The following is a 57,671-nucleotide window of genomic DNA, read 5'->3' on the forward strand; positions in this document are numbered from 1 at the left end:
TGCAGCAGATCCGGCTGGCTGCCCCGGTCGATCGCCTCTGCCGCGTTCTGCAGCCGATACAGCTTGATGACCCACTTCGGCGGTACGCCGACATATTGGTCGAACAGCCGTTGCAGCTTGCGAATGTTCATGTCGTACCGTTCGCAAATCTGCTCTACCTTCGTGATGCCGCGGTCACCGCTTATCTGCCCGATCAGCTGGCTGAGGAAGCTGGCCTGCGGATCCGGCTCGGGCAGGCGCGGCGCCAGCAGCGCTTCCATCCGATCCACCATGAGCGATTCCGAAGGCAGTGACAGCAGATCTTCCTCCAGTTCTCGCGAATCGGCGCCGAGCAGCTTGTCTACCGGCAGGGGCTCCCCGATGAGGCCGGAGACCGGCTTATTGATGAAGGGAAAGAAGCAGCCCGGCTTGAACTTAATGCCGAACACACAGCCTTTGCCTTGGACCAAATGGCCGAATTTGGCTGTCGTGGGCGCGAAGACGCCGGAGCGTCCGCGTTCGATCACGAGATTGACGTTAGGGTTGGGGATCACGCTTTGCAGATAGGGAGGTTTGCCGGTCAGATCCCAGCTGACGATCCAATAGTGCTTGATGAAGGCGGCTGCGGCAGGCGATGGGGCATATCGGGAGAGGGTGAACTGCTTCTCGCCCTCCTGGAGCTGAAGGACGCCCATGCTTGGGCGTTCGGCTTGGTGATGCACGAATCGATCACTCCTTCTGGCTTTTGTCGCCTTTTTACAATACTTGCTAAAATGGGGCGTGCTATTCTCATACTAGCATAGAATTGAGGCCAGTCAGCGTGTCTTGCCATCACTTTGGATAAAGAAGGAGCTGCTACTAATGGAGTTACGCTATGAGTTCTATATCGGCGCTTCGCCGGAGAAGGTATGGGAGGTGCTCGTCTCGCCGGAGGGGACGAAGAAAACGTTCTTCGGCTGCGTGATCGAATCTACGTTCGAGGAAGGCGCGCCGTACGCTTACGTCGGGCCTGGCAATGACGGAGATCAGACGGTTCATGTATACGGCACGCTCTTGGCTGTGAAGCCGGCTCAGGAGCTGAGTTATTGCGAACATCCGGGTCCTTCCTACTACGACAATCATGAGGAGCTCCAGTCCCGCGTCACCTTCACGCTTGAGGCGGTCGGGAATACGACGAAACTGACGCTCGTGAACGATGAATGGACGCCTGCCGAACATCCTTCGCTGAACAATGCCAAATCGCATTGGTGGATGATCCTAAGCAATATCAAGACCGTCGCGGAGTCGGGGCAGCCGCTGGACTTCGGCTGGTAACCGCCGAAGGCGGACAAGCCGAGGTGATGGTTCTTCCCGTGCGGCTTCATGCCGCGCAAGCCGCAATTCGCGAATCTTCACCGTCTTTCTACAAAGCCCTCATGCCTAGAAGGTATGGGGTTTTTTGCGTGGATATAAATACCAGTGACCGCCAAGCAAAGGATTGATGGCCTATAAAGTCGAATATATGAAGATCGCATTATAGGTTAGGTTTAGGAAGGCTGGCAGGGGGAGATTGGCATGACACTGACGCTGAGCGAGCTTATCACGCAGTGGAAGCAGCGTTGTTACGAGGAAGGCATGGATCCGGCCGAGGTGCCGGGATTCAGCGGGTATTTGACGGAAGAGGAGCTGCAGGCGCGGCTGATCCAATATAGTGAGTTTATCGAAGTGACGACGTTCTTCGTCGAGAAGTTTCTCGCGGCGTTAACGGGCAGTCCCATGCTCATCTGTATTTTCGACGCGGAGGGATATGTTCTCGATATGGGGGGCAATTCCGCCATTCTGAATACCGTCCGCACGCTCGGCATCGTCCCGGGCGTACAGTTCGGCAAGACGCAAATGGGCCCCAACGCACCCGCGTTATGCCTTATGCTTAGGCAGCCCTTATGCTTGCAGGGGCAGGAACATCACCATGAGGTGATTCAAGGGATGGCATGCTGGGCGATTCCCATCATGGCGGAAGGAGGGAAGCGGCCGGTCGGCGCCATCTCGATCATGACGAGCCTGGATCTCGCCCATTCGTACTTAGGCGTGTTGCTGGCGACGGTAACGGATTCCATTGAGCGGGAGATTCAATTGCGGAAGCAGAATACGCAGCTTCAAATTCTGAATCAGGTGCTCGTCAATACGAACTATTACGGATTGATCATCACGGATGCGGAGGGCCACGTCATCGAGATGAACGCGCCCATCGCGAATTTGTTCGAGCATGGCTTGATTGAAGCTGGGGTCGGCTCCAGCGTATTCGAAATCGGTCTTGTGGCGAACTATTTTGAACGTGTGATGCGGAGCGGGAATGAAGTGGTCGGCGCTGAGCTCAAGCTGCGGACCGCAGGCGCGGCGAAGCATTATTTGCTCGATGTGGTCCCGATCCATGATGAGCAGGGAATGCTCATTCGCGTAGTCGGCAGCCTGCGCGATATTACGGAGCTGAAGACGACCGAAGAGGTGCTCCGCAATACGGAGAAGCTGGTCTTCGCCGGCCGCCTGGCCGTCAGCATCGCCCATGAGGTGCGCAATCCGCTGACTGTGGTGAAGGGACTGCTCCAATACGCGGGCGGGAAGCTGGCGCATCACGATCTGGTCATGTCGGAGCTCGAACGTATGAATCTCATCGTCGGCGAGTTCATGATTCTCGGCAAGCCGCAGGCCGCGCAATTCAAGGAGGAGAGCTGCGTGGTCATCCTTGATGAGGTACTGCGGATCTTCGGTATCCAGGCGGCAATGAACGGCCTTGCCATCACGACCGAGATGCGCGGGGACAAGCCGATCCTTTGCGACCGGAATCAGATCAAGCAGGTGTTCCTGAACATCCTGCGCAATGCCCAGGAAGCGATGCCTTATGGCGGGAAGATTCAAATTGAGCTCGATGTGCGGGAGGACCGCCAACATATCCGGTTCACGGACGAGGGGAGCGGGATGAGCGAAGAGGTGCAGAAGCGGCTCGGAGAGCCGTTCTTGACGACCAAGCCGGACGGCAACGGCCTTGGCTTGATGATCGTCCGCAAAATCATCGCTGCTCATCAGGGCACGATGTCCGTGGAGAGCCGCATTGGCGAAGGGACGAGCGTGGAGCTTTGTCTGCCTTAAGCGAATCGGGTTTTCGATAGAAGCGTTTGCTGGCTCCATGCCGGCAAGCGCTTTTTGCCTATCGGCACCATTCTCCAATCTGAGAAGGGAGAAATCCCTCTTTACAGGCTGCCGAATCGCTGTTAGTATTTTCCACTAATAACCATGTGCGAGTGCGAATGAATGATGACAGGGGTGGTGCAATGCGGCTGAGTACGTGGCTCGATACATGGAAATACCCTTCAATCTTGCTGATCAGCGTCGGCGTTACGAATATCGGGGCGTGGATATACCTGATCGCGCTGAATCTGATGCTGCTGGACATGACAAGTTCGCCGCTTGCGATCTCGGCCCTCTATGTCATTAAGCCTCTGGCCACGCTGTGCACGAATCTGTGGTCCGGCAGCCTGATCGACCGAATGAACAAGCGCAGGCTGATGGTGGCCCTGGATCTGATTCGGGCGGCGCTGATCGTGTTCATGCCGCTATGTACGTCGATGTGGCAGGTCTTCGTCCTCGTCTTCCTCGTGAGCGCCGCGGGCTCGATCTTCGGTCCGGCCTCGATGGCTTATGTGACTAAGCTTATTCCCGGCGACCAACGCCCGCGCTACAACTCGATTCAGAGCTTCATCCATTCCGGCGCGTTCCTGACCGGTCCGGCGGCTGCGGGACTGCTGTTCCTCGTCGGTCCGCCGAGCGCGGCGATCTACGTAACGGCTGTGGCAATGTTGCTCTCGGGCCTCGTCCTGATGCTGCTGCCCAATGTGGAAGGTACGCCTCAGGGTGGCGAGCAGGCGGCCAAGTTGTCCTGGTCGGTGGTGAAGACGGACTTAAGGCTCGTGATCGCTTTCGGCCGCAAGCAGGTCTACGTCATGACGATCTGGTTCCTGTACAGCCTCATTCTGGTTGTCATTGCCTCGGCGATGGATTCGCTGGAGGTGGCCTTCTCCAAGCAGGTGCTCGGTTTGACCGACAGCGAGTACGGCTTGCTCGTCAGCACCGCAGGCGCGGGCATTATGATCGGTGCCTTCATCAATACGCTCGTCGTGAAGAGGGCTGCGCCAACGTTCATGGTCGGGATCGGAACGCTAGGCGTCTGCTTAGGCTATCTCATCTACGCGTTCTCGCATTCGTTCATGGCCGCAGCCGTCGGGTTTGTCGTGCTGGCCTTCTGGCTGGCCTTCGTCAACTCGGGCTTCGCGACCTTCTATCAGGCGAATGTGCCGGTGGAAGTCATGGGGCGGGTCGGCAGTCTGCTGGGCCTCATCGAGGCTGCGCTTGCCATGTTGGCCACCCTGCTGTTCGGCGCGGCTGCGCAGTGGCTGTCCATTCCGCTCGTCGTCATGACAGGCGCCGTGGGCATGGCGGTCTTCGGCATTATGCTCGCGGTCTGCTGCTTGTACGGGGGACGCGGGCAGACGAGCGGATCCCCGGCTCACTTGAAGGACGTATGAAGAAAAGGCGGCTTCTCCATTGCAGACCATGCAATGGGGAAGCCGCCTATTGGCGCGTGGGCTCCAGTGCGTGCCGGTGCTCGTTAGCTCGGCATCATGCCTGTTGTAATCGCGATTCGGTTCCAACCGTTGATCGTGATGATCGTCATTAGAATCTCGCTCAGCTGGCGGTTGTCGAAGTGGCGGGCCGCTTCTTCATAGACGGCATCCGGCACATGCTTCTCAGATACGAGCGTCACGGCCTCGGTCAGCGCCAGCACCGCCTGCTCGGCTTCGGAGAAGAAAGGCGTATCCCGCCATGCGGAGACGGTGTAGATCCGCTGTTCGCTCTCGCCGATCGCGCGGGCGTCCTTCGCGTGCATATCCAGGCAGAAGGCGCAGCCGTTCAGCTGGGAGGCGCGGATTTTGATCAGCTCGATCAGCTTCTTATCGAGCTCCGTGTTGGCGACTTGCTCGGCGAAATTCTTCATGGCCGTATAGCTGGCTGCGTGCAGGGATGGACGTTTTGTCATGGGTAGTTCCTCCTTAAAGTTAGCGCGCCGATCAGGCGCTTGCGTCTTACTCACTAACAAGACGGAGGGAACCGTGCATTCTGTGACATCATGGCGAGAGAAATTTGGAGAAGAAGCGGACAGCACGAAAAAAACGGATGATGCACGTAGCACCATCCGTCAGGTCGCAAGTCAAAGGTTATTGTCCGTAGTACGGCGAAATCATCAGATACACGATAACGCCCGTAAGCGATACGTACAGCCATAGAGGCATCGTCCAGCGGACGATCTTCTTATGCCGCTCCACCTGCATGTTGAGGCCCCGCGCCGTCGAGATGAGCGCGAGCGGGACGATCACGATCGCCAGCAGGATGTGGGTGATCAGGATGAAGAAGTAGATCCCGCGCAGAATGCCGGTCCCGCCGTAGGAAGTCGATTCCGACAGGCCGTGATAAGTGACATACGAAATCAGGAATAGCGTCGTAGAGGTGAACGCCGCAAAGATAAACCGTTTATGCAGCGTAATATTCTTCTTCATAATAAAATACAGCGCGGCAAGCAAGAACACGAAGGTGAAGCTGTTGAAGATCGCATTGAGCATCGGCAGCAAATAAATATTGAAGCCGACCTCCCCGTCATATCCGGGCAGGAAGAACAGGACGGCGACCAACACGTTAATCGCGATCGACAGCGTGACGATCAACGTGGTGTAATTGCGCGGCTTGTCCGCAGGGGCAGCGGCGTTCCGGTTCGAAGTCATCGTTATGGCTCCTTTGGCAGTTTGGTTACCTCTTAACAGTAGCCGATCTGCGCTAGGCATCGCAACCGGGTCGGGGCGGGAGTTCTAACAGATTTGTGGCGCGCGTATGACCCTTTTTTGAACAGGGGATCGTGCAACATTCGCGAAGCCTCTTTCGTCTAAAAATTGGAAACCAAACGGTGGGCGGCATACGGGAGGTGCTTCATGGCGAGTAAGAGAAGCAAGCTGATCTACATCTTGGCTGTGATTATCGCGATCGCCATTGCGGTGCGGTGAGACGTTCGAGTTGTTTTATTTTCCATCTCCGGCTGAGACTGATATTCCATTCCGTTTCATGGTCATTACGACGGAAGGCAACATGATTGCCCGCATGAGGCTTGGGGTCAACGAACACGAGATCATACAGGATTTCAAAGTCCGCGAAAAGGCCGTCACGTGGATCGACCTGCCCGAATCTACGGACCACAGCTACGAATTCCATTACACTTATTACGATCAGGACGGTCAGGCGATCGACCGGTAAGCCGTAATCATGACAGATGCAGCCGCTAGGCATACAGAGTCGCGTTTCAACTTATCCACACGGGGTTATAGGGTTATCCCGCAGCATCCGGTTCACTTGCCGGATCAACTTCATTCTCCTAACCAGGGAGGCAGATTCTAATAGGATCGCCGTTTGGTAGATCCAGAAGTTTCTATTAGATTCCAGTTTCTGTGTTATGGTGAACCTGGTAACTAGCGCACAATGTACCCCTTTGTGAACTTCCTCACAGCTTATCCACAGTTATCCACAGAGTTATCAACATCATCCACACGTAAAATTTGCCTGATGTGAACAATGTTTGCTGATCGTATTAACATATCCACAATTTTAAATATCCACAGATGGATAAATGTTGAGAATATTCAGCCCGGAGCAGTTTTTAACAAAGGCTCAAAAACAGTCCTACTTTCTCGTACTCTTCCATATACTCTATCAAGTTCACCGCAAGGCACGCTTGAAACTTGCTGCGCCATCAATGAAGGCGATAGCCGGAGAGGATGAAGAAAAGGATGAACGTAGCTTGGAAACGCATAGCCGCCGTGGCGGTTGTCATGCTGCTGCTCATGGGGATGATGAAGCTGGAGTTGACCGATGGCGGAGGCGCGATGGCCCATGCGCACGCACAGGGGACAGCTGCACCTGATATAGAGGCGGATAACGCCGTAACGAAGCGGCCTAATGCCGCCATTACCGCCGCGCAAGCGGGCATTGCATCGTCGCTTGTTCAGGCATACGGGAACGTGCGAACGATTCCCGCTGCAATGCCAACGGCTGCCGAAACTCCAGCAGACCCGAATGCCTCTGCCGCTCCGAAGATCGCCTCCACTCCGAATACCTCGGCCGTCCCGGAAGCGAAAGTCCAAGAAGCCGCTTCGAGTAAGCTTGCATCCAACGTGCCGGACAAAGTCGTCTATCTGACCTTCGATGACGGGCCGAGCAAGTGGACGCCCGAAGTCCTCGATCTGCTCGCGAAGTACAAGGTGAAGGCCACGTTCTTCGTGCTTGGCCAATCGGCCGAGCGCGCTCCGGAAGTGGTGAAGCGCATCGTCCGAGAGGGGCATGGCCTCGGCAATCATACCTATAATCATAAATACGAGGAATTGTACCATAGCTTTATGGGCTTCTGGACTCAGGTGAAGAAGACCGACGACATTCTCACCCGCCTGACCGGCAAGCAAGTGACGCTGCTGCGGGCGCCGGGGGGCACGTACACGAACTTCGATGCTTTCTATTTTCAATATCTAGGGGAAGCGGGCTTCCGCATTATGGACTGGAACGTGGATTCGGGGGATTCGAAACGGTCGAATGTGCCGGCGGAGGAGATCATCCGGATGGTCAAGCAGACGAAGCTTGCGAAAGAAGTGACGCTTTTGCTGCACGATGGAGCAGGTCACGAGCAGTCCGTGAAGGCGCTGCCGGCGATTATTGAATATTACAAGGCCAAAGGCTACCGGTTCGCCGTCATGAACGAGGAGACGAAGCCCGTTACCTTCCGCTTCGGGGCGGACAAATGGCACAAGGCATGGACGCCGTCGCTGCATCAGCAGGCCGAGGCCGCCGTGACGGCCTTCCAGCGCGAACACGGATGGATGCCGCTGCGGGAGTGGCTGGTCGGCAAAGGGACGGTCGCGTGGGACGCCAAGGCGCATGAAGCGGTAGTGGAACTTGCGGATACGACTACTTTCCGGCTGATTCCCGCAGGCGGGCAGGCGGTGAAGGTCGCCGGAACCCCAGGCGAGAGCAACGGGAAGCTGTCTTTCAAGATCACGCATAATCAGTTCTATGTGTTGAAGACGGCGTGACCAACTGCTATGATACGGATAAACTAGGAATATCTGATTTGCAAAAGCATTTAAGGAGCATTAAGTGCATTGACGAACACTTCAATACGTTACACAAGACGTCCGAATTGGACGCTGTATGTTCTTATCGTGATCATCCCGCTCATCGTATTCAGCCTCATTCTGTTCCAGGTGCTTAAGAGCCGATCGAATACGGACTTGAAGGAAGAGGCTCATGCGCTAACCGGCGTACATGGGTTATATGTCGAGAACTTCTTCAGCGAGACGATCGGCCGGCTGGAGAGCATGGCCATCTACTTGAGCAGCGAATCGCCCGAGTCCCCCGTGACCAAGCGGATGTTGGTCGCCAGCCAGCAGATGGATTCGCGGTTTTCCAACTTCTATGTCGTGGACCGGGACGGCAATGTAATCGCCACGACTGGCAGCCTGGAGCAATCGGTGAACCAATCGGACCGCGCTTATTTCTCGCTGGCGCTGCTGACGGGCTTAACGCAAGTTTCGGAGCCGCATTTTGGCCGCGTGACCGGACGCTATATCGTTTCGATCGCCTCTCCGGTCATCAGCGAAGAGGGCAAGGTGCTCTACGTTGTGGTTGGAACGGTGCAAGTCGAGAAGCTTGAGGATGGCCTGCGTCAGATCCTCCATGAGGAGACGCTGCGTATTACCGACCGTTCCGGCCGTATTCTGATGCAGACGAAGAAAATAACCTCAGGAGTTCCTACCGTCTCTTCCTCCCTCCAGTTGGAGGCGGTTCCATGGCGCGTGGAAGTCGTGCTGGAACAGGATTATCAGGCCTCTGTCATGTGGCCGACCGGCTTCTTCGGCGCTGGCGCCTTTGCGCTGCTGAACGTGGTCTACTTCCTGGTCAATACGGTTCTCATGAAGCGGCGCTTGGCCAAGGAGCTGGAACAGATCGAGGGAGATAAGCTCCGGATGATCGGGACGATCGCGGCAGGGACGGCGCATGAGATCCGCAATCCGCTGACGGGGATTAAAGGCTTCATCGACCTGCTGAGCGAGAAGTATCAAGGGGAGCGCGACCAATATTACTTCTCCCTGATTCAGACGGAGATCAACCGGATTAACAGCATCGTAAGCGAGCTGCTCATCATCGGGAAGCCGACCGTGCCCTCCAAGGAGGTCTTCGCCATCCAACCCGTGCTCAGCGAGATTCTGCCGATCATCGAATCGGAGGCCCGGCTCCATAATGCGGACGTTCGCGTCCTGATGGCGCAGGAACCGCTCTATGTGATGTTTTCCAAGGACCAGTTCAAACAAATCGTGCTGAATCTGGCGAAGAATGGGCTCGAGGCGCTGGAACGACGAGGCCAGCTGACGATCGTGTCTTCCTATGCCGGCGATCGTATCCAGCTTCGGATCGAAGATAACGGCAGGGGCATGTCGCCCGATACGCTGAAGAAAATTTTCGTCCCCTTCTTCACGATGAAGGATACGGGGACAGGCCTTGGGCTTGTGGTCAGCAAGCGGATTCTGGACAACTATGGCGGCCGGCTGCTGATCGAGAGCAAGGAGCGGATCGGCACGAAGGTCACGATCGAGCTGCCCATGGCTCGTCCGTAAGGAATGGCAAGCGCCCGAATGCTGTATGGTACATGTATTGCAGGAGGCTAACGAGGGTATGATGGAGTGCATCGCTAGCTAAGGCAGACAAGGAGGCGTTGCAGATGAGGGATATCGTGCAGGAGGGCAATGGGTTCTACATCCGCGAGGATGGCGCGCCGATTGCGGAGATCACCTATGCGCAGCCGGGTGAGAACACGCTGGTCATCGACCATACGTATGTCGCCGAGTCGCTTCGCGGCCAAGGCATTGCGGAGCAGCTGGTGCAGCGGGTCGTCTCCTATGCTCGCGAGAACGGCAAGAAGATTATACCGGCGTGCTCGTACGCGCATGCCTCGTTCCGCAGGCATAAGGAGTACCACGATGTCTGGCAGCAGGAATAGCATGCCGGGCAGCATGAACGGTGAAGGGCATTGCGCTTATAGGCGCAGTGCTCTTTTTTCTTGGAGAAGGAGGAGACTCAGAAAATGAACCGCGAACCGCTATCCCAGGCGCTGCTTGCAATAAAAAGCCGGCTATTCGCATAAGAGCGAACAGCCGGCGTGTAGCGTGCCTATTTATCGGTCGATGACTTAATCTCTGCCGTAATTGCAATCTGGAAAATCTCGACTGGCAAGTCGCGTACGTTCTCGTCCAGTTGGGTTGCATAATAGACCGAACCGTCCTCGATAGCGACAATGCGCATCTCGATTCCGAGAGCATCCACGTACTGTTTGCCTACTTTAATATCCCAAGTCATTGTCATATCTCCTTTTTCCCGTTCAACAGATCCGTTTATCGCAGCAACCGTATTCCCTTACTTTATTATTAATAGAAACGCAAAGTCAAGCTTCGGCCTAGGCAAGCTGCTTATGCAAACCCTTGCGGCGGGCGCCCTCTTCCCTTCCATGCGGCGAGGTACTACTAAAGTTAGAACTGCCGCGAAGCGCCGCCCTTGTTTAAGATGGCGGTATAACGGCCTGCGGGTGGGATCGCCACAGGCGGCTTAAGCTTGAGGAGGAGGGGCAAAAGGATGGCAAAGAGGGAGTATTCCATTCTTGCGGCAGCGATCGCTTCGTTCCTGTCGTCGTTACTGAATGCGTTAATCGTGGGTGTTGCGCTTCTGGAGGGGGGCGCTTTCATCGTGTTTATCATTAGCTGGGGAGTGACGCTCGGGTACGGGCTTGGCGTCTCGTACTTGATCCATCGGTGGATTGAACCGGACACGGCCGCGGCCGTGGTGGTGCGGTACATCCTGCACGTGCTGGCCGCACTTCTGCTGGTCACGCTGTTCGTGCTCGTGCTGCAGTTCGAATTTCATATTGCGCTATTCGTCCTCTACTTGCCCGCGGCGGTGAATGCGACGCTTTACTACTGGATCTATACCTTCATTAGCAGCTATCGAAGGGAATATGGGGGGAGGAAGTCATAGAAAATCGGTGAATACAGCAGACGGGCCGCCTATTTTGGGGTAGAATAACGGTTCGTATCGTTAAGCTGCCGTCCTCTATAGAAGAGGACGATAACCGATTGGGGAGGCACAATTATGGAAATAACCGCACAGCAGGTCGCACAGTGGATGGTCGATGAAATTCAATTCAAAGGGACGCTGGCCCAGAGCGATGCCATCGCTTATGTAAAGGCCAACTTCGGGGAGCAATTCGTGTTCGTGAACGAAGCCGGTAACGCGTCTCTCGCCAAGGATGTGAAGAGCGCATTCCGCAAGCTTCATCGCGGCAAGGTCGCCTGGGATCGTGACGGGTTCTTCTGGGCGTGGACGTAGAACGAGCCGGGCTGCCACCAGACTCACTTCGCCATAAAACCAAAACAGCCCCTCATGTCGGATGAGAGGCTGTTTGGCATATCTTATTGCTGAAGCTCGTAGATCGTGTACAGCTCGTCGAGCATCAGGTTGGCTGCTTTGATGCCGCCGGCCGTGTTCCAGATCGCGTCGCTCACTTTGTAGGCTTTGCCGTTCTTCACGGCGCTCAGTCCCTGCCAGAGCGGGTCGCCGGTCCATTCCGTCTCGGTTGCGTTCGCTTTGCCGTCGCCTGTCTCGTACGTGAAGTAGAAGAGGCGGTCGGCGTCGGCTTCCGGCAGACGTTCCTTCGTAATTTCATCGACGAATGCATCCTTCGCATTCTTCGTCATCTCCGTGCGGGCAAGGCCGAGTTTACCGAAGAGCAGGCCCGAGAAGGTATTCGTGTGGTACACGCGCGTCTTGCCATCCATGAACCGGACAACGGATACCGTTTCGTTCACTTTATCGCCGGCTTTCGACTTGAAGTCCGCGATACGCTCATCGAAGGCCGCCAGCAGCGCTTCGCCTTCGGCGGTTTTGCCGAGCGCCTCGGCATACAGCTTGAAGTTGTTCTGCCACTCGCCGCGCAGATCTTCGGACATGACGGTCGGCGCGATCGCTTTCAGCTGTTCGTATACTTTCTCTTGACGCATCTTGTTCCCGATGATGAGATCCGGTTGCAGACCCGCAATCACCTCAAGGTTCGGCTGGCTCTCTTCGCCAACCTCGGTTACGCCTTCCATCTCCGCCGCGATATGCTCGTACCACGGATCGCCCGTCCACGATTTCACCGCGCCTACCGGCTTAACGCCAAGCGCCAGCAGGGCTTCAGTTCCTTCATTCGTCAGAACGACGACTTTCATCGGCGTACCGGTAATGGTCGTCTCGCCCATCGCATGCTTCACGACCCGCGATTGCGGCTCTTCCGCCGTTGCCGCGTCGGTCGATTCGCCTGCCGCGGTTGTATTATTGGCTGCTGCATTGCCCGCTGGCTCCGCATTGCCGCCTTCGTTGTTCTTCGCTCCGCAACCGGCCAAGACGACGACCAAGATCAGCGCCATGAGGCCAAGAAGCAGGGTGTGGTTCCTCTTATGTGTGGTTACCATGAAACTTTCATCCCCCTAAATGATGTCTGGTGTGAGAAGCGTTATCAATGCCCTCAACTACTATAAGTGTCACTGAACATCGTGTCAATTAAAAAGTGAGAACGATTCTCAAAATCGTTGACACTTCATAGTGCATCCTCTACAATTCAACATGAACCTAGCAGACACTGGTATTAAGGGGATTTTATCCTTACATTCTATGGAAGAACGTGAACCTGATGAAAGTTATCGGCTTGGTCTTTTCCGCCTTGGTGTTAGCGATCGCCGTCCTATGCAGCATCGCCTTCGGCGTGACCGATATTCCGCTGCGTGCCGTTTGGAATTCTTTCGTCCATTATGACGGGAATACGCAGCATCTCATTATACGCACGACGCGCGTGCCGAGGGCGCTCATCGCCGCATCGGTCGGTGCCTGCCTGGCCGTTGCCGGCGCCGTGATGCAGGTGATGACGCGCAACCCGATTGCGTCCCCGAGCACGCTCGGCGTAAACTCGGGCGCCGCGTTTTTTATCATTTTGGCTTCGGGTTGGCTTGGCGTCTCGGGCCTGCAGGCCTTTACCTGGGTCGCCTTGATCGGAGCCGCGATTAGCGGCGGCATCGTATTTTTCCTTGGCAGCATTGGCCGGGACGGGATGACGCCGGTGAAAATTACGCTTGCCGGGGCGGCGATGGCTGCCTTTTTCGCTTCCTTGACCCAGGGATTGATGCTGTCCGACGGCAAAATGTTCGATCAAGTGCTCGTCTGGCTCGTCGGTTCGGTGGCCGGGCGCGATCTGCCGCAATTGCAGGCGGTATGGCCTTATATGGGGGTCGGCATGGCGGTGGCGCTGCTGCTCGCGCGGCATCTGAACGTGCTGGCCATGGGCGACGACGTCGCGCAGGGACTCGGCCAGCGCACGGGCCACATCAAGCTGTTCTCCGCGGTCGCGGTCATCCTGCTGGCAGGTGGATCGGTCGCCGTGGCGGGGCCGATCGCTTTCGTCGGCATTATCATTCCGCATATCGTGCGGTACTGGATCGGCACGGACTATCGTTGGATTCTCCCGTATTGCGCGATCCTCGGCGCCGTTCTGCTCGTCAGCGCGGATCTGGGCTCGCGATATATCGCCATGCCGAAGGAAGTGCCGGTCGGCGTCATGACCGCGATCTTAGGCGTCCCCTTCTTCGTCTACATCGCAAGGAAAGGCAGGCGAACCTGACCCATGCGCAAACTTATATCGATTCGGGCAGGCAAGCTGTCCTTGCTCGTTGAGACCAGAACTCTGTGGGTAACGGGGATTTTGTTCGTTCTCTGCTTGGCCGCTATCCTAATCAGTACAGGAGTCGGCAGTCAATATATCGCGCCGCTGGATGTGCTAAAAGTACTGCTCGGCAACGGAGTTCCGATGGAGGAAGTCATCGTGGAGAAGTTGCGGCTTCCGCGGGTCGTCATCGCCGTGTTGGTCGGCGCGTCGCTCGCCGTCGCAGGCGCGGTCTTGCAGGGCGTTATCCGCAATCCGCTTGCTTCGCCGGACGTGACGGGCGTGACCGAAGGAGCTTCGTTCGGCGCCGTGCTGTTCATCTTCTTCTTCACCGACACCCTCTCGATTCACTGGATGCCGGTGGCGGCCATCTTCGGCGCCTTTGCCGTTAGCGGGCTGTTGTACGTACTGGCATGGAAGGACGGGGTCTCGCCGCTCCGCCTGGTGCTGATCGGCATCGGCGTCTCGGCTGCGATCAAGTCGGTATCTTACATGCTGATCATTGCAGGACCCTTGCAGCTGGCCGACCGCTCGCTCACCTTCATGACGGGGAGCATCTACGGCGCTTCGTGGGACAAAGACGTGATGACTCTGCTGCCCTGGGTGCTTGTCTTGCTTCCGCTTACTTGGGTGCAGGCGCGCAACGTCAATATTCAAGCGCTTGGCGACGAGGTCGCCAGCAGCGCGGGTGCCCAGATACAGCGCCAACGTTTGGTCTTGTTGGTGCTTAGCGTGGCGTTGGCCGGTTCGGCCGTCGCGATCGGCGGCGCGATCGGTTTCATCGGACTAATGGCGCCCCACATGGCGCGCAAGCTGGTCGGCGCTTCCTTCGGAAGCGTGCTGCCCGTCAGCGCGCTGATCGGCGCGCTCCTGCTGCTTGCGGCCGATCTGGTCGCGCGCACGGCCTTCCTGCCGAACGATGTGCCGGCAGGGGTGTTCACGGCGGCGATCGGGGCACCGTTCTTTATGTTCTTGCTGTACCGGAATCGGAACCGATATTAAGACAGGAGGTACATCCATGCGTACATTAGAAGCCCAAGGTCTCGGCCTGTCTTATGGCGGCGCTTATATCTTCGAAGATTTGAACTTGTCGCTGCCCAAGGGGAAGATCACCGTCTTTATCGGCAGCAACGGCTGCGGCAAATCGACGCTGCTGCGCTCGATGGCCCGGCTGCTCAAGCCGCAGCGCGGCTCCGTCTTACTGGAGGGCCACGATATTGCGGGCATGTCGACGAAGGATGTCGCGCGCAAGCTGGCGATTCTGCCACAGGGACCGACGGCGCCGGAGGGTTTAACGGTATTGCAGTTGGTCAAGCAAGGGCGCTACCCTTATCAAAGCTGGATGAAGCAGTGGTCGCCGGAGGACGAAGCGGCCGTCGCGTCGGCGCTCGAAGCGACGGGGATGAGCGGGCTTGCCGACCGAGCGGTCGATTCGCTCTCCGGCGGTCAGCGCCAGCGGGCCTGGATCGCCATGACGCTCGCGCAGGGCACGCCGATCATTCTGCTTGACGAGCCGACGACTTATCTCGACCTCACGCATCAGATCGAGGTGCTGGACCTGCTCCATGAGATGAACGTACAGCATCAGCATACGATCGTGATGGTGCTGCACGATATTAATCTCGCCTGCCGCTATGCGGACCATATCGTCGCGATACGCCAAGGGAAGGTGGAGGCTCAGGGCAAACCGGAGGATGTCATCGATGCGCGGCTGATCGAGACGGTCTTCTCCCTCAAGTGCGAGATCATGCCGGATCCGCTCTACGGCACGCCGATGATTATCCCTTATGCCAAAAACCGTGTACAGGCTGCCCGGACCGCCAAGCGGGAAGCGACTCCCGACATGGAACCGTCCACGGTCTAAGCCTAACCCAAAAAGCCCGCGTCTTCCGAGCGAAGACGCGGGCTTTTTGGTTATTTGTTCGGTTCAGGAGGAATATTGCCGCCTCCCGAATGCTGCCTCACGGGTTAAGCATGAACGACCGGCCGTCCACCTGCCACGTCTTCCGCGGAGAGGCCCAAGCTATATAACAGGATCGCCTGTTGGACAGGCAGCAAGCTTGCCTTGAACGAATAGCCGACGAACGCGTCGGACGCGATCGCGCAATCGCTGACCTCTTCGCCGCGATAGAAGGGCGGACACGGAATGAGCAGCACATCCTGCGCGGCTAGCCGCAGCCGCTCCGACGTAATTTGATAACGCGAGATATAGTCGTCGTAGCGCAAATAACCGGGAAGCGAATCGGTCAGGATGACGTCGCTTCCTGCAAGGGCCGGATCCAGTTCGGTATGGAACGTATAGAATGGCCGGTCTTCGCCTAGCCGTTCGCCCTGCACGCATACATGGTGGAAGTCGAGGCCCAGCACTTCGGCTGCTTCCATCCAGGAACGGCTGATGTTGCCCACTGGTCCGACGAAGGTATAACGCAGCGACCGGTAATGCGGCCGCAAGGCGCGAAGGGCATACAGGTCGGCGAGAATCTCGCAAGGATGGCCTTCGCTGCTCATCGCATTCACCACAGGGATGGATGAAACGGCGGCAAGCTCTGCAATACGTTCATGATGGGGATGCCGGACGATAAGACCGTCTGCCCAATTGGCGAGATAGCCGGCGACGTCGCGTAGCGCCTCCCGTTTGTCGAGGGAAGCAGGGGGGAAGAGGATGGAATGTCCGCCGAGAGCGGCGATTCCTCGCTCGAACGTCACCCGGGTCCGGAGGCTCGTCTCCGGGAAGAACAGGATGAACGTTCTTCCCGCGAGCAACCGCTGTCCCGGATGGGCTGAAAGCTGGTCGGCGAGCTCGAGAATGGCTTCCAGCTGCTCCGACGTTAGGTCGGCAAGCTGAATCATATGCATGAGGGATCCTCCTTAACTCCGGCCTATCTAGACCGATGCGTATTTTTATACAACAGATTAAATAAATATACAATCCAATGGATAAAAATACAACGAAAACCGCCCTCGCGAAGAAGGCGGTTCTCGTCGTTCATATAATGACATGCGACAGCACGAGGCCGCCGTACACGAATGCGATACAGATAACGATCGCCGGATGGACTTTCTTACGCTCCATCAGCCAGTATGCGACGGCAGCGATCGCGAGCGATTGCCATATGCCTGCCGATTCGAAGGCGGTCGAACCCATCTGCCAGGTGAGCAGCACCATCATGATCGCGATGATCGGCTGCACGAGCAGCGTCATTCCTTTAACGACCGGCGACGTGCGGTGCTTCTGCAGCAAGTTCAGCAGGAAGATGAGCGCGACGGCCGAAGGGACGACCGTTGCGGCAAGCGCGATGATCATCCCGATTACCCCGAGTTGGTCATAGCCGACGAAGGCGGCAATCTTCGTGGCGATCGGTCCCGGGAGCGCATTGCCCAGAGCGAGAATATTCGAGAATTGTTCATCTGTCGTCCACTGGTAACGGTCGACGATCTCGTGATACATAAGCGGAATCGAAGCGGGTCCGCCCCCATAGCCGAGCACGTTAGCGACGAAGAAGCCGAGCAGCAGTTCAAGCCAATCCATCATGATTACTCGCCTCCTCCCGTCTCATTCACGCGTTCGCCTTTGCCCTTGGTTTTGCGCTGCTTCCACCAGGCGAGCAGTTTGAAATGCACCGCGCCGTAGCCGAGGAACAACGCGATGGCGACCGCATCTTGAATGTCGATCACCTGCAGCAGCAAGAAAGCGATCAGGAAGAAGCCGAAGCCCGCATATTTGCCCAAGCCTTTGACGGCCCGCTGCGCGAATTCGTACGCCATAACGCCGAGCATCACGGCGATGACCGGAATAACCGCGGCGATCATGCCTTGAATAATCGGGTTATCCCGCAAGTAATTGACCGCTGAGAGCAAGGCGACCATCGCGATGGCCGATGGCATGATATGCGCGAGGACGGCGACGACCGCGCCCAGCGTCCCTTGCTTGCGGTAGCCTAGATAGGCCGCCATCTTCGTAGCGATCGGTCCGGGAAGCGCGTTGGCGAGCGCCAGAATTTCGGCGAATTCGTCATCCCCCAGCCAGCGGTATCGCGTGACCGCTTCGTATCGGATGAGCGGTATAACGGACGGTCCGCCTCCGTAGCCAAGCACGCCTGTCTTGAACATCGCCCAGGATAGCGCGGCGTAGTGTCGTTCGTGTTCCTTCTCCATATGTACGAGCTTCATTCCCCTCTGCCAGATTCGACCGTGTCCGAGCAGCCGCTTCGCCTGCCCGAGGTACATGCGGCGGTACGTAGAGCAGCCCTATGATAGGTCTTACTATAAAACGGCCGACGCCTACTTTTCAATCCAAGGGAGGAAAAATGCACGATGCCACCCAAATATCCGTCGGAGGGCTGTGCATGATGCACGGTGGGGACTGTGGGGTTTGCCTATCGGATCTGGCAGGCATGACATCCATTCCCGGTTATAATCGGCTGCAGGATGCATGTATAATGATGATTCAGCATGATCATCGGGGATGCTAGTCATCAGTGTTGCAAGACGAACTTCAAATCTAGAGGGGGGAATCGGCGATGGAGAAACTGCCGTTCACAGACGGGCAGAGATACTTAAGCCGTCTGGATCATTTAATGGAGACGCTCGATATCGCCATTGTCTCTAACGATATTCTTCATAATACGATCTCTGTTTCGCCAAGCATTCTGGCGATTACGGGATATCCGCCGGAGCATTTTTGGCATGCGCCCAATTGGACGAAGCTGATTATTCCGGAGGACCTGCCGGTACTTCATCAAGCGAGGGAGGATGCGCGTGCGCACTTGCCAAGTATATGCGAATATCGAATTCGCACGAAGGCCGGCGAATTGAAGTGGCTTCAGATCCGGACGGTTCCCATTGAGGAAGAAGGGAAGGCGAATTATTACGAATCCATCGTTGTGGATATTACCATCCGTAAGCGGAAGGAGCAGGAAATAGCGCTGCAAGAGCGAAGATACCGCTCGTTATTCGAGAACAACCGGGATCTTGTCATGGAATTCGACTTGGAGGGAAATCTAAAAGCAATCAATAAGGATACCGTAGCGCTGTTCGGCGCGACTGAAGAAGAGCTGTTGGGGGCGCCGATCTGCCAGTTCCTGCTGGACAGCGAACTTCCTAAGATCGAGGAGATGTTCGCGGCTGCCCGATCAGGGCACTCCCCGAGCGTGGAAGTGCTGTCGACGCCGATTCACGGCGTCTCGCTGTTATGGTCGGTCACTTGCGCCCCGATTATTCTGAATGGGGAGCTTCAAGGCATTTATGCCATTTGCCGCGATATTACCGAGCAGCGTCATCTGGAGTGCCAGCTGAAGGAATCGATTCGGTTGTTTCATCTGCTCACGGAGCATATGTCGGATGTGATCTCGATCGTAAGCGCTCAGGGCGGCGCAATCTTCATTTCGCCTTCGCTAGGCCACGTGCTCGGTTATGCTGCGGATGAATTCATGGCCAGTCAGCCCTACCAATATGTCTACGCCGAGGATGCGCCGGTAGCCCGAGAGGCGATCGCGAAGGTAGTCGCAACAGGGCTTGCGCATGAGATCCGCTTGCGGTATGTGCACAAACAGGGACATTTGGTCGATATGGAACTTAAAGGCGCCCCTATATTCGATAAGGACGGCAAGGTCGTGAGCATCGTGGTCGTCGCGCGCGACATCTCCGCCAAGGTGTACAAGGAGAAGTTGCTTGAAGAGAGCGAGAGACGCTATCGCTCGCTAGTGGAATACTCGCCGCAAGCGATTGGGGCCGTCCGCAACGGCAAGCTCGTCTTTTTGAACAAGGCGGCGGCAGAACTGCTTGGAGCTGCAACCCCTCAGGAAGCGTTGGCCTGCCCGATCGAATATTTCTTGCCGGATGGCATGACCGCGGACGCTCTGGAGACGCTTGAACTGGATAAACCCTTCGAGATGAAAATCAGGCGCCTAGACGGCCGACTCATCCTGATCGAAGCGCGTAAGGGCTACGAGCCGGAGACCGAGACGGAGGAGTATATCTTTCATGATATCAGCGAACGCAAACAGGCCGAACTCGCGCTTAAGGAAAGCGAGGAACGGTACAGGCAGCTGTTCGAGCTTTCGCCGGATGCCGTTATGGTCGTGAAAGACAAAAAGCTAGCTTTCATCAATCCTGCGGCCATTCGTCTGTTAGGTGCCTCCTCGAAAGAGGAACTGATCGGATACGACGTTTTCGGATTGATCGATAACACCTATAAAGCGAGTACGCATGAACGCATGCGCCAATTGGAGCAAGGCAACCGGGCTGAATTAACGGAATTGCGCCTTCTTCGTCTGGACGGCAGCGGCTTGGATATCGAGGTGACGAGTTCGCCGATTTCCTTCAATGGGGATTTCGCCTATCTGTCCGTCGTGAGGGACATTACGGCGCGCAAGAGGATGGAAGAGGAGAAGCATCTGGCCGAGCTTCGGCTGAAGGAGAGCGAGGAACGTTTCCAACGGCTTCAAATACGCTTGGACCGGTTCTCCAAGGATCTGTTCTCCATTATGTCCGTCCACGAGCTGGAGCAGCGGCTGCTCCAAGAAATACAGGAGGTTCTGGCGGTGGAACAGGTGCAGCTGCTAACCCTTGACGGAGCAGGACGCTGCATCGTGGAGAAGGAAAGCTATCCCCACCAGCTGTGCCGGTACCTTGAAGAAAATAACCCCAATCGCGAGATCGGTGAACTGAACGATTGCGAGGAGGGACATTACGTATACATCGGCAACTTTCACAATCAGGAGCACGTACTGTATCTGAGCCGGCTTCCGATGCGGTCGCAGCACGAATCGAAGCTAGTATGGTTGAAGACGATGATCCGTTACGTGAACAACATCTACGATAATTTCAAAATGATCGAGGATCTTACGGCAGAGCTGAAGCAGACCAAGGAGAATCAGCAGGTACCGGCGTGGTTCTCCCGGTTCCTATTCACCTTATCGGAGAAGGAACGCAAGTCGCTTGCGCAAGATCTGCATGACTCGGCGCTTCAGGAACAAATTATCTGGTACCGGAAGCTGGATATGCTCCTCTCCGAAGGAGGATTGAACGAGAACAGCCGTGATGAGCTGGAGCGGATCAGGGAAGGGCTGCTCGATGTCGTCTATCAGATTCGTCTGACGTGCAACGAATTGCGGCCGCCGCTTTTGAAGGAACTTGGCCTGGTGCCTTCGCTCCAGCAGCTGTTCGAGATTACCCAGCTCCGTTCGGATTACACGGTGGAATTCGAAGCGGTCCGGATCCGCGATCAATTGAACGATGAGCTTGCGCTAAGCATTTACCGTATCGTACAGGAACTGCTCGCCAATGCCTCGAAGCATTCGAACGCGTCGGTGGTTCGTTTTCAGCTCGTGGATGACGGCGATTCGCTGCGGCTCTTGTACGCCGATAACGGAATCGGCATGAAGCATGTGACTACGGCTGCAAACGGCAGCATGGGTCTGAGCGGCATCCAAGAGCGCGCGCGCAGCCTGAACGGTACGGTGCGGATTGAGCCGGATCTGCGGCCTGGTCTTTCAATTTCTATTCATTTTCCAACTTTATGGACATAAAGGGGTATGTGGGCTTGATACGAGTATTAATCGTCGATGATCATCCGTCCGTCATGGAAGGGACGCGCGCCATGCTGGAGAAAGCCGGCGATATCGATGTCACGATCAGCACATCCGCTTCGGAGGCGTTGTCGATCATTCCGGATGGCCGATTCGATGTGATGCTGTTTGATTTATATATGCCGCAGATGAACGGCCTGGAATTGGCCAAGGAAGTGCTGCAGACGACTCCGAACGCAGTCATTCTCATTTATACCGGGTATGATATAACGCCGCATTTCAATCTGTTCATGGACAGCGGGGTATCCGGCTTCGTCTCCAAGACGGCGACGCAAGATCAGCTGGTGACCGCCATACGCTGCGCGCTGCGCGGCGAGGTGGTGCTTCCGCTTGGCTTGCTCAAGGAGCTGCGGCGCGGCACGGCGGCAGCCGGTTCCGCCGATAAGCCGGAGGCAACCGCCTCGATTACGGCGAAGGACATCGAGATTCTGAAGCACCTCGCCAAAGGCAAAAGCAATCGCGAAATTGCCGATACGATGCTGATGAGCCAGCGATCGCTCGAGTACGGGTTAACGCAAATCTTCCAGAGGCTTCAGGTGAAGTCTCGCGTGGAGGCCGTCGTGAAGGCGAAGGAGCTGAAAATCCTGCTGTCCGACGACTTCCTGTAAATAACCAAGCAAGAGATGAACAACCTCCCGCCTATGAAGGCCCGGGAGGTTGTTTTGCGTTTACGAACCTGGGTAGCGGCCCGCTTGCGGGGACCGCGCAATTTAATTGCGCGATACCGCGCATGGTTTTCGGTTTCCGGCGGAGCTTGGCCTTGTATAGTGAATACATGAAGAGAGCAACGACCTCATGGAGGAGGGAAGTTAACGTGGAGACGGAGCAAGAATTGCAATACGTTGTCATCGCGCTGGGTCAAGAGCGCTATGGCATTCATATATCCGAAGTCTATGAAATCATTAAGATGCAAGCCATTACGGCGGTTCCCAAGAGTCAGCCTTTTCTCGAGGGCGTCACGAATTTGCGGGGCAAGATTCTGCCGGTCATTAACTTGCGCAGACGGTTTAAGATGGAGCCGGCCGACAACAGCAAGCATACCCGGATCGTCGTGGCCAAGTACAAGGACGAGCTGGTCGGAATCGTGGTGGATGCGGTGGAACAGGTGACCACCTTTACCGAGATTCAGCCGACCTCCGATACGTCCTCGGCGGTCGACCGCCATTTTATGCAGGGGATCGGGCTGGTTCAGGAAGAGATTACGTGCGTGTTAAATATCGAACAAGTATTGGCGGGGTAAGGGGGGAAGACATTGTTTGACCGTAAAGAAATGATGGAGGCATTCCTCTCCGAGGTGAACGAGGAGCTGGAGAAGCTGGAGATCGAGATCTTGGCGCTAGAGACGGCAGGATATACCGACAAGAATATTCAGAGTATCTTCCGGGTAGCCCATACGCTCAAAGGCTCGTCGGCGGCCATGGGATTCAATGAGATGAAGCAGCTGACGCACGAAATGGAGAATGTGCTGGATCAGATCCGTCATGGCAAGCTACCGGTCACGACCGAAGCGGTGAATGTACTGTTCCAATGCTTGGACACGCTCCGGCTGCTGAAGGAAGATATTGAAGCGGATCGGACCTCTCATACTGCAACGGACGCGATCGTCGCCGAGCTGCGTTCCCTCGGGGACGGGGGCCAAGAGAAGCCGGTCGCGGTTCATAACCCGGGAGTTGCCGAAGCAGGCGAGCATCCCTTCGAATGGAACGAAGAGCATGCCGCGGCGTTATTGCAGGCGGAGCTTGACGGCATGGGCGCTTTCCTGTGCCGGGTAATGCTATCCGAACTGTGCGAGATGAAGCAGGTGCGCGGCCATGTCATCGCCGAGCGGCTGAACGCAGGCGGGTTCGTAGTGGCGGTCCACCCGGAGTTGACGGAGAGCATGGAAGCAAGGGAAATCTGCTTCCTGGTCGCCTCGGCTTTTGACGGGGAAGAACTGCAGCGTCAGATCAGTAATCTGATGGACGTGGAGCAGACGCATATCTCGGGCTTTCGGTGCGATATGCTGCGAGCGCAAGAAACGGAATCGGCGCTTGCGCCGATTGTCGAGCAGAGCGCGTCCGCATCGCCCGCGGGCAAAGAGCAGGACGCGAAGCGGCTGAGCCAGACGATTCGCGTGGGCGTGGACCGGATCGAGAACATGATGAATCTCGTCGGCGAACTGGTCATCGACCAGACCCGCATTATCCAGCTGGGGAACCGGCTGCGCGATGCGTATCCGAGCGATGAGAATATCGACGTGCTCGAGCAGGTGGCGAACCACTTCACCCGCGTTATCGGGGAGTTGCAGGAAAGCGTCATGAAGACGAGAATGCTGCCGATCGGCCAGTTGTTCAATCGCTTCCCCCGCATGGTGCGCGATCTGTCGCAAACGCTGCGGAAAGAGATTCATCTTGTAATGGAAGGCGAGGAGACGGAGCTCGACCGGACGGTGATCGAGGAGATCGGCGATCCGCTTATCCATCTGCTGCGCAATGCGATTGACCATGGAATCGAGAGCAAGGAGCAGCGCCTAGCGATGGGCAAGCCGCTTGTCGGCACGGTCCGCATCAGCGCCGCGCATCAGGAGAATCAGGTCGTGCTGACCGTCGAGGACGATGGGGCGGGAATTGATCCGGTACGGATGAAGCAATCGGCGGTACGCAAGGGACTGCTAAGCCAACAGGCGGCTGACGCGCTTACCGATCAGGAGTGCATCGAGCTGGTGTTCCTTCCGGGCTTCTCTACCGCGAGCACGATCAGCGATGTATCCGGCCGCGGCGTCGGGATGGATATCGTGCGCAACCACATTGAGAAGCTGAACGGCCTAATCGATGTACAGACTACGCAGGGGCAAGGCACGACCTTCATCATCAAGCTGCCGCTGACGCTGGCGATTCTAAGAGGGCTGCTGGTGAAATTGAATACGTCGACCTTCGCCCTCCCGATGGGCAGCGTAGTCGAGATTGTCCGTTATGACAAGCGGGATATCTATTCGCTGAAAGGGCAGCCGGTCGTGAAGAATCGCGAGAAGGTCATTCCGCTCCTCTGGCTGCACGATCAATTCCATATTCCAAGAAAACCGCGTACCCGCGATAACGTATTCGTCGTCATCGTCGGGATCGCCGAGAAGCGAATCGGTCTGATTGTCGACGAGTTGATCGGCAATCAGGAGATTGTCGTCAAGTCGACCGGATCCTATATCGGCAAGATAGACGGCGTTTCGGGCGCGACCATTCTAGGGGATGGCAGCGTGGCGCTGATCCTGGATGTAACGGGCATATTCCAACTGGCCGGACAGACCAAACCGGTTTATATCGAAGAAGGCGCATCCTAGCGGAATGCCTGACATAGATCGAACGTTAACGTTTAACCACACAACAGGTAAGCAACAGTTCATACCATCACAGGGGGATACGACATCATGAGTTTCAAAGAAAAGATGGGTCTTAAGTTTATGAAGGAATCCGTGACGTTCCGGAGACTGACGATTGCCGCTGAACATGCCAAACTGATCCACAGCAAGCTGAAGGACGTCGGGCAGTTGAAGCAGATGATCGGCGACGGCGTTCGCGAGCAGGCTGCCACAGCTGAAGCGACAAGCGAACAGTTGGAAGGACTGACGGGGTCTTTCGATAGCGTCCATAAGACATTGGGGAGCTTGAACCAATCAACGGAAGAGACGTCCCATGCGCTGACCGAAATGGTCGCTTCCATTGAGCAGGTGGCCGGCAACAGCGACAGCACGAGCAGATCCGTGGAAGAGATTTCGGCTTCCATCGAAGAGATGGGCAAATCGATCACAGGCGTGTCCGGAACGGCTGACAGCCTAACGGCATCGGCGGAAGAAACTTCGGCAGCCATTCAAGAGATGGCGGCATCCGTCCAGCAAGTCGCGGGCAACTCCGAGAGCACGGCAGCCTCGGTCGAGCAGATCTCCGCTTCCATCGAACAGATGGCCAAATCGATCAGCGGCGTAGCGGCGAATGCCGATAAAATGACCGCATCCGCCGAGCAGACGACCGGAACGGTGAAGGAATTGGTGGAATCCATCCGCCAGGTCGCGGCCAACTCCGAGAGCACGTCGGCATCCGTGGAGGAAATTTCCGCCTCGATCGAGGAGATGGGGCATTCGGTCAGAGGCGTGGCGGGCAATGCCGTCAGCCTCACGGCTTCGACGGAGGAGACGGCAGCCGCGATTCAGGAGATGGTCGCTTCCATTCAACAGGTAGCGGGCAACAGTGCCAGCACGGCCAGTTCGGTGGAGCAAATCTCCGCTTCCATCGAGCAGATGGGCAAGTCGGTCAAAGGCGTAGCCGAGAACGCGGTCAGCCTGACCGGTTCCGCCGAAGAAACGACCGCGGTTGTCGAAGAGCTCGTCGCATCGATTACGCAGGTGGCGGGCAACAGCAAGAGCACGACAGGCTCTGTGGAAGAGATCTCGGCAGCGATCGAGGAGTTGGCTGCTTCCGTCAAAGGCGTGGCGCAGAACGCGGTGAGCTTGAATGGCTCGACCGATGAAACCTCCCATGCCATTCAAGAGATGGTTGCCTCGATCCAGCAAGTCGCGGGCAATGCCGAGAGTACCGCCAGTTCGGTGGAGCAGATCTCCGCCTCTATTGAGCAGATGGGCAAATCGATCGAAGGCGTGGCGCAGAACGCGGTCAGCTTGACGAATTCGGCTTACGAATCGACATCTTCCATGCAGGACCTGGTCGCTTCGATCCAGCAAGTCGCGGGTAATTCGGAGAGCACGGCGAGCTCCGTCGAGCAAATCTCGGCGTCGATCGAACAGATGGGCCGCTCTATTCAAGGGGTAGCCGGCAACGCGGAGCGTCTTCAACGTTCGGCGACCGACACTTCGGCCGCGATCCAAGAGATGGCCGCTTCGATCGAGCAGGTTGCGGGCAATGCGCAGAACGTCAATGTGCTGACCGACCAAGTGCAGGTGGATGCCAGAGAAGGACAACGCGCGGTGACGCAGTCGATCCTGGGCATGAAGGAGATCTCCGAGGTCGTGCAGCAGGCGGCGAGCGTCATGGGGAACCTGGGCAAAAGTTCAGATGAAATCGGCAGCATCATCGAAGTGATCGATGACATCGCCGAACAGACGAATTTGCTCGCGCTCAATGCAGCGATCGAAGCAGCCCGCGCAGGCGAGCATGGCAAAGGTTTTGCCGTCGTCGCCGACGAGGTTCGCAAGCTGGCTGAGCGCAGCGCCAAGGCGACGAAGGAAATCGCTGCGCTCATTAAGGGAATCCAGGGCGAGACGACCAATGCGATCAAAGCGATCGAGACCGGAACCATGAAGGTGGAGCAAGGCAACAAGCTGGCGGAGAACACGGGCAGCGCGATCGAGAAGATCGTCGTCGGGGTTGAAAGCATTACAAGAGAGATCCGCCAGATCACGACGGCAACGACGGAGCAGGCTAAGGGAAGCGAACAGATCGTTCGCGCCATCGGCGAAGTGAGCGGCCAAGCGGACATGGTGACGCTGGCGATGAGAGAGCAAGCCTCCGGCGTCCAAGAAATTATTCAAGGTGTCGGCAATGCGAGAGATCAAGTGAAGCAGGTCACGACAGCCACGCTTCAACAGGCGAAGCAGAGCCAGCAGGTCGTAACGACGGTCGAGAACGTAACGTCTCAAGCCGAGAGGGTGACGCAGGCGATGAAAGAGCAGACGATCGGCGTGCAGGAAATCATTAAAGGCATCGGCAATGCCCGCGAGCAGGTGCGCCAGGTCACTGTCGCGACGGTGGAGCAGGCCAAGCAAAGCCGTGATATCGTGCAAGCGATGGACAATGTGAAGAAGCAATCCGATCTGGTCACGCAGGCGACGAAGGAGCAGACGGAGAACGTCGATTCCGTGCTTCGCGGCATTGTGAATGCGCGGGAACAGGTACGTCAGATCACGGTCGCGATGACCGAGCAGGCGGGTCATGGCCGCACGGTAACCGGTGCCGTCGAGAGTGTGACGAAGCAAGCGGCAATGGTCACGACTGCGGTTCGCGAGCAAGCAAGCGGTATGGAGGAAATTATCCTTGGCATTGCCAATGCGCGTGAGCAGGTGCGTCAGATTACCGTTGCGACCGCTGAGCAAGCCAAGCAAGGGAATGAAATCGTGCGTGCCGTCGACAACGTGACGAAGCAAGCCGTGATGGTGACGCAAGCGACGAAGGAGCAGGCGCTTGGCATCGAAGAGATCGTCAAGGGCGTTGCCAACGCGCGTGAACAAGTTCGTCAGGTGACGTCGTCCATGGTGAGTCAAGCCAAGCAAGGCGTATCCATGACGAGCCAGATGGAACAAGTGACCGAGCAAGCCGCATTAGTCACGCAAGCGGTGAAGGAGCAGGCAATCGGCGTCCAAGAAGTCGTAGCCGGCGTCGTGAATGCGCGAGAGCAGGTACGCCAGATCACGGTCGCGACCAAAGAGTTGGCCAAGCAGAGTTCGGATATTGTCCTTGCAACGAGTCAGGTCACGAAGCAGGCGGCAGCCGTTACGCAGGCGACGAAGGAGCAGGCCGTCGGTGTCCGGGAGATCGTAGCCGGAGTCGTTAACGCTCGCGAGCAAGTGAAGCAAGTCACGTCGGCAACCCGAGAGCAGGTCAAACATGGCCGCGATATCGTCCGGTCGGTTGATCAGATCCGGGCCATGTCCAAGGAGGCTTCGAACGCTGTCCAAGCACAGAGTGCCGCGGTTCAGAAGCTGCACAAGCTCGGTTCGACGAAAGGCGGATCCTCGGATAGCGTGCGCGATATCCAGCGCATGTTGGATCAGATGGCGGAACTGCATGAGACCTCGGGCCAAGTCGTCAAGGCGCTTGACGAGTTCGCGCCGGAACGCATCATCATTTAAGGTGGAGAGGATGCCGCAGACCTTCAGGTTTGCGGCCTCTGCCCCCTGTGGAGGAGAACAATGGCGATTGAACTGAATGAGCATCAAGATACTCGGTTGAAGCAGCTGGCGCAAATGGTGTATGCGCACTGCGGCATGAATTATTTGGACAATCTCCCCATGCTCGCTTCCAAGGTCGAAGGCAGGCTGCAGGAGTTGGGGATATCCCTATGGGAATATACCGAACTGTTGAAGGATCGGCATGCGGCGGAATGGGAGAAGTTCGTCATCGCGGTGACGATCAACGAGACGTATTTTTTCCGAGAGGAGCAGCAACTGCAGGAGCTTGTGGAGCTGGCGCGCGAAGCGCTCGCCGTGAAACCGCATCTCCATATATGGAGCGCGGCTTGCTCGACGGGGGAGGAACCGTACAGCATGGTCATGGCTTTCGACGCTGCGGGCATACCGCTTCATCGCATTACCGTCCATGCTTCCGATATTAACAGCAAGGTGCTCGAGAACGCGAAGCGCGGCCGCTATCACCGCAACTCGCTTTGTTTCCGGCGCACGCCGGAGGTGCTCAAGAACCGTTATTTTACGCTTGAGGACGATTGGTATCAGATTCAGGCAAGAATCCGGGAGCGGGTTCACTTCTATCAGCTTAATCTCCTGGATGCCGGTTCGATTCAGAGGCTGCCTTTCATGGACATGCTATTCTGCAGGAATGTATTAATCTACTTCGATGCGGCGACGATTGCGCGCGTGCTGCACAGCTTCTATGGTCAACTGCATGACGGCGGTTACTTGTTCCTCGGCCATGCGGAGACGATCCGCGGCCAAGAGCTGGATTTTACGGCGATCAACCGTTCGAATACATTCTATTACCGCAAGGCAAGGGGCGTCCTATGAAACAATACGGAGTGCTTATCGTCGACGACTCGGCCTTCATGCGCCGGGCAATCGGTTTGTTGTTCGAGCAGGATCCTCAATTCTATGTCGTCGGCATCGCGCGTAATGGCGAAGAGGCCGTAGAGAAGGCCGCCCGGTTCAAGCCCGACGTCATTACGATGGATATCGAAATGCCCGAGGTGGACGGCATCGCGGCGCTGGAGCAAATCATGCTGCGTACCCCGTGTCCCGTCGTGATGCTGTCGACGCAGACGGGCGAAGGTACGGTCGCTTCGCTCCGGGCGCTGGAGCTGGGTGCCGTCGACTTCTTCTTGAAGTCGACGCTGCTGCAGGACCCGGTGTCGCCGGACCATATCCGGGAGTTCTTGCAGCGGGTGAAGGCGGCGGCATCCGCACGGCTGCCCAATGCCGAGATGAAGCCGGTAAGCCTGCCGCCGAAGCCAGTGCCGTCTGTCAAATCCGGCAGCATCGACCTGGTCGTCATCGGCACGTCGACGGGAGGACCCTCCGCGCTGCAGACGATTCTCCCCCGGTTTCCGGCGGACTTTTCGGCTGCCGTAATCGTCGTGCAGCATATGCCGCCCGGCTTTACGAAGCCGCTAGCCGACCGGTTCGACGGCTTTTGCCAGCTGAGCGTTAAGGAAGCGGAGGAAGGGGATGTGGTGAAGCCGGGCATCATCTATATCGCGCCTGCTGGTTTCCAGACGGTCATTGCGAAAGCGGGAATCGGCCGCTATGTTCTCCATCTGGAGTCCGAGAGCGATAAGCTGTACAAACCTTCCGTCGACGTGACGCTAGCCTCTGCCGCTGTGCACTACGGAGACCGGCTGCTTACGGCCGTACTGACCGGGATGGGCAACGATGGATTAGAAGGGTGCCAAGACGTGAAGGCCAATAAGGGACATGTGCTGGTCGAGGCGGAATGTTCCTGCATCGTATATGGGATGCCGAAGGTGGTCTTCGAGGCAGGTCTTGCAGATCAGCAGGCGGCTCTCCCGCAGATGTATGATTTGATACGATTATATGTATAACCGTTCAACGGGGCTTGCTTGGGATGGTGCGCTTAGTCGCAGCTCTTCCTGGGCAGGCTATATGAAGGTTATGGATAAGGACAAAGGAAGGGATTGCGATGGCACACTCGGATCAGCATGCTTTTATCGGTTACCGGGTACGCAGAGACATATTTACGAGCAAGGGAACGCTTCTGCTGCCTTCAGGAACCGTACTGAAAGCGAAGCATGCCGATCTGCTTCGAGCCAACGGCATTACGCTCGGAACCGACGACGTGACCGATCTGAAGCTTGCGGATGAGACGCAGATTCTCGAGGCCGTCATGGAGATCAAGGAGATCTTCGGCAAGGTACAGGCCGAAGGCAGCTTGCCGATCGATTGGGTCAAGGACCGCGTCCTGCCGAAGGTGATGGATCTGACGAGCCGGCATGCGAATTTGCTGGACATGCTCCGCTTCCTGCACGATAAAGACGAGTACACGTACCGCCATACTTTTGCCGTTGGCGTAATCGCTTCCATGATCGGCCGTTGGCTGGGCATCCGGGGGCAGGAATTAATTCGCCTGTCGATGTCGGCGTCGGTTCATGATATCGGCAAGTCGCTCGTCGCCTCGGAGATCCTCTTGAAGCCGGGGCGGTTGACGGCCGAAGAGTTCGATGCGATGAAAGAGCATGCCAAGATCGGCTACCGGCTGCTGAAGGACGAAGCGGTCGATGAAGTGATTGCGCTTGTGGCGCTGCAGCATCATGAGCGTGAGGATGGCACCGGGTATCCCGATGGGGTCAGAGCGGAGCAGATTCATCTGTTCAGCAAGATCGTCGCGGTCGCCGATGTTTTCCATGCGATGACTTCCAATCGGGTGTACAAAGCGGCGCTCCCTTACTATGAAGTGATGACGCTGATGTGGGAGGGGAAGCTCGGAAGTTTCCAACGGAATATCTTGAATTTGTTCATCAAACACATCATGGAGCTTCATATTGGCAAATCGGTGGTATTAAATGACGGTTCCCCGGGTAAAATTGTATATGTCAGTTCAAGTGCTCCTTTACAACCTCTTGTCAGTCGATACGGCGTACTGATCGACCTGCGGCTGGAACAAGAATTAAACATCAGGGAAATGGTTTGAGAACTACTGACTGGCTTGCGTTCACAATCGTAAGATTGGGAATGCGGCATTCAGCAAAACGGTTCGGTTTGCGTTCGCAATCGAAGGATTGGGGATGCGCATTCAGCAAATGGATTGGCTTGCGCTCGCGATCGTAAGATCGGGGAATTCTGCATACATCCTGGTCTGGAAATTCATTGCGAAAAACCGCCAACTATGCTACGATAGCAGTAATCGAAATTTTGACCTGATTCGCATATTGTAGAAGGTTATTATTTTGTACGAATAACCTTGTCCAATATGTGAATTTTATTTTTTAACAGAAAATAGAATGGTCATGTATAACATTTAACAAGTGGAGGTAATCAACAATGCAACAAGGTACAGTGAAATGGTTCAACGCAGAGAAAGGCTTCGGTTTCATCGAAGTTGAAGGCGGCAACGATGTATTCGTTCACTTCAGCGCAATCACAGGCGAAGGTTTCAAAACCCTCGACGAAGGCCAACGCGTTGAGTTCAACGTTGTTCAAGGCAACCGTGGTCCACAAGCCGAGAACGTTGTAAAACTGTAGTAATTCCTTACTGCGAACCGAACACTGCCCTTGACGCGAGTTGAGGGCAGTTTCTTTTTGACCTCTCACGCCACTTGTATCCATGCGTAAGATAACTGCTCCTACACAAGAGTATCGTTTCTTTCGCCGCTTCTTCTCGCCTTGCCCATGAATTCGACTAAGGAGGGTTCGTTCGATGTATTATTCACGGAAGAAACTTGTCGAAGAAGTACCGATGCAGGATACCGCCATCTGGGCTTGCACCAGCGAAAGCTGTAATGGCTGGATGAGGGATGATTTTGCGTTTGCGGCAGAGCCGACTTGTCCGCAGTGTCAGTCCCCGATGAGAAGTGATATGAAGAATTTGCCCGTATTGGTCAATACGAGCCCCGGGAAGAAACCGGCAGCGGTGCAGGACTCTACGCATCAGCTGAGCTAAGGCGCGATTGACATATTGCGAACCATACGAAGTCCGGTCTGAACGCTCAGGCTGGGCTTTTTTTGTTTGCTCCGAGCGCTTGTCGCCTATTGCAGCCGGCGGCCGGTTTTTTTGTTTCACGGACAGGCATGGTATAATGGCATTTACTTACTTATTGGATTCGTTTGTCTGTCTTAACGCGCTTACGGAAATAGAAGTTTACGTATAAGGTTCGCGCTTATACGTAAGCTTCTATTTCTCCGGAACGAGACGTGAGCCGTCCCTATGGATAGCTCGGCCGTTTCGCGCTAGAGAGCGTCCTTTTTACCAATGCCGCTTGGCATCAGAAATGCTAAACATCAAACGTGTTCTTGCCGCTGATGTAAGGCGATGACCGTTTCCCCCATTATTGCGCAGTATTCGAGGTGAGTGCGGATGCAAGCCATTAACAATCGATATGCTAACCTGCAGAGCGTCCCCGCAGACGTGGCCGAAACACTCTTCCTAGCAACGGACCTGGAACAGGAGGAACGCCGCGTGCTCCTCCGGGTGATCGCTCCCCATTTGCTGCCGATGCGGATCGGGCAGCTTTACCAAGATCTGCTCGGGCTTTCCTCGCTCCGGTATCCTGGAATTCCGCAGCTGTACGATTTCGGCGCGGTGAATGTAATCGACGGGGCTTCTCCGCCTGAGGAACTTTACTTCTGCGCTTATGAATATGTGACGGGGACACCGTTGCTGCAAGCGATGGAAGGCAACGACCCGGCGCAAGTCGTGCCGCTGTTTATCCAAGTCTGCCATATGCTGACCTACTTGCATGGCCGCGGCTATATCCATGGCCATATCGATGCGGACGACTTGGTCGTGCAGCCGTCGGATGAGGGGGAGGTCGTGAAATTCCAAGGCGTTGTCCTGACGGAGGTGCTGGAGAAGGCGCTGTATCCCAAGAGGGGAATACACAGTCTCAATCGCGCGCCGGAATGGTACATCTCTTACACCGATAACGTGAAGACGGATTATTTCGCGCTAGGCGTGCTGCTCTTGCACATGTTGGTTCCGGACAGCCGGGGAAGCGCCGACGTGGCGCAGCGGCTGGAGAAGGAGAAGGCAGGATGGCTGCGGAGCGGCGCTGAGCGCGCATTGCAGATGGTTGCTCTGCTCGACATTGCCCGTAAACTGACCGAGGAAGATCCGGAGGACCGCTATGCGCAGCTGTATGAAGTGGTGCAAGCCATTAATGCCGCCATGGGGACACACTACCCGCTCGTTCGGACAGAGTACGCGGAACGCTTCGTTAACCGGTTTCCCCTGATTGGTGAACAGGACCAGCAGGTGCAGCTGATGGCGAGCCTCGAACGGGCATGGTGCGGACAGCTGCAGCCAAGGGCAGCGCTGATCACGGGGGAAGCGGGGATCGGGAAGAGTCGGATGCTCGAGGAGCTTAGCGCGCACCTGCTTCTGGAACGGACGCTGATCTTCAAGAGCGGGAACGCGGAGACCGACGGGCTGTCCTACGCCGCGATCGTGCCGATCTTGCGGCAATTGACCCAGCAGGCGTCTGCGACAATGCTAGAGCAATATGGCGCCGAGCTCGTGAAGCTGATCCCGGACGAACCGAAGCTGCAAGGCTTCCAGCCGAGTGCGTCGCTGGCAGGCGACAAGGAGCGGATTCGCCTTCGGATCAGATTAACCCACTTTCTGAAAGATATGCTGGGCGGCAAGCGGGCGCTTTTCCTTATTGATGACGCGCATCTGCTGGACCCCCCGACGCTTGAATGGCTCGATTATGTGATGAGCCAGATGGCCTCCCTTCCGTTATTCCTCGTGTTTGCTTACCGCGATCATGACGTACAAGCGGACGCAAGCGAATCGCTGTACTACTTCAGGCGCTGGCAGACCGCCGGTATGGCCGAACTAGTCCGCTTGAGACGGTTCAGTGAGGAAGAAACCGGGCTAATGATCAAATCGCTGCTCGGAATGGACCGTGCGGCGCCCAAGTTCACGCAGCGGATCTATCAGGAGAGCCAAGGGAATCCGGCCTTCATTAAACATATACTGCTTGCGCTCCACATGGAGAAGAAGCTGTACGTGAACGATTTCGGCCGATGGAGCACCGACTTCGACAGCCGGGGCGATTATTCGGTGCTGCCGCTGCCGCTCAGCGTGGATGACGCCATCATGAAGCAGGTTGCATTGCTTGGCCACGCGGGGGCGGAGCTGCTGGATGTCATAGCCGTCTTCCAAGGGGACGTGCCGCTGCCCTTGCTCGAACGATTGAACGATAGCTCTCACACCTCTTGCGGGTTGCAAGAGCTGTTATCGCTGCAACTGATTGAGCGACATGACGCGGAATATGGCGATTGCTTCGGATTTCATTCGAACCTCGTGAAGAAAGCCGTCTACAATCGTCTGCCTGCTTCGCGCAGAACGGTCCTTCACCGGCGATGCGCGGAGGAGCTCGGACATCCTGTCTATGAGGGCGACAACAAGATCCGCCTGGAGCGTCTGCATCATCTGCTGCAGCTGCGGGATTATGCCGCCGCGCTTGCGCTTATTTTCGAAGTGGTCGATTACTTCCTGAACTATTACATGCGGGAACAGGCGCTCCTTTATCTGCAGACGGGACTCTGGGTGGCGGAGGAACTGGGCGATACAGCCGCCAGGATGCGCGCCTTGCATCTGATGGGAGTGGTGTATCTCGGCCAAGGCGACAATGACCGCGCGCTGGAGCGCTTCGAGCAATCGCTGCGGTTCGCGCTGGAACTTGCGGACATCGGCATGGAGGTCGATATCAAATGTCTGATGGCCGATCTGTATTTGCGTAGGAACGAACGGCTGCCGATCGAGACGCTGCTGACGAGCGCGATCGAGCTGTCGCTGGCCGCCGATTATAAGAAAGGGCTCTTGGAGGCGGTGTCGCTCTACATCCGTGTAGCCGATGCCAAGACGTATCAAGAGCGGCTCGCCAGTCTCGAGGAGCGGATAACCCCCGAGGATGAAGCGCGCTATCCGGAGCAGATGGCCAAGCTGTTCAAAGCCAGGGGCATTTTCTTCATGCATCAGACCAAGTACCGGGAGGCCGAGGAGTCCTTCCTGACGAGCGTAGAGCTGTTCCGATCCTTGGACAAGCTCGAGGATTATGCGAATACGTTGACGAATTTGGGCGTTATCGCGGTGTTGCACCACGACGATCTGGCGCTCGCCCGGCAGTACTTCGAGTCGGCCCTCGAGGGGGCGCTGCGTTCCGGCTCGCCGCATGCGGTTACCCATTACAGCAATCTGCTGGAGATTAGCGTAAGCGAGGATAAGTACGGCGAGGCGCTCGAATATTTGAAGCTGGCGGAGACGTTGGCGGTCGAATATGATTTCACGCTGCGGATGATAGGGCTGTCCATCAGCGGCCTTCACCTCTATACGCAGCTTAGCGACTATCAGAAGGCGTACAAATACTTGCAGCGATCGGCGGAACTGACGAGCAGCCAGGGGCCGGATTCGTCTTGGGTGATGCCGGAATTCCATGAGCGCTCTGCTTATTTCTACTATGAGATGGGGGACTTCGATAAGGCGTTGTCCTCCGCGGCCGAAGGGTTGCGGGAGTGCCGGGAGTATCATGAAACGGAGAAAATGTACTGCACGCTGCTGATGTTTCTGGCGGCTTCGCAGCGCGACCGGCAGATCGAATGGGGGCAGCTGGAGCAGTTGCTGCAGACTTTGCGCGGGAGCAAGTATGTGCGAATGTTCCGTTACTTCCTCCATCATTGCGCAGAGTTGCTGCTGGATCTCGGCAAGCCGGCGGAAGCAGGGACGCTGTTGGCGGAAAGCGCCGGCCTCTCGGTTCGGGCAAGCTCCACGCGATTAGAAGCGGAATTGCTTTGGCTCGAGGGCAGGTACGAGAGCGGGCCGCTCGGCATGGCCAAGCTAGAACAGGCGATAGCGGGCTGCAAAGAGGCGTACGCGGAATCCATCGCGTGGAAAGCGCGGATGGCCCTTGGCGTTATCTATGAATCGCTGGGCGAACTGGAGCAGGCGCGCGCAAGTTACGTGCTGGGATTAGATGAATTGTATCAGCTGACGGAGAAGGTGCCGGAGCCGTTGCGGCCTTCCTTCCTCCAAGCGCATGGACGGTATTGGCCGCGCGAGCGGCTGCTTCGGATTGCGGGCCGGATGAAGGAAGGCGATGATGGGGCAGAACGATCACCGCAACAGTTGCCGGTTTCAAGCGGGACGATGGGCGAACGGGATTATTTCGCCGGACTGAAGGAAGCGGTGTGGGCCGAGTCCAGAGAGGATGCCGCCGAGCGGACCCGCCGCGATATGGCCGCGATCGGTTGGCTGCTCAGCAGCCAGAGCGACCGTTATGAGCGGAATCTGCGGGCGATCATAGAGACCGCTTGCGAGTTGACGCAAGCGGACGGCGGCTGTTTCCTCATCCCGAATGAAGATGGCGCCAGCTATAAGCTGGTGGGCGCGGAGGCGATGCCGCAGGAACATATGATGGAGATCGCCAAGGAGCAGCAGCGCGGCTTCTACGCCGCAACGTTATTCGGTGAGCAGCTCGGTTATACGGGGGTTCGACTGCCGCAAGGTATTCGGGCCGTGATGTGCGTGCCGATCTACGGCCAGGGCCGGAGGGAGCATAATATGCAATGGGATAGGCGGGAGAATCATGCGGCTGCGCCGCGGGGATACCTCTATCTGCAGTCCCATTCGGTCCTTCACCGCTTCCAACAGCAGAGCTATACGCAGGTGCGCCAGTTGGCGCAGATGGGGCTCTTGTCGATTGAGAACGATAAGCTTCAGATCGTTTCGTCGATCGATAAGCTGACCGGTACGTATACCCGCAAATATTTCGAGACCGTACAGAAGAACTTGGTGGAAGCGAGTATAAGGGACGGGAGAAACTTTGCCGTTCTGTTGTCGGATATCGACCGGTTCAAGAGCGTGAACGATAATTACGGCCATAAGCGCGGCGACGATATTCTGCGCGAGGTCGGCAGGCTGTTCCGCGAAAGCGTGCGGGAAGATGATATATGCTGCCGCTACGGCGGAGAAGAGTTTATCTTCCTGCTCCCCGATACGACAGCGGACGAAGCGCTGGAAGTAGCGCAGCGGATTCGGGCGAATGTGGAGGAGGCGAAGCTGCTGGGATCGGCAGCCCCGCTTACGGTCAGTGTCGGAGCGGCGTCCTACCCGGCGCAAGGCATGCACTGGGAGGAGCTGAAGGAGCGTGCCGACCAGGCGCTGTATCATGCGAAGGAGAGCGGGCGGAACCGGGTCAGCATCTGGGATCAATCGATGCGGACGGCGGTGAAGCGGGTCGATAAGCTTGCGGGTATCGTTACCGGCAACCTCGCCGTGGATCAGCGCAATGTGCTCGCCTTGCTCGAGTTTATTCAGCTGCTGAATGAACCGCTCAACTTGGAGGAGACGATCTACCGCATGCTCGGCCGGATAATGGACATTCTCGAAGCCGATATGAGTCTGGTCGTGATCGGCAGCGGAGAAGAGCGCGAGCAGAGTGAGCGCGTCTATGCTCGGAGTCGGGATAAGGACGGTTGGCTGGAGCGGCCGAAGTATAACCGGGCGCTAGCGGATCAAGTCAGAAGGACGCAGACCGGCGTTTATTTGATCGACTGGGAGTTGTCGTATGAGCATGCGGCGAGCGAAGAACCGGTCTGGCATTCGGTCATGCTGGTACCGCTTCTCCGATCCGGACAAGCGCAAGGCGTGCTCTATCTCTCCTCCCCGATCAGGGCCAAGGAGTACGGCTATAAGGACTTTAACTATTTTCACAAGCTGGGGGACTTGGTTGCCGCAGCGCTGGGCAGCAAGCCGAACAAGTAACCGTTGAAGACGCTGCCTGATGACAGCGTCTTTTCTTTGTCCTCGCGAAGGAACGGCCTGTTTCGGCTTCCGGGATTTGGGGTAATAACAAGATTGAAATACATTAATTACCAATAAATACATATTAGCGGTCGAAACGATGGCGTAATAGGGAGATGTGTGTCAGGTTTAAGGCATGTCTGCCGAGAATTCGGATTGCGCCTCGGTCCCCATCAGGCAGGGAGGTGCGGAAGTCTAGTTGCTCCTAGGGATTATGTACTAGCCAAAAGCGAGATATATCAAGCTGATTCGACATTTCTTCAACTTTCGCCAACGATTGACTTCGATTGTGCCCATATTCGGAAATGTGACAGCAGCATCCCATAATCCATCTTTTAAATAAAGCGCTTTCACGAAATACACTAACATAATTGGAAGAATGGGGGATTTAATGTTCGGGTTTTTCGAGATATTAAACGTCGTTAAATGTTAATATATTTAACGTATTCAGATGAAAATAACATTTTTTAATAAGGATATTGTAAAAATTTCACTATCTATTTATAATTTTTAATGTAATAATCATATTTATTAAAATCCGTGGAGGTGCTAGGGGATCTGGGTGTTAGATATAATTACATATAAGTGCGAGTGAGTGACATGTCTGGCACGGTCGTTACTGGAAGTTGAGTTATGTTTTGAAAAGTCTTTCTATTCAAACTAATGAGACAGTAGAGGGAGTGGGACGATGAAGAAGCCGAACAAGGTGACCATTTGCTTGACGATCATGGCACTTGCCGGAACGTTGCTGGCCGGTTGCAGCGGAAACAACAATAACGGCGGCAACACGACGACGAACACCACGGAGCCAGCGAACACGACAACGAACACGCCAACTACGGAAGACACCACCGCGCCTGACCCCAATACGCCTGTAGACGGCGGTAACCTCGTGATCAGTTCATTCTCGGATATTATATCGGTCAACCCGATCTACGTTTCCGATACCGCATCCGGCGATATCGGCTCATTCCTCTATGCGAACTTGTACGATTACAATCGCGGCGGCGACATTGTGGCCGAGCCGTGGTCCTTGGCAGCGGAACTGCCTGCCGTCAGCGAAGATGGCCTGACGTACACCATCAAATTGAAAGTCGAAGCGAAGTGGAACGACGGCACGCCGGTAACGGCGGACGACGTGATCTTCACTTTTGATACGATTCGCAATCCTGAGTCCGCTTCCCCGGGCATCAGCAGCTACGACAAGATCGACACGATGACGAAGATCGACGCGCAGACCGTCGCGATCAAGCTGAAACAAATCTACTCGCCGTTCCTGTACTCGCTTCCGGTAGCTATCGCCCCTGCGCATGTGCTGAAGGACGTGCCGCTTCCGGAGCTGCAGAAGAACCCGTACGGTTCCGACCCGGCCAAGACGGTTACGAACGGTCCTTGGAAATGGACGGAGTGGAAGAACGGCCAATACATTACGCTTGATGCCGATCCGAACTACTGGGGCTCGAAGAAGCCGCATATCCAGAAGATTACGTACAAAATCTACGCGGACCAGAACACGGAAATCCAGGCGCTTATCAAAGGCGACGTTGACCTGACGCAAGCCGTGCCGCTGCCGATGCTCGAGACGGTCAAGGCGAATGAAGGCCTCAATGTCATTCTCGCGCCAGGGCCGCAGTACGAATACTTGGCATTCAACTTCAAGGACGATAACTTCGCGAGCAAAGTATCGCCGTTCAAAGGAATGAAGACGCGTCAAGCGGTCGCTTATGCGATCAACCGCCAAGGCATGGTCGACAATATTCTCAAAGGAACGGGCACGCCGCTTAACGCGCCATTCCTGCCAGGCACGTGGGCTGACCCGGGTGACGCGGCGACGGCATACAACTATGACGCCGAGAAAGCCAAAGCGCTCCTCGCCGAAGACGGTTGGGTGGCAGGCTCCGACGGGATCTTGGCGAAGGATGGCGTGAAGTTCTCCTTCGAGCTGCAGTACAACGCCGGCAACAGCCGACGCGAGCAAGTCGCTGCCGTCATTCAACAGAACCTGAAGGATGTAGGCATCGAAGTGAAGACGAAGGCGATCGACTTCGCGGCATGGATCGATCAGAACGTTACGCCGGGCAAATTCGAAGCGATTCTGCTCTCCTGGTCGCTGAACAGCCCGGATCCGTCCAGCAACGAGAGCATCTTCTCCTCCGCGTACTTCCCGCCTGCCGGTCAGAACGTAGGCTGGTACAAGAACGAGAAGCTCGACAAGCTGTGGATCGACGGTTACTCGACGGCGGATCAAGCGAAGCGCAAAGAAATCTACGCCGAAGCCGGCAAAGAAATCTCGACGGATCTTCCTTACGTGTTCCTCTATCAATACGGTCTGCCGGAAGCGCATAAGAAGACGATCAAGTATGCGGAAGAAGATCGTCCTGAATCCTCGCTCGCATACGGTTACTTCTTCCATGCCATCAACTGGTGGATCGCCGCGGAATAATCGTATACAGCCATCATCATGAACTGACCGAGGGGAAGGTCCCATAGGCCCTTCCCCTTTCATATTGAGAAGGAGGAAGCATAATGACCGAGTATCTGATCCGCCGTACGCTGCAATCGATTCTAGTAATGCTGCTTATCACGGTCGTCACGTTCATTCTCATTCATGCGGCTCCCGGCGGTCCGAAGCAAATTTACTTGTCGCCGAACCTTTCGCCGGAAGCGGCAGAGCGGCAAGCGGCTAACCTCGGTCTGGACCGTCCGCTGCCGGTGCAGTATTTTGATTGGCTGGGTGATTTGCTGCGGGGCGATCTGGGCTATACCTTCAAGAACAATCTGCCTGTCGGAGACTTAATATGGCCGACGGTCGGCAATACGATGATCCTGATGGGCGCCGCCTGGCTGCTGTCCCTGATCATTGCAATCCCATGGGGGATTTACAACAGTACGAGAGAGTATGGGTTCTCCGACCAGACGGCTTCGTTTATCGCCTATGTCGGGTTTGCTATGCCATCCTTCTGGTTCGGCATCATTTTGCAGGAGCTGTTCGCGCTCAAATGGGACCTGCTGCCGTTGTCAGACATGTGGTCGATGGGGAAAGAAGGCGACATTGGAGATTTGCTTATGCATATGGTGCTCCCTGTATCGGTGCTGACGCTTGGCTTCCTGGCGGGTTATGTCAAATATGCGCGATCAAGCATGCTAGAGGTGCTGGATCAGGATTATATCCGCACCGCGCGAGCCAAAGGTCTTGGAGAGAGAAGAGTTGTATTCCGCCATGCGCTTCGCAATGCGCTGATTCCGGTCATTACCGTATTGGGGCTGGACCTGCCGATTCTCGTCGCGGGCGCCGCGTTGACCGAGAACGTGTTCAACTGGCCGGGCATGGGACGAATGTTCGTTCAGATGGCTACGCAGCGCGAATACTCCGTGCTGATGGCCACTACGATCCTGATTGCGTTCTTCGTTATTATCGGGAACCTGATTGCGGACATTCTGTACGCGGTCGTCGATCCGAGAGTGAAGCTAGGGCGTAAGGGGGGTGCCAGCGCATGAGTGATACGGCAGCGCCAGTTACGGTCAAAGGCGTTAAGCGGGCGGTCAGCGAACGTCCGCCGGGGCTCTGGAAGACCGGGTGGAAGAAGTTCTCCCGCAATCCGTTCGCGATGGCGGGATTGGTCATTGTAACCCTATTCGTCCTAAGCGCCGTAGGCGCGAGATGGATTGCGCCGTACGACCCCGCGCAGATCGATATGATGTTCCCGAATTTGCCCGCCGGCAGCGAGGGCCATCTTTTGGGGACGGATGAGCTCGGGCGCGATATTTTCTCCCGTCTGATCTACAGCAGTCAGATCTCGCTGCTCGTCGGCTTCAGCGTTGCCATTGTCGCTGTCGTCATTGGCACATTCATCGGCGCGGTCTCCGGCTATTTTGGAGGTTGGGTCGATACGATCTTCATGCGTTTCGTCGATGTGATGAACGCGATTCCGCTCTTATTTTTGAATATTCTTATCCTGACCATATTCGGATCGAAGTTCTGGTACATGATTCTGATTCTCGGATTCACCGGGTGGATGGGCGTTGCCCGTCTCGTGCGGGGCACCTTCCTGCAGCTGCGCGAGATGCAATACGTCGAAGCGGCGCGCGCGATCGGGGTATCCGATTGGGGCATCATCATCCGCCACCTGCTGCGCAATGCTTCGGCTCCGATAATCGTCAATGCGACGTTGATGGTTGGCGGGGCAATCTTGAGCGAATCCGCGTTGTCGTACCTCGGCCTAGGCGTTCAGCCGCCGGATACGAGCTGGGGATTGATGCTGTCGAACTCGCGGGAGTTCATGCTGGTGGATCCGATCCAGGCGGTCTACCCGGGGTTATGCATCCTGATTGTCGTGCTTTCGGTTAACTTCATTGGCGATGGCTTGCGCGACGCGCTGGATCCGCGCAAGAAGGCGTTCAAACCGCGGAAGGGGTTGGGCAAATGACGCAGAATCTGCTTGAAGTCCGCAATCTGACCACCGGTTTCCATACGGAGCGCGGTTTCGTGAAGGCGACGGACCGCGTCTCGCTCGCCATCCAGGAAGGACAGACGCTCTGCATCGTGGGCGAATCGGGCAGCGGCAAGAGCGTCACGTCGCTTGCGATTATGCGGCTCATCGACTATGCCGGCGGCTTCATCGAGAGCGGCGAGGTGTTGTTCAAGGGCGATAATCTGGCTGCGAAGAAACAGACGGATATGATGCGAATCCGCGGCAGCAAGATGTCGATGATCTTCCAGGATCCGATGTCGGCGCTCAATCCGGTCTTCTCGGTCGGCGATCAGATCGCCGAGACGCTCCGAATCCATAAGCATATGAGCGACAAGGCCGCTTGGAACAAAGCGGTCGAGATGCTGCGGCTAGTCGGCATTCCAAGCCCGGAGATTCGTGCCCGGCAGTACCCGCACGAGATGTCCGGCGGGATGTGCCAACGCGTCGTTATTGCGATGGCGTTGGCGTGCGACCCGGAATTGCTGATCGCCGACGAGCCGACCACGGCGCTCGACGTTACCGTGCAAGCGCAGATCCTTGATCTGCTGGCGAAGCTCAAGCGCGAGCTGAACACCTCCATTCTGCTTATCACGCACGACATGGGCGTAGCGGCCGAGATCGCCGACCGGATTGCAGTTATGTACGCCGGCGCGATCGTCGAAGAGGGAGCGGTGGACGAAGTGTTCGAGCAGCCGCGTCATCCGTATACGATCGGATTGCTTCGTTCCATCCCGGGGATCGAAGGCGAGCGGGGCGGAGAGCTCTATACCATTAAAGGCAGCATCCCGAGCATTAACGAACTGCCTTCCGGCTGCCGGTTCCATCCTCGCTGCCCGCATGTGATGGAGCGCTGCCTGCGCGAAGAGCCGCCGCTTATGGCGGATGAACGCGGACACCGCGCCGCATGCTGGCTGGACGAAGTTCCGAAAGAGGGGGCGTAAGCGATGAGCGTCATGACAACGGAGAAGTTCCTAGTGGAAGCGCGCCACGTAAAAAAGTATTTTCCGATCCGAAGCGGTTTGCTTAGCCGGGTGACCGGGAATGTGAAGGCGGTCGACGACGTATCGTTCGGCATTCGCGAAGGGGAGACGTTCGGATTGGTAGGCGAATCCGGCTGCGGCAAGTCGACATTGGGCCGCGTGATGCTCAATCTGAAGGGAGCGACCGGAGGCGAGGTGCTGTTCCAAGGTCAGAACATCCATGCTGCGGGCAGCAGAGAGCTGCGTCAGCTGCGACAGGAGATGCAGATTATTTTCCAGGACCCGATGGGTTCCTTGAATCCCCGATTTCTGGTCAGCGACTTGATCGGCGAACCGCTGCGGCTCCATCGACGCATGAGCGCCAAGCAGATCGATGACCGGGTATGCGAGCTGATGGAGCTCGTCGGCCTCGACGTCTCGCGGCGCAACCGGTATCCGCACGAGTTCTCGGGTGGCCAGCGCCAGCGGATCGGCATTGCAAGGGCGCTCGCGCTTGAGCCGAAGTTCATCGTGGCGGACGAAGCCGTATCGGCGCTCGACGTATCCGTCCAATCTCAGGTGCTCAACCTGATGATGAAGTTGCAAAAGGACTTGGGGCTGACTTATCTGTTCATCGCGCACGGCCTTAATGTGGTGCGGCATATTTCGAGCCGGGTCGGGGTCATGTATCTGGGCAAAATAGTCGAGGTATCGCCAACCGACGGGTTGTTCGCCAAACCGCTCCATCCGTATACGGCGGTCCTGATGTCGGCGATACCGACGCCGACGCCGGGCCGCAAGCGAGAGCGGATCATCCTGCAGGGAGACGTACCTTCCCCCGCGAATCCGCCGTCGGGCTGCCGCTTCCATACGCGCTGCCCGTTCGTCCAAGCGCGCTGCCGCTCCGAAGAGCCGCTGCTTCGGACGCTCGAAGGCGACCGGCAGGTGGCATGCCATTATCCGCTCATATAAGCGTTTGAAGCAAGAAGCAGGCAAGGCGAGTGATCGCTTTGCCTGCTTTTTTTGACGTGGGGGCATATGGATTAACCCGTCAGCGGATCGAAGGTGGACATATTCGCGATGCGATGGCAGATCAGATAGAGCGCGACATAGATGGGCAGCGAATACAGCTGATTCCAATGAAGCGGCACGTAGAAGCCGAGCCATTGGAAGAGCGTTTCGCCGCCGAATGCCGTTAAGACCGCGAATACGATGCCTTTCAACCAAGGTAATCCGCGAGGCTTAATTTGCAGGACGAACATAACGGTCACCGGAAGCAGGCAGAAATCCCATGGAACGTAGGATGGGATGGTCGGCAGCAGCTTGCCGGTATAGAACCACGACCCTGCTATAATACCGAGAAAATCAAGCCAGGAGGAGATGATCAGCATCGTGAAGCCAGCCAAGAGTAATCTTGCTTGGCTTTCTCTTCTTCGGAACATGATCCACAGCAGCCAGGGGAGAACGGCTAATGCGAGCGATAACCAGAAGTCCCAATGCCATAGGGTGTGCTCGAACCAATAGTGGGCAAAATCCCGATTCGTATCGGATATGCGCTTATGGAATTCCCCCGATATCTCGATGTTCTCCTGGGATTGAACCGTGTCCATCTGCTGCACTCCTTAGTCCCATATCCTCCTTAGTATGGGCGGGGTTAGAGTGAAATATGTTGCAGCCGGGCATCCGAGGGCTAACGCTGCATTATGGCATCTCCTCAGCCGGTTGTACGGAGCCGGACGGCCGCAGCGATGACGTGGAGCTGGCGCGCGCGAATGCGAGCACGCTGACGAGTCCCAAGAGGAGCATGCCCGCACCGGCCAACAGGGCAGGCGTGATATGCGTGCCGAAGTCTGCTGCCGACTGGATGGGATCGCCGATTTCCAAAATGAGCCCGCTGATCGCAATGCCGAACACGCCGCCCAGCTCACGCGAGGCGTTATTGATACCGCTGGCTTCGCCGGCTGACGTCTCGGGCACCGAGGAGAGCACGCCATGCGACAGCGGCGTGAAGCTAAGTCCCATGCCGGTACCGGCCAGCATCATGAGCGGCGCTTGGTAGAGGAAGGGGAAATCGACGCCTTGCGCGATAATCAGCCATGCGAACCCGACTAGCGCCACGGCCTGGAACAACAGGCCGAGCGACAGCAGCTTGCGGTTGCCGAATTTGTTGACGGCGAATCCGGCCAGAGGAGCGAATAGCATCGTGCACCCCGTCCAAGCCATCGTCCGTACGCCGGCCTCGAGCGCGGAGTACCCCTGTCCCTGCTGCAGGAATAGCGTCAGCAGGAAGATGGCGCCGAATATGCCGGCATTCATCCAGAAGCCTGCGAAAATATAGGCGGAATAACGGCCGCTGCGGAACATATCGAACTGGACGAATGGCTGCTTGCGGGTGCGTTCCCATAGATAGAAGAAGAGCAACAGCAGCAATCCGCCTGCGAGGCAGCTGACCACGAGCGCGGAACCCCAGCCTTCTTCGTTCCCCTGCTCTAAACCGTAGACGATACCGAACAGGCCGGAGGCGAGCAGCAGAATGCCGAGCGGATCCATGGGCTTGCGTCTTCCCTTGGATTCCGTAAGCCAGAAGCAGCCGAGTATGAAGGCGAACAGGCCGACGGGGACATTCACCCAGAAGATGAGCTGCCACGGGGCGCCTTCCACGATGAGTCCGCCGATCAGCGGTCCGATGGACAGACCGAGGCCGGAGATGCCGGACCAGATGCCGAGTGCGGCCGCCCGCATGTTGGCGGGGAATGCGGCGTTCACGAGCGTTAAGCTGAGCGGGACGACCGCCGCGCCGCCAATGCCTTGCAAGGCGCGGGAGAGAATGAGCTGGATCGAGCTTTCGCTTAAGCCGGAGAAGGCGGAACCGAGTGTGAAGAGGACTACGCCGGTCAGGAACATTCGTTTGCGGCCGAGTCGTTCGCCAAGAACGCTGAACGGGATGAGCAAGACAGCGAAAGCGAGCGTGTACGCGTTCATGAACCATTGCAGATCGGTCAGACTGGCATCGAACGATTGCTGAATGGAGGGCAGAGCGACGCCGAGCACCAAATTGTCGAGCATCGCCATGAAGAGCGCCGCGCAGGTGATGACCATGAGTCGAATACGTGAAGCGGTGAACATAAAATCAACTCCTTCATTTTAGTTTTATTTATTAATAAATAAATAAGGGGCGTATAAAGCCCGTGAAGCCGCAAGGTAAGGTTAATATTAATTTATTTATCACTTAATAAATAAAAAGCCAATAGAATAGCAAAGCGTGGTATGAAGCGCTTTGCCACTATTCCCTCTCTACTATTGCTCCCAATGCAGCAGCTTCGGCAGCTGGATCGATTCGGCGAGTGCGCACATCAGCCCGTGTCCGATGAAGATGCTCGTCTTGCGACCTGCATCCGGAATCCCGGCATTCTCGAAGCGCTGCTTGACGCGGTCGTAGACCTGATCGAACACGCTGCGCGTGAACTCGCGTACAGCCGGTTCAGGCGTGGCGTGCGCCATCATGGCGAGCAGAATCTCATTGCGGTAATTGGAGAGCAGCTCGAAGAATGCCTCGCCCATGGCTTCAGGCAGCTGCTCGGGCGGCGCTTCGGTTATCGTGAACGCATGGACAATGCGATCGGTGGCCTGCTTCAGAACGGCCAGGTAGAGCTCCTCCTTCGATTTGAAGAAGTGGAACACATACGGCTGGGTCACGCCGACCTTGCGGGCGACCTCGGCGGTTGTCGTCTTGTAATAGCCGAACTCTGCGAACAGAGCGGCCGCGGCTTCGAGAATTTGTTCCTTCCGGTTCTGGGCTGCTGTATCTTTGGGTGTCATGGCTACATTCCTTTACGCTATTTATTGACCGATAAATAAAATATAATCCCAAGCTCCGGATGCTGTCAATATAATTTACATTTTTTGTATAAGGCATTCAGTTACGTCGCTTGTGCGCGAGAAGCGGTAGGCGACATGCCGATTACCTTTTTGAACATCTTGGAGAACAGGAACGGATCCGTATAACCGACGGAGCGCGAAATATCGCTGATCGACAGCTCCCGGTTGCGCAGCAGCGCCGCCGCCCGATTCATCCGGTAGTGCAGCAGATACGTCTGCAGCGAGACGCCATACTGCTCCTGGAACAAGCTCGACAGATAGGTGCGGTTCAGTCCCACATAGCGGGCGATCTCCAGCACGGTTATTTTCTGGCTGTAGTTATGCTCGATCCATTCACTCGCCTTGCGTACGTACGCTTCCTTGGACGGCGAAGCGGGTCCGCGCACCGGCGCCTCCGCGCACTCCACCAGTTCGGCGAGGAAGCGGAACAGCAGACTTTGGAAGAACAATCCGCTGCCGCGGCGCTGGCTTGCGGCGATGAGTTCCTCGTGAAGGCATTCGAAGAACGCGCGATCCCCGGTGCGGAAGATCGGGCTATCCGCATCAAGACCCGCCGAACTTAAGAGCGCCTTGGCCTGCATCCCCCGAAAACCGATCCATGTATATACCCACGGTTCGCGTTCGTCTGCTTCATAATGCACGATCGCTCCGGGCGGGATGAGGAAGCCTTCGCCGGCGGTCAAGGCGTAGGTCTGGCCATTCATTCGGAATACGCCCCGGCCGCTGTGGATGTAATGGATGATATACGAATCGCGCAAGCCCGGTCCCCAGCTATGCAGCGGCTCGCATTCCTCTTTGCCATGGAAGAGCACATTCAGATCCAGCTGGCCTTGCAGCGCTTGATCCAGACGGCTAATATCGACGCGCAGCATACGCTCATCCCTCCTTGTTACTCGTATTATAACAAGCGGATTCGGCCTTTCGGAAGATGGAAGCGCGCGCAATCTGGCATTATGACAGGTAATGGTGGGGTTGCTCCATGTTGCTCTTCTCGCCGTGACGCTATAGTAAGGGTATATTGCACATGACCAATTGGAGGGGAAACTTCATATGTCCAAAATTACGTTTCTTGGGGCAGGTAGTACGGTTTTCGTGAAAAATGTGCTCGGCGACGTCATGCTTACTCCGGCGCTGCAAGGCTTCGAGCTTGCTTTGTTCGATATTGACCACGGCCGGCTGCGGGAATCCGAGCAGCTGCTGAACAATATTCTTAAGACGTCGGGCAGCAGCTGTACGATCCGCACGTATACCGACCGCAAGGAAGCGCTGCGGGGCGCCAAGTTCGTCATTAACGCGATTCAAGTCGGCGGATATGATCCTTGCACCATCACCGATTTCGAAATTCCGAAGAAATACGGCCTGCGTCAGACGATTGCAGATACGCTCGGCATCGGCGGGATTTTCCGCAATCTGCGGACGATTCCGGTCGTGCTCGATTTTGCGAAAGATATACAGGAAGTGTGCCCGGACGCATGGTTCCTGAACTATACGAATCCGATGGCGGTGCTGACGAATGTGCTCGCGAGCGTCGGCGGCGTGAAGACGGTCGGCTTGTGCCACAGCGTGCAAGTGTGCGTGCCGCATCTGTTCGAATCGCTCGGGATGGAGAGCGAAGGCGTCGAGGCCAAGATCGCGGGCATCAACCATATGGCATGGCTGCTCGAGGCCAAGAAGGACGGCGTCGACCTCTATCCGGAGATCAAACGGCGCGCGGCGGAGAAGCAGAAGGAGAAGCACCACGATATGGTGCGCTTCGAACTTATGCAGCGCTTCGGCTACTACGTGACCGAGTCATCGGAGCATAATGCCGAGTATCATCCGTATTTCATCAAACGCAATTATCCGGAGCTGATCGATCGCTTCAACATTCCGCTCGATGAATACCCGCGCCGCTGCATCGAGCAGATCAAAGGCTGGGAGTCGATGCGGGAATCGCTGCTCGCCAATGGCAATCTCGAACATCGCCGCAGCCACGAATACGCTTCGTATATTATGGAGGCGATGGTGACGAACAAGCCGTTCAAGATCGGGGGCAACGTGCTCAATACCGGGCTCATTACGAACTTGCCGAAGGAAGCCTGCGTCGAAGTGCCGTGTCTGGTCGATGCTTCAGGCGTGACGCCGACCTATGTAGGCGATCTCCCGCCGCAGCTGGCCGCGCTCAACCGGACGAACATCAACACGCAGCTGCTGACGATCGAAGCGGCGTTGACGGGCAAGAAGGAACATATTTACCACGCGGCGCTGCTCGATCCGCATACGTCCGCAGAGCTGTCGATCGACGATATCGTCTCGATGTGCGACGATCTGATCGAAGCGCACGGCAGCTGGCTGCCTGCTTATAAATAAAATTAAGCCCTTCCTGTCTTGCTGCAGGAAGGGCTTTTTGCCGTGCTGTGGCACCAGTCTATGCGAATCGTACCGACGACGCGCGCAAGGTTTCCATTGAACTGACAAGCCCTATGCTGACAAAAGGGGAACATGCTGCAGCGATTTCGACCCTTTTTGTTGCGGGCACGTTTCGTATAATGGAGCTATTGCACCCTGAATCGGTGAACGAAGGGGTTAGAGAAGAGGCCGCGACTTATGACGAATCAGCATTCAGCACGGCGGCGCCTGCGGGCGCCGGACTTCCATCCTGTCGCTTGGGCGATTATTATCGGCACATTTCTAGCCAGGACCGGGTTTTTCATGACGATACCTTTCTTAGGCATCTATTTGGGCGAGGTCAAAGGCATGAATCCCGCGACGATCGGGGACATCCTAGCGACCAGCATGCTGGCCGGGACATGCAGCAGCTTTATCGGCGGCTTGTTGTCCGATCGACTCGGCCGCTTTCCCGTTATGATCACGGCGATGACGCTGTGGAGTCTGGTGTTCATCGGCTTTGCATTCGCGGAAGCGCCATGGCAGTTCTTCCTGCTTAGTGCTTGCAATGGGTTGTTCCGCAATGTATTCGAGCCCACGGCCAAAGCGCTGCTGGTCGACGTGACGAAGACGGAGAAGCGGGCTGCCGTTTTCCATGCGCGCTATTTTGCCATTAATGTCGGCGGGGCAGTCGGTCCTCTGCTTGGCCTGCAGCTCGGTGCCGGAGGCACGTCTTCGCTGCTGCCCTTCGCGATTTGCAGCGGGATTTATCTGGCCTATGTGCTCGTGCTCGTTGCTTTAAGCCGCATGAATCGCGAGGCAGGGCAACGCCGTAAGGCGCAGGGTGAGCCGGTCTCGATGCGGGCGATGGCCCGGATCGTGTTCACCGACCGGGTGTTTCTCTGCTTTCTGATCGGCAACGCCTTCGTGGCAAATGCCTATGGACATCTGGATACGACGCTCTCGCAGTTCCTTGGCCACGACAACGTGAAGACCTATTCCTTCTTGTTCATGGTGAACGCCGTATCCGTTCTGTTGCTTCAATATCCGCTCGTGACCATGATGCGGCGCTTCTCCTCCATGACGGCCTTGACCGTAGGCTGCCTGTTCTTCGGCCTCGGACTGTTCGGCTTCGGGCTATTCGATCAGCTGCCGCTGCTTGCGTTGTCGGTGGTCGTGTTTACGGTGGGCGAGATACTCAGCTTCGTCATCGGCGATGTGCTGATCGGCGAGATTGCGCCTGCGGATTCGCGCGGGACGTACTATGGCGCAAGCGGACTTGCTTTTATCGGCCAGAGCGGCGGTGCTTGGCTGGGAGGCCTTCTGCTGCATTCGCTTGGTTTTGACCAAGGACCGATTATCTTCGGCCTGTTGATGCTCATTACCTTCGCGGCGTTCCCGTTCTTCTTCGCGGGACAGCGATTACGGACAAGGCTGCCCATCCCTGAAGAGCAGGAGCGGGCAGCCTAGAATGGAATGGATCAAGCGCTGTTCTTCTGTACGTTGCGTCCTGTTCCTCCGCGGCGCGATCGGCTGAAGGAGAGACCGAGCGACAAGGCGGCCGTCACGGCAGCGATGAATACACCTGCAGCGCCGATCCAACTGATCGCCAGCAGAGAAGTCTGTTCGACCACGATTCCGCCGATGCCTGCGCCGGCCGCCATGGCCAACTGCAGCACGGAGCTGTTCAGGCTAAGCATAATGCCGGAGGCTTCGGGGGCGAGCGAGAGCAGGTGGTATTGCTGCGTCGGACCCGACGACCAAGCCGCGAAAGACCAGAGGACGAGCAGCGGGATCATCGCTGTCGCGGAATGCGCGAACAAGGAGAGCAGGATGAGTGCGAAGGCGTGAACGACCATCCCGCCGATCAACGTCCGCGGAACGCCGAACCGGTCGGTGCTGAAGCCGCCGAATTTGGACCCGATCAGACTGGCGATGCCAAATGCGAACAGGCCGGCGCTGACGCCTTGTTCCGTCATGCCCGTCACCTCGAGCAGGAAGGGGGAAATGTACGTGTAAGCAATGGCATAGCCCGCAATCCAGAAGAAGGTGATGGACAGGGCGATGACGATGCGCGGCTGGCTAAGGAGCGCCAACTGTTGCCGGATCGGTACCGGGGCTTCTCCGTCCGTGCGAGGGATGGTGTATGCGATGAGCAGCATCGCCAATAGGCCGAGTACGCCGATACCGGCGAAGATCATGCGCCAGTCATAGGAGGCGGCGATGACGCGGCCGAGCGGGACGCCGATGATGAGCGCGGTGCTGAAGCCCATGACCAAGGTGGCGATCGCGCTGCCTTGACGGTCCGCCGGCGCAAGCTTGGAGGCGACGGTCAGCGCGGTGACGACGAAGACGCCAGTGCTAAGAGCGAGCAGAACGCGGGACCCGACCAGGAATTCGAAGCCGGGGAACAAGACGGTGACGCCATTGCCGACAACGAATAGCGCTAGCGCGTAGAGCAAGAGCTTGCGCCGCTCCATCCTAGCGGTGAATGCCATCAGGAACGGTGTGCCGAAAGCATAAGCCAAGGAGAATACCGTAATGAGCTGGCCTGCGGCCGATACGGACACGCCGATATCGGCTGCCACTTTGTCGAGAATGCCGGCGATAATGAACTCTGATGTTCCGACCAGGAAGCTGACTGCAGCGAGCATGTAAATTTTCCATGCGTTGGACATGTTACGGTTGCTCCTTTCCACACCCCATAATTCTATATTTCTAAGTTTATAGAAATAACAAACAAAAAAATTACTCCAGCAGGAAAGGGGCGTACTTCACGGCAACTTCCCGATTGACGCTGTAGTAGATATACGTGCCGTCTTTGCGCATCTTCAATAAGCCGCTGTCCGTCAGCTGCTTAAGATGATGGGACAAGGTTGATCCCGCTACGGACTCCAGCTTGCTTCCGATGGCGGAGCAGCATAGATTCTGCTCCTCAGTCAGCAGCATCGCGATTTTGAGACGGGTCGGCTCGCCGAGCGCTTTATAAACTTTAACGGCTTGTTGTACATCTGTAGGAAGTTCGGTCATGGGCTTCACCTTTGCTAGGTTTGTTATTTCTATAACGATGGAATTAAGATAACATAACACTGGATGGATGTAAATGGTAAAAATGAAAGGCTAGTCCGGATAGAAGCGGATCCAGCCCTCGCTTCACAGCACCGACCCGACAGCAGCCCGTAACGTCCCCTTACCCCTTATCCGAAGGTGGCAGATTCGGTTTCACCGTGGTTGGCCGCCAGTTGATGATCTTCACCAATTCCTGCTGCATGTACTCGGGGGAATGCTTGAATCCGCTCTCCACCCAATGGAATACGAGCCCGAGCAAGGCATGGATGGAGAAGGTCGCCATGAGTTCCTCGTCGATTCCACGATTCGGATAACTCAGTTCCTTCATGGAAATATTCTTTAATGCCATAAACATTCGTTCGCGCAAATGAGGCAGCACGTCGCTTTTCATCAATACGGTATAGACGGACGCATGGTCGTGGAAGTGCTTGAACAGCATGACCGAGCTCGCGGGCAGCTCGTTAATATGGAACACTTCGACCTTCTCGTAAGGCGCGCGGTACGACTGAAGCAGCTTCTCGATCAGGTCCGCGATCATGTCATCAAGGAGCGCCTCTTTGCTCTCGTAGTTGGCGTAGAAGGTGCCGCGGTTATAATTGGCGTGCTCTACAATCTCTGTAATAGAGATGGAAGCGAAGGGCTTCAGTGCCATGAGCGCCAGAAGCGATTCTTTCAGCGCGGCTCGGCTGCGGACGACGCGGCGGTCGAGTTTTGGTTCTTTCTCTTTGGGGGACATAATTCACGGTCCTTTGTCAATTAGTGTACAGTTTCTCCGGATCTGTTCGTTACCTTACAAAAGCGGTGTTTTTACTGATTGTAATCCCTTTCACGCATTGATTATACTACAGCTAACAGATGTTCTGTACTGAACACTTGTTGGTTATTTCCTTTAGACAGCCGCAAGCAAAGCAGAGGCTGACCGCAAATATGAATCTTCTATTAATGGAGGAACTCACATGAAACTATCCGGTAAAGTAGCAGTCGTAACAGGCGCGGCATCTGGCATGGGCAAAGCGATCGCCGAGTTGTTCGCGGCGGAAGGCGCATCGGTCGTTGTAGCCGATCTTCGTTTGGAGGCGGCGCAAGCGGTCGTATCCGGCATCGAAGCAAGCGGCGGCAAGGCGCTCGCGCTTGTGGCTAACGTTGCGAAGGAAGAAGACGTTCAATCGCTGATCGACGATACAGTAAAAGAATTCGGTACGGTCGACATCCTCGTGAACAATGCCGGCATAATGGATAACTTCGTTCCGGCTGCCGATCTGACAGACGAGCTGTGGGAACGCGTCTTCGCCGTGAATACGACGGGCCCCATGCGCGCGATTCGCAAAGTACTGCCGATCTTCCTGGAGAAGAAGGGCGGGGTCATCGTTAACGTTGCTTCCGCAGGCGGTCTGTTCGGCTCCCGCGCCGGTGCCGCGTATACGGCAGCCAAGCACGCGGTTGTCGGTCTGACGAAGAACGTCGGCTTCCAGTACGCCAAGGAAGGCATCCGCTGTAACGCGATCGCGCCAGGCGGCGTGGCCACGAACATCAGCACGTCGATTAATGCGCCGAATCCGTTCGGCATGGAACGCGCCATGACCGGCATGGGCCTCAACCCGCGTACGGGCGAGCCGGAAGAAATCGCGAAGGTTGCGCTATTCCTCGCTTCCGACGATTCCAGCTTCGTGAACGGAACGGTCGTTACGGCGGACGCAGGCTGGACGGCTTACTAAGATTAAGCGCAAGCGAATAGGGTCGTCTTCAAGTCATTCCATCGGCTTGGAGGCGGCCCTTTATCATGTTTTTCGTTAGAGAACACTTTATCCCGCGGGATGAAGTGTTTTTTGAATAGGAAGGCGTCAGCCGTTTTACCTCGTATGGCCATGGGCCTGTCGGCGTTTAAGACGGCCATGCATGATTTGCCATGGGAGTAGCCACCCTATGAAGAAGGAACTGGATAAGGGTGGTTACCATGTTTTATCGCAGCGGCAGGCGCAATAGCCGCCATCGCTATCAGCAAGGGAAGCACAAGAGACAACAGAACAATGATCGGGAAGCCATCCCGCTCGTGTCGAGCATCAATGCCAATCTTGACCGGATTGCCGGCATCCTGAAGGCACCGGAGGACCTCGTCGTACGGTCGTTCAAGATTGGCGTGAACCGGCATGCGTGCGCGATCATCTGTATCGATGGCCTCGTGGACAAAGCGCTCATCCAAAATCAAGTGATCGACCCCTTGCTGCACCATTTCACGGAGCAGCAGGTGGACTCGGCCAATAAGATTGCTACCCTCGTGGTGGATGAGGTGCTTACTTCGTTCGATATTGGCGAGAACGAGACCTATGAAGACTCGATCGGTTCGCTGCTCAGCGGTGACAGCGTTCTGTTGATCGAAGGCCTTGCCACGGCAATTATCATCGGCAGCTCGGGCTGGAATAGCCGCAGCGTGGAAGAACCGCAGACAGAGTCGATCATCCGTGGACCGCGGGAGGGCTTCGTCGAGGATATCCGCACGAACACATCCCTTATCCGGCGCAGGCTGCGAGAACCCAATTTGCGGTTGATCACCTACAAGCTAGGGGAACGAGCCCGAAGAACCGTTGTCATGATGTACATTGAAGGCATCGTTCATCCGGATCTGGTCGAGGAAGCGAAGCGGCGGATCGAAAGCATTGAGATCGATGACGTAGAAGGTTCGGGGACGATCGAGCAATGGATGTCGGACAGCTTTCTCAGCCCCTTCCCGCTTATCGCCAATACCGAGCGTCCGGACAAGGTGACCGGCGGTCTGCTCCAGGGAAGGATCGGCATTCTCGTAGACGGGGATCCGTTCGCGCTCGTGCTGCCGATTACGTTCTCTTCTAATTTGCAATCGCCGGAGGACTATTATCAGAACTGGCTGATTGCGACGCTGACGCGCATTATGCGATTAGGCGCGGCGTTTCTGGCGACCTTTCTGCCTGCGTTGTATATTTCCCTGCTGGAATTCCATCACGGTATGATTCCGTCGAAGCTGGCTTTTTCGATTGCCGGCGCAAGAGAAGGGGTGCCGTTCCCGGCCGTCGTCGAGGCGTTCATCATGGAGATTACGCTTGAACTGTTGAGGGAAGCCGGAATCCGGCTGCCGAAGCCGATCGGACAGACGATCGGTATCGTAGGCGGCCTCGTTATCGGGGAGGCGGCTGTTTCGGCAGGCATTGTCAGTCCGGTTATGGTCATCGTCGTTGCCGTAACCGCCATTTCGTCGTTCTCCTTCCCGTCGTATTCGTTTGCCATTTCCCTGCGCATGGTTCGGTTTGCGATTATGATCGCGGCCGCCTTTTTTGGCCTGTACGGCATTATCCTGTCGTACATTATGATCAATATTCACTTTGTGAATCTGTACAGCTTCGGTATCCCGTACTCTACGCCGTTCGCGCCGCTATTCTGGGGCGACTGGAAGGATATCATACTGCGCGCCCCGGTTGAATATTTGAAAGACCGTCCACGTATGCTGCAGACGCGAGACAGTATACGAATGAAGCGAAAATAGTGGTGGTTCCATGAGTAGGCGACAATACGACGATAACCGCATATCTGCCCCTGAGATGACGATTACCGTAACGTCCATGATTATCGGGGTAGGCATTCTGACGCTGCCCCGTGTGCTTGCGGGCACTACGGAATCTTCGGACGGGTGGATCTCCATCGCGCTGGCGGGCTGCTTTGGCATGCTGCTTGCGTTTATCCTCGGCAAATACGGGGTGTTGCTGGGGAACGAGACCTTCTACGATTTCATCGGCAAACTGATAACGAAGCCGATAGCGGCGGGGCTTATGATCGTTGTCATGTTTTATTATGCTATGTACGCCTCTTACGAGGTCAGGGCCATCGCCAACATTTCGAAAACCTATCTTTTCGAGCGCACGCCCTCGGAAGCCATTGGGCTTACGTTTCTGCTGATCGTATGCTACGCCGTCTCGGGATCGCGAATCGGCATCATCCGGCTCAATACCTTGTTCTTGCCGTTTGTCGTTGTCCTTACGATGGTTGTTCTTTTCTTAAGCAATACTATTATCGTATGGCAGGAACTGAAGCCGGTTTTCGTCACCAAGCCGGGTCCTCTGTTGACAGGCGCGCAAGAGAGCGGGTTCACGATGCTCGGCTTCGAATCGATCCTTTTTTATTCGACGATGATGAAGCGGCCCAAGGATGCTCCGAAGGCAGCCGTCTTCGGCGTTGCCATACCGGTCGTGCTGTATATGGGGATCTATCTGGCGTGCGTCGGTATTTTCTCGCAGGCCGGCCTCCAGGAGATCGGATACCCCGCAATCGAGCTGGCCAAGGAAGTGAAGATTCCCGGCGAGTTTTTCGAACGGATGGAATCGGTCTTTTTCACCATATGGATCATGACCATATTCAACTCCTGCACGATGGCTTTTGACATGGCGATGCACGCGGGTTACTCCGTCTTCAAGAAGGGCAAGCGGATCCATTGGGTGATTCTGCTGGCGCCTATCATCTATTACATCGGCATGATGCCGAAGAATGTCATCGCGTTCGCCAAATACGGTTCGTTCATTAGCTATATCGGATATGGCTTGATCATCCTCTTGGCGATCCTTTATCCGTTTGCGAAAAGGAAGGTGAAGCGTTCATGGGCAAGCGGATCCACGGGGGGAAATGCTTGATCGCCGTCTGCGCCTTAACGCTGCTATCCGGTTGTTGGGATCGCGTGGAGATTGACGAAAGGGGCTTCGTCACCGGCGTGGCGATTGACCTGGTCAAGAAGAAGGGGGAGGAAGCGAACGAAGAGTCTTCTGCTCAGCAATTTAAGGGAACCT

Annotated in this window: 49 protein-coding genes (2 of these 49 cut by a window edge); 34 read left to right on the top strand and 15 right to left on the bottom strand. The window is 56.3% G+C overall.

Features of this window, described 5'->3' with window-relative positions:
• On the bottom strand, positions 1–701 hold the 5' portion of the coding sequence (locus tag FHS18_RS26165) for an AraC family transcriptional regulator (RefSeq protein WP_343060681.1). The gene continues 112 nt to the left of window position 1, outside the view; only the first 701 of its 813 coding nucleotides appear in the window; its start codon is at positions 699–701; its stop codon lies beyond the left edge, outside the window.
• A gap of 139 nt (positions 702–840) precedes the next feature.
• Here FHS18_RS26165 and FHS18_RS26170 point away from each other — a divergent pair, with 139 nt between their 5' ends.
• The 3 genes from FHS18_RS26170 to FHS18_RS26180 all read left to right on the top strand — a co-directional run bounded on the left by FHS18_RS26170 (position 841) and on the right by FHS18_RS26180 (position 4,538).
• Entirely contained in the window at positions 841–1,293 is a 453-nt protein-coding gene (locus FHS18_RS26170) for an SRPBCC domain-containing protein (protein ID WP_183603335.1), read from the top strand.
• 240 nt (positions 1,294–1,533) lie between these two features.
• Entirely contained in the window at positions 1,534–3,105 is a 1,572-nt protein-coding gene (locus FHS18_RS26175; protein WP_183603336.1) for an ATP-binding protein, read from the top strand.
• A gap of 188 nt (positions 3,106–3,293) precedes the next feature.
• Positions 3,294–4,538, top strand: a complete 1,245-nt coding sequence (locus FHS18_RS26180) for an MFS transporter (protein WP_409348573.1) — start codon at positions 3,294–3,296, stop codon at positions 4,536–4,538.
• An 83-nt stretch (positions 4,539–4,621) separates the two neighbouring features.
• Here FHS18_RS26180 and FHS18_RS26185 read toward each other — a convergent pair whose 3' ends face one another.
• Positions 4,622–5,050 (bottom strand): carboxymuconolactone decarboxylase family protein, encoded by a 429-nt coding sequence (locus FHS18_RS26185; RefSeq protein ID WP_183603338.1) that lies wholly within the window; start codon positions 5,048–5,050, stop codon positions 4,622–4,624.
• A 178-nt stretch (positions 5,051–5,228) separates the two neighbouring features.
• Positions 5,229–5,789 (bottom strand): DUF420 domain-containing protein, encoded by a 561-nt coding sequence (locus FHS18_RS26190; RefSeq protein WP_183603339.1) that lies wholly within the window; start codon positions 5,787–5,789, stop codon positions 5,229–5,231.
• Positions 5,790–6,075: 286 nt separating this feature from the next.
• Between FHS18_RS26190 and FHS18_RS26195 the strand changes: the two genes are divergently transcribed.
• From FHS18_RS26195 to FHS18_RS26210, 4 genes are all read left to right on the top strand, one after another.
• Positions 6,076–6,312 (top strand): hypothetical protein, encoded by a 237-nt coding sequence (locus FHS18_RS26195; protein WP_183603340.1) that lies wholly within the window; start codon positions 6,076–6,078, stop codon positions 6,310–6,312.
• Positions 6,313–6,842: 530 nt separating this feature from the next.
• On the top strand, positions 6,843–8,135 hold the full coding sequence (locus FHS18_RS26200; protein WP_183603341.1) for a polysaccharide deacetylase family protein: 1,293 nt from the start codon (positions 6,843–6,845) through the stop codon (positions 8,133–8,135).
• A 69-nt stretch (positions 8,136–8,204) separates the two neighbouring features.
• Positions 8,205–9,716: an ATP-binding protein gene (locus FHS18_RS26205; RefSeq protein ID WP_183603342.1), complete on the top strand. Its 1,512-nt coding sequence runs from the start codon at positions 8,205–8,207 to the stop codon at positions 9,714–9,716.
• Between the two features lie 104 nt (positions 9,717–9,820).
• On the top strand, positions 9,821–10,099 hold the full coding sequence (locus FHS18_RS26210) for a GNAT family N-acetyltransferase (protein WP_183603343.1): 279 nt from the start codon (positions 9,821–9,823) through the stop codon (positions 10,097–10,099).
• Positions 10,100–10,269: 170 nt separating this feature from the next.
• On the opposite strand, the gene FHS18_RS26215 is transcribed toward FHS18_RS26210, so the two are convergent.
• A complete protein-coding gene (locus FHS18_RS26215) occupies positions 10,270–10,455 on the bottom strand; it encodes a hypothetical protein (protein ID WP_183603344.1) in 186 nt (61 codons plus the stop codon).
• A gap of 273 nt (positions 10,456–10,728) precedes the next feature.
• Here FHS18_RS26215 and FHS18_RS26220 point away from each other — a divergent pair, with 273 nt between their 5' ends.
• Both FHS18_RS26220 and FHS18_RS26225 read left to right on the top strand, forming a co-directional pair.
• Positions 10,729–11,127, top strand: coding sequence for a hypothetical protein (locus FHS18_RS26220; protein WP_183603345.1), 399 nt, complete (start codon positions 10,729–10,731; stop codon positions 11,125–11,127).
• 114 nt (positions 11,128–11,241) lie between these two features.
• On the top strand, positions 11,242–11,478 hold the full coding sequence (locus FHS18_RS26225) for a DUF6953 family protein (protein WP_183603346.1): 237 nt from the start codon (positions 11,242–11,244) through the stop codon (positions 11,476–11,478).
• Positions 11,479–11,561: 83 nt separating this feature from the next.
• Here FHS18_RS26225 and FHS18_RS26230 read toward each other — a convergent pair whose 3' ends face one another.
• Positions 11,562–12,602, bottom strand: coding sequence for an ABC transporter substrate-binding protein (locus FHS18_RS26230; RefSeq protein WP_183603347.1), 1,041 nt, complete (start codon positions 12,600–12,602; stop codon positions 11,562–11,564).
• 218 nt (positions 12,603–12,820) lie between these two features.
• Here FHS18_RS26230 and FHS18_RS26235 point away from each other — a divergent pair, with 218 nt between their 5' ends.
• Genes FHS18_RS26235 through FHS18_RS26245 form a run of 3 tightly spaced genes read left to right on the top strand, consistent with a single transcriptional unit; the run spans position 12,821 to position 15,707 of the window.
• A complete protein-coding gene (locus FHS18_RS26235) occupies positions 12,821–13,801 on the top strand; it encodes a FecCD family ABC transporter permease (protein ID WP_183603348.1) in 981 nt (326 codons plus the stop codon).
• Positions 13,802–13,804: 3 nt separating this feature from the next.
• Positions 13,805–14,845, top strand: a complete 1,041-nt coding sequence (locus FHS18_RS26240) for a FecCD family ABC transporter permease (protein WP_183603349.1) — start codon at positions 13,805–13,807, stop codon at positions 14,843–14,845.
• Between the two features lie 16 nt (positions 14,846–14,861).
• The gene (locus FHS18_RS26245) at positions 14,862–15,707 is read left to right on the top strand and encodes an ABC transporter ATP-binding protein (RefSeq protein WP_183603350.1); all 846 of its coding nucleotides are present in this window, start codon (positions 14,862–14,864) and stop codon (positions 15,705–15,707) included.
• A gap of 104 nt (positions 15,708–15,811) precedes the next feature.
• On the opposite strand, the gene FHS18_RS26250 is transcribed toward FHS18_RS26245, so the two are convergent.
• The 3 genes from FHS18_RS26250 to chrB all read right to left on the bottom strand — a co-directional run bounded on the left by FHS18_RS26250 (position 15,812) and on the right by chrB (position 18,013).
• Positions 15,812–16,699, bottom strand: coding sequence for an ornithine carbamoyltransferase (locus FHS18_RS26250; RefSeq protein WP_183603351.1), 888 nt, complete (start codon positions 16,697–16,699; stop codon positions 15,812–15,814).
• A gap of 130 nt (positions 16,700–16,829) precedes the next feature.
• Positions 16,830–17,372, bottom strand: a complete 543-nt coding sequence (gene chrA, locus FHS18_RS26255) for a chromate efflux transporter ChrA (protein WP_183603389.1) — start codon at positions 17,370–17,372, stop codon at positions 16,830–16,832.
• A 5-nt stretch (positions 17,373–17,377) separates the two neighbouring features.
• Positions 17,378–18,013, bottom strand: a complete 636-nt coding sequence (chrB, locus tag FHS18_RS26260) for a chromate efflux transporter ChrB (protein WP_246427917.1) — start codon at positions 18,011–18,013, stop codon at positions 17,378–17,380.
• 350 nt (positions 18,014–18,363) lie between these two features.
• Here chrB and FHS18_RS26265 point away from each other — a divergent pair, with 350 nt between their 5' ends.
• The 16 genes from FHS18_RS26265 to FHS18_RS26340 all read left to right on the top strand — a co-directional run bounded on the left by FHS18_RS26265 (position 18,364) and on the right by FHS18_RS26340 (position 44,523).
• Entirely contained in the window at positions 18,364–21,372 is a 3,009-nt protein-coding gene (locus FHS18_RS26265) for a PAS domain S-box protein (protein WP_183603352.1), read from the top strand.
• Between the two features lie 8 nt (positions 21,373–21,380).
• A complete protein-coding gene (locus tag FHS18_RS26270; RefSeq protein ID WP_343060683.1) occupies positions 21,381–22,040 on the top strand; it encodes a response regulator transcription factor in 660 nt (219 codons plus the stop codon).
• Between the two features lie 206 nt (positions 22,041–22,246).
• Complete coding sequence (locus FHS18_RS26275) at positions 22,247–22,672, top strand: chemotaxis protein CheW (protein ID WP_343060684.1); 426 nt, start codon at positions 22,247–22,249, stop codon at positions 22,670–22,672.
• Between the two features lie 12 nt (positions 22,673–22,684).
• A complete protein-coding gene (locus FHS18_RS26280) occupies positions 22,685–24,745 on the top strand; it encodes a chemotaxis protein CheA (RefSeq protein WP_246427918.1) in 2,061 nt (686 codons plus the stop codon).
• 87 nt (positions 24,746–24,832) lie between these two features.
• Positions 24,833–28,264 carry a methyl-accepting chemotaxis protein gene (locus FHS18_RS26285; RefSeq protein WP_183603355.1) on the top strand — a complete coding sequence of 1,144 codons (3,432 nt, stop codon included), beginning with the start codon at positions 24,833–24,835 and terminating at the stop codon, positions 28,262–28,264.
• Positions 28,265–28,324: 60 nt separating this feature from the next.
• Positions 28,325–29,152 (top strand): CheR family methyltransferase, encoded by an 828-nt coding sequence (locus FHS18_RS26290; protein WP_246427919.1) that lies wholly within the window; start codon positions 28,325–28,327, stop codon positions 29,150–29,152.
• The gene (locus tag FHS18_RS26295) at positions 29,149–30,183 is read left to right on the top strand and encodes a protein-glutamate methylesterase/protein-glutamine glutaminase (protein ID WP_183603356.1); all 1,035 of its coding nucleotides are present in this window, start codon (positions 29,149–29,151) and stop codon (positions 30,181–30,183) included. Before FHS18_RS26290 ends, FHS18_RS26295 begins: the two co-directional genes overlap by 4 nt.
• Before the next feature lie 98 nt (positions 30,184–30,281).
• A complete protein-coding gene (locus FHS18_RS26300; RefSeq protein ID WP_183603357.1) occupies positions 30,282–31,289 on the top strand; it encodes an HD-GYP domain-containing protein in 1,008 nt (335 codons plus the stop codon).
• Positions 31,290–31,639: 350 nt separating this feature from the next.
• Positions 31,640–31,840 carry a cold-shock protein gene (locus FHS18_RS26305; RefSeq protein WP_183603358.1) on the top strand — a complete coding sequence of 67 codons (201 nt, stop codon included), beginning with the start codon at positions 31,640–31,642 and terminating at the stop codon, positions 31,838–31,840.
• Between the two features lie 175 nt (positions 31,841–32,015).
• A complete protein-coding gene (locus FHS18_RS26310) occupies positions 32,016–32,258 on the top strand; it encodes a cold-shock protein (protein WP_183603359.1) in 243 nt (80 codons plus the stop codon).
• A gap of 414 nt (positions 32,259–32,672) precedes the next feature.
• Entirely contained in the window at positions 32,673–38,081 is a 5,409-nt protein-coding gene (locus FHS18_RS26315; protein WP_183603360.1) for a diguanylate cyclase, read from the top strand.
• A gap of 727 nt (positions 38,082–38,808) precedes the next feature.
• Positions 38,809–40,563, top strand: coding sequence for an ABC transporter substrate-binding protein (locus FHS18_RS26320; RefSeq protein ID WP_183603361.1), 1,755 nt, complete (start codon positions 38,809–38,811; stop codon positions 40,561–40,563).
• 83 nt (positions 40,564–40,646) lie between these two features.
• Positions 40,647–41,618 (top strand): ABC transporter permease, encoded by a 972-nt coding sequence (locus tag FHS18_RS26325; RefSeq protein WP_183603362.1) that lies wholly within the window; start codon positions 40,647–40,649, stop codon positions 41,616–41,618.
• On the top strand, positions 41,615–42,547 hold the full coding sequence (locus tag FHS18_RS26330) for an ABC transporter permease (protein WP_183603363.1): 933 nt from the start codon (positions 41,615–41,617) through the stop codon (positions 42,545–42,547). Before FHS18_RS26325 ends, FHS18_RS26330 begins: the two co-directional genes overlap by 4 nt.
• On the top strand, positions 42,544–43,533 hold the full coding sequence (locus FHS18_RS26335; protein WP_183603364.1) for an ABC transporter ATP-binding protein: 990 nt from the start codon (positions 42,544–42,546) through the stop codon (positions 43,531–43,533). The genes FHS18_RS26330 and FHS18_RS26335 overlap by 4 nt, the downstream gene beginning before the upstream one ends.
• Before the next feature lie 3 nt (positions 43,534–43,536).
• Positions 43,537–44,523 carry an ABC transporter ATP-binding protein gene (locus FHS18_RS26340; RefSeq protein ID WP_409348571.1) on the top strand — a complete coding sequence of 329 codons (987 nt, stop codon included), beginning with the start codon at positions 43,537–43,539 and terminating at the stop codon, positions 44,521–44,523.
• A 71-nt stretch (positions 44,524–44,594) separates the two neighbouring features.
• On the opposite strand, the gene FHS18_RS26345 is transcribed toward FHS18_RS26340, so the two are convergent.
• The 4 genes from FHS18_RS26345 to FHS18_RS26360 all read right to left on the bottom strand — a co-directional run bounded on the left by FHS18_RS26345 (position 44,595) and on the right by FHS18_RS26360 (position 48,302).
• Complete coding sequence (locus FHS18_RS26345) at positions 44,595–45,161, bottom strand: CBO0543 family protein (RefSeq protein WP_183603365.1); 567 nt, start codon at positions 45,159–45,161, stop codon at positions 44,595–44,597.
• Between the two features lie 91 nt (positions 45,162–45,252).
• Positions 45,253–46,677, bottom strand: a complete 1,425-nt coding sequence (locus FHS18_RS26350) for an MFS transporter (protein WP_183603366.1) — start codon at positions 46,675–46,677, stop codon at positions 45,253–45,255.
• A gap of 171 nt (positions 46,678–46,848) precedes the next feature.
• Positions 46,849–47,370 carry a TetR/AcrR family transcriptional regulator gene (locus tag FHS18_RS26355; RefSeq protein ID WP_183603367.1) on the bottom strand — a complete coding sequence of 174 codons (522 nt, stop codon included), beginning with the start codon at positions 47,368–47,370 and terminating at the stop codon, positions 46,849–46,851.
• A gap of 101 nt (positions 47,371–47,471) precedes the next feature.
• Entirely contained in the window at positions 47,472–48,302 is an 831-nt protein-coding gene (locus FHS18_RS26360; RefSeq protein WP_183603368.1) for an AraC family transcriptional regulator, read from the bottom strand.
• A gap of 178 nt (positions 48,303–48,480) precedes the next feature.
• Between FHS18_RS26360 and melA the strand changes: the two genes are divergently transcribed.
• Both melA and FHS18_RS26370 read left to right on the top strand, forming a co-directional pair.
• Positions 48,481–49,779, top strand: a complete 1,299-nt coding sequence (melA, locus tag FHS18_RS26365; RefSeq protein ID WP_183603369.1) for an alpha-glucosidase/alpha-galactosidase — start codon at positions 48,481–48,483, stop codon at positions 49,777–49,779.
• A gap of 237 nt (positions 49,780–50,016) precedes the next feature.
• Entirely contained in the window at positions 50,017–51,267 is a 1,251-nt protein-coding gene (locus FHS18_RS26370) for an MDR family MFS transporter (RefSeq protein WP_183603370.1), read from the top strand.
• An 11-nt stretch (positions 51,268–51,278) separates the two neighbouring features.
• Here the strand turns inward: FHS18_RS26370 and FHS18_RS26375 are convergent, their stop codons facing one another.
• The 3 genes from FHS18_RS26375 to FHS18_RS26385 all read right to left on the bottom strand — a co-directional run bounded on the left by FHS18_RS26375 (position 51,279) and on the right by FHS18_RS26385 (position 53,602).
• Positions 51,279–52,475, bottom strand: a complete 1,197-nt coding sequence (locus FHS18_RS26375; RefSeq protein ID WP_183603371.1) for an MFS transporter — start codon at positions 52,473–52,475, stop codon at positions 51,279–51,281.
• A 70-nt stretch (positions 52,476–52,545) separates the two neighbouring features.
• Positions 52,546–52,827 (bottom strand): ArsR/SmtB family transcription factor, encoded by a 282-nt coding sequence (locus FHS18_RS26380; RefSeq protein ID WP_183603372.1) that lies wholly within the window; start codon positions 52,825–52,827, stop codon positions 52,546–52,548.
• A 160-nt stretch (positions 52,828–52,987) separates the two neighbouring features.
• Positions 52,988–53,602, bottom strand: coding sequence for a TetR/AcrR family transcriptional regulator (locus FHS18_RS26385; protein ID WP_183603373.1), 615 nt, complete (start codon positions 53,600–53,602; stop codon positions 52,988–52,990).
• Positions 53,603–53,822: 220 nt separating this feature from the next.
• Between FHS18_RS26385 and FHS18_RS26390 the strand changes: the two genes are divergently transcribed.
• From FHS18_RS26390 to FHS18_RS26405, 4 genes are all read left to right on the top strand, one after another.
• Positions 53,823–54,581: an SDR family oxidoreductase gene (locus FHS18_RS26390; RefSeq protein ID WP_183603374.1), complete on the top strand. Its 759-nt coding sequence runs from the start codon at positions 53,823–53,825 to the stop codon at positions 54,579–54,581.
• A 239-nt stretch (positions 54,582–54,820) separates the two neighbouring features.
• Complete coding sequence (locus tag FHS18_RS26395; RefSeq protein WP_183603394.1) at positions 54,821–56,380, top strand: spore germination protein; 1,560 nt, start codon at positions 54,821–54,823, stop codon at positions 56,378–56,380.
• Between the two features lie 10 nt (positions 56,381–56,390).
• Positions 56,391–57,518, top strand: a complete 1,128-nt coding sequence (locus FHS18_RS26400) for a GerAB/ArcD/ProY family transporter (RefSeq protein ID WP_183603375.1) — start codon at positions 56,391–56,393, stop codon at positions 57,516–57,518.
• Positions 57,485–57,671, top strand: the beginning of a protein-coding gene (locus tag FHS18_RS26405; RefSeq protein ID WP_183603376.1) for a Ger(x)C family spore germination protein. The gene runs 1,010 nt beyond the window's last position; the window shows 187 of its 1,197 coding nt (coding positions 1–187); its start codon is at positions 57,485–57,487; its stop codon lies beyond the right edge, outside the window. Before FHS18_RS26400 ends, FHS18_RS26405 begins: the two co-directional genes overlap by 34 nt.

Source organism: Paenibacillus phyllosphaerae, assembly GCF_014192105.1.
Lineage (GTDB): Bacteria > Bacillota > Bacilli > Paenibacillales > Paenibacillaceae > Paenibacillus_Z > Paenibacillus_Z phyllosphaerae.

Bases quoted from the DNA above. Each gene is read 5' to 3' on its own strand.
- FHS18_RS26230 (WP_183603347.1), bottom strand. From the start codon at position 12,602: ATGGTAACCACACATAAGAGGAACCACACCCTGCTTCTTGGCCTCATG.
- FHS18_RS26380 (WP_183603372.1), bottom strand. From the start codon at position 52,827: ATGACCGAACTTCCTACAGATGTACAACAAGCCGTTAAAGTTTATAAA.
- FHS18_RS26240 (WP_183603349.1), top strand. From the start codon at position 13,805: ATGCGCAAACTTATATCGATTCGGGCAGGCAAGCTGTCCTTGCTCGTT.
- FHS18_RS26360 (WP_183603368.1), bottom strand. From the start codon at position 48,302: ATGCTGCGCGTCGATATTAGCCGTCTGGATCAAGCGCTGCAAGGCCAG.
- FHS18_RS26355 (WP_183603367.1), bottom strand. From the start codon at position 47,370: ATGACACCCAAAGATACAGCAGCCCAGAACCGGAAGGAACAAATTCTC.
- FHS18_RS26215 (WP_183603344.1), bottom strand. From the start codon at position 10,455: ATGACTTGGGATATTAAAGTAGGCAAACAGTACGTGGATGCTCTCGGA.
- FHS18_RS26390 (WP_183603374.1), top strand. From the start codon at position 53,823: ATGAAACTATCCGGTAAAGTAGCAGTCGTAACAGGCGCGGCATCTGGC.
- FHS18_RS26345 (WP_183603365.1), bottom strand. From the start codon at position 45,161: ATGGACACGGTTCAATCCCAGGAGAACATCGAGATATCGGGGGAATTC.
- FHS18_RS26220 (WP_183603345.1), top strand. From the start codon at position 10,729: ATGGCAAAGAGGGAGTATTCCATTCTTGCGGCAGCGATCGCTTCGTTC.
- FHS18_RS26305 (WP_183603358.1), top strand. From the start codon at position 31,640: ATGCAACAAGGTACAGTGAAATGGTTCAACGCAGAGAAAGGCTTCGGT.
- FHS18_RS26250 (WP_183603351.1), bottom strand. From the start codon at position 16,699: ATGCATATGATTCAGCTTGCCGACCTAACGTCGGAGCAGCTGGAAGCC.
- FHS18_RS26190 (WP_183603339.1), bottom strand. From the start codon at position 5,789: ATGACTTCGAACCGGAACGCCGCTGCCCCTGCGGACAAGCCGCGCAAT.
- FHS18_RS26225 (WP_183603346.1), top strand. From the start codon at position 11,242: ATGGAAATAACCGCACAGCAGGTCGCACAGTGGATGGTCGATGAAATT.
- chrA (WP_183603389.1), bottom strand. From the start codon at position 17,372: ATGGATTGGCTTGAACTGCTGCTCGGCTTCTTCGTCGCTAACGTGCTC.
- FHS18_RS26235 (WP_183603348.1), top strand. From the start codon at position 12,821: ATGAAAGTTATCGGCTTGGTCTTTTCCGCCTTGGTGTTAGCGATCGCC.
- FHS18_RS26300 (WP_183603357.1), top strand. From the start codon at position 30,282: ATGGCACACTCGGATCAGCATGCTTTTATCGGTTACCGGGTACGCAGA.
- FHS18_RS26325 (WP_183603362.1), top strand. From the start codon at position 40,647: ATGACCGAGTATCTGATCCGCCGTACGCTGCAATCGATTCTAGTAATG.
- FHS18_RS26315 (WP_183603360.1), top strand. From the start codon at position 32,673: ATGCAAGCCATTAACAATCGATATGCTAACCTGCAGAGCGTCCCCGCA.
- FHS18_RS26295 (WP_183603356.1), top strand. From the start codon at position 29,149: ATGAAACAATACGGAGTGCTTATCGTCGACGACTCGGCCTTCATGCGC.
- FHS18_RS26395 (WP_183603394.1), top strand. From the start codon at position 54,821: ATGTTTTATCGCAGCGGCAGGCGCAATAGCCGCCATCGCTATCAGCAA.
- FHS18_RS26350 (WP_183603366.1), bottom strand. From the start codon at position 46,677: ATGTTCACCGCTTCACGTATTCGACTCATGGTCATCACCTGCGCGGCG.
- FHS18_RS26245 (WP_183603350.1), top strand. From the start codon at position 14,862: ATGCGTACATTAGAAGCCCAAGGTCTCGGCCTGTCTTATGGCGGCGCT.
- chrB (WP_246427917.1), bottom strand. From the start codon at position 18,013: ATGAAGCTCGTACATATGGAGAAGGAACACGAACGACACTACGCCGCG.
- melA (WP_183603369.1), top strand. From the start codon at position 48,481: ATGTCCAAAATTACGTTTCTTGGGGCAGGTAGTACGGTTTTCGTGAAA.
- FHS18_RS26285 (WP_183603355.1), top strand. From the start codon at position 24,833: ATGAGTTTCAAAGAAAAGATGGGTCTTAAGTTTATGAAGGAATCCGTG.
- FHS18_RS26310 (WP_183603359.1), top strand. From the start codon at position 32,016: ATGTATTATTCACGGAAGAAACTTGTCGAAGAAGTACCGATGCAGGAT.
- FHS18_RS26385 (WP_183603373.1), bottom strand. From the start codon at position 53,602: ATGTCCCCCAAAGAGAAAGAACCAAAACTCGACCGCCGCGTCGTCCGC.
- FHS18_RS26210 (WP_183603343.1), top strand. From the start codon at position 9,821: ATGAGGGATATCGTGCAGGAGGGCAATGGGTTCTACATCCGCGAGGAT.
- FHS18_RS26265 (WP_183603352.1), top strand. From the start codon at position 18,364: ATGGAGAAACTGCCGTTCACAGACGGGCAGAGATACTTAAGCCGTCTG.
- FHS18_RS26200 (WP_183603341.1), top strand. From the start codon at position 6,843: ATGAACGTAGCTTGGAAACGCATAGCCGCCGTGGCGGTTGTCATGCTG.
- FHS18_RS26375 (WP_183603371.1), bottom strand. From the start codon at position 52,475: ATGTCCAACGCATGGAAAATTTACATGCTCGCTGCAGTCAGCTTCCTG.
- FHS18_RS26320 (WP_183603361.1), top strand. From the start codon at position 38,809: ATGAAGAAGCCGAACAAGGTGACCATTTGCTTGACGATCATGGCACTT.
- FHS18_RS26400 (WP_183603375.1), top strand. From the start codon at position 56,391: ATGAGTAGGCGACAATACGACGATAACCGCATATCTGCCCCTGAGATG.
- FHS18_RS26330 (WP_183603363.1), top strand. From the start codon at position 41,615: ATGAGTGATACGGCAGCGCCAGTTACGGTCAAAGGCGTTAAGCGGGCG.
- FHS18_RS26175 (WP_183603336.1), top strand. From the start codon at position 1,534: ATGACACTGACGCTGAGCGAGCTTATCACGCAGTGGAAGCAGCGTTGT.
- FHS18_RS26370 (WP_183603370.1), top strand. From the start codon at position 50,017: ATGACGAATCAGCATTCAGCACGGCGGCGCCTGCGGGCGCCGGACTTC.
- FHS18_RS26335 (WP_183603364.1), top strand. From the start codon at position 42,544: ATGACGCAGAATCTGCTTGAAGTCCGCAATCTGACCACCGGTTTCCAT.
- FHS18_RS26170 (WP_183603335.1), top strand. From the start codon at position 841: ATGGAGTTACGCTATGAGTTCTATATCGGCGCTTCGCCGGAGAAGGTA.
- FHS18_RS26340 (WP_409348571.1), top strand. From the start codon at position 43,537: ATGAGCGTCATGACAACGGAGAAGTTCCTAGTGGAAGCGCGCCACGTA.
- FHS18_RS26290 (WP_246427919.1), top strand. From the start codon at position 28,325: ATGGCGATTGAACTGAATGAGCATCAAGATACTCGGTTGAAGCAGCTG.
- FHS18_RS26185 (WP_183603338.1), bottom strand. From the start codon at position 5,050: ATGACAAAACGTCCATCCCTGCACGCAGCCAGCTATACGGCCATGAAG.